The sequence below is a fragment of the Pseudomonas sp. SDT291_1_S447 genome (assembly GCF_054070155.1).
In genome coordinates, this window is sequence record NZ_JBSVXS010000027.1 from 1 (window position 1) to 56713 (window position 56713).

Annotated in this window: 52 protein-coding genes, 1 tRNA gene and 1 pseudogene; 30 read left to right on the forward strand and 24 right to left on the reverse strand. The window is 59.3% G+C overall.

The features are described 5' to 3' along the window. Positions 1-74 precede the first annotated feature (74 nt). Both ACW9IR_RS11795 and ACW9IR_RS11800 read right to left on the reverse strand, forming a co-directional pair. Positions 75-644: a lipocalin family protein gene (locus tag ACW9IR_RS11795; protein ID WP_038359998.1), complete on the reverse strand. Its 570-nt coding sequence runs from the start codon at positions 642-644 to the stop codon at positions 75-77. 30 nt (positions 645-674) lie between these two features. Beyond that, a complete protein-coding gene (locus ACW9IR_RS11800) occupies positions 675-929 on the reverse strand; it encodes a hypothetical protein (RefSeq protein WP_003220802.1) in 255 nt (84 codons plus the stop codon). A 294-nt stretch (positions 930-1223) separates the two neighbouring features. Between ACW9IR_RS11800 and ACW9IR_RS11805 the strand changes: the two are divergent. Both ACW9IR_RS11805 and ACW9IR_RS11810 read left to right on the forward strand, forming a co-directional pair. After that, positions 1224-2246: pseudogene (locus ACW9IR_RS11805) on the forward strand (HAMP domain-containing protein); the annotation flags it as partial. A 93-nt stretch (positions 2247-2339) separates the two neighbouring features. After that, positions 2340-3104 carry a methyl-accepting chemotaxis protein gene (locus ACW9IR_RS11810; RefSeq protein ID WP_371260421.1) on the forward strand — a complete coding sequence of 255 codons (765 nt, stop codon included), beginning with the start codon at positions 2340-2342 and terminating at the stop codon, positions 3102-3104. 185 nt (positions 3105-3289) lie between these two features. On the opposite strand, the gene ACW9IR_RS11815 is transcribed toward ACW9IR_RS11810, so the two are convergent. The 5 genes from ACW9IR_RS11815 to ACW9IR_RS11835 form a co-directional block, all read right to left on the reverse strand. Beyond that, complete coding sequence (locus tag ACW9IR_RS11815; protein ID WP_457463307.1) at positions 3290-3892, reverse strand: DUF924 family protein; 603 nt, start codon at positions 3890-3892, stop codon at positions 3290-3292. Positions 3893-3895: 3 nt separating this feature from the next. Beyond that, positions 3896-4906 carry a class 1 fructose-bisphosphatase gene (locus tag ACW9IR_RS11820; RefSeq protein ID WP_007909265.1) on the reverse strand — a complete coding sequence of 337 codons (1011 nt, stop codon included), beginning with the start codon at positions 4904-4906 and terminating at the stop codon, positions 3896-3898. 309 nt (positions 4907-5215) lie between these two features. After that, positions 5216-6580 carry a DUF3999 domain-containing protein gene (locus tag ACW9IR_RS11825; RefSeq protein ID WP_457463309.1) on the reverse strand — a complete coding sequence of 455 codons (1365 nt, stop codon included), beginning with the start codon at positions 6578-6580 and terminating at the stop codon, positions 5216-5218. Next, the gene (locus tag ACW9IR_RS11830; protein WP_457463311.1) at positions 6577-10161 is read right to left on the reverse strand and encodes a DUF2339 domain-containing protein; all 3585 of its coding nucleotides are present in this window, start codon (positions 10159-10161) and stop codon (positions 6577-6579) included. The genes ACW9IR_RS11825 and ACW9IR_RS11830 overlap by 4 nt, the downstream gene beginning before the upstream one ends. 254 nt (positions 10162-10415) lie before the next feature. Then, positions 10416-12866, reverse strand: coding sequence for a glycogen/starch/alpha-glucan phosphorylase (locus ACW9IR_RS11835; protein WP_038359984.1), 2451 nt, complete (start codon positions 12864-12866; stop codon positions 10416-10418). Positions 12867-13125: 259 nt separating this feature from the next. On the opposite strand from ACW9IR_RS11835, the gene ACW9IR_RS11840 reads away from it, so the two are divergent. Then, complete coding sequence (locus ACW9IR_RS11840; RefSeq protein WP_038359983.1) at positions 13126-13563, forward strand: YkgJ family cysteine cluster protein; 438 nt, start codon at positions 13126-13128, stop codon at positions 13561-13563. Between the two features lie 310 nt (positions 13564-13873). Here the strand turns inward: ACW9IR_RS11840 and typA are convergent, their stop codons facing one another. Beyond that, the gene (typA, locus tag ACW9IR_RS11845) at positions 13874-15694 is read right to left on the reverse strand and encodes a translational GTPase TypA (protein ID WP_034153003.1); all 1821 of its coding nucleotides are present in this window, start codon (positions 15692-15694) and stop codon (positions 13874-13876) included. A gap of 139 nt (positions 15695-15833) precedes the next feature. Beyond that, positions 15834-17288, reverse strand: a complete 1455-nt coding sequence (gene thiI, locus ACW9IR_RS11850) for a tRNA uracil 4-sulfurtransferase ThiI (protein ID WP_322845587.1) — start codon at positions 17286-17288, stop codon at positions 15834-15836. Between the two features lie 327 nt (positions 17289-17615). Here thiI and glnA point away from each other — a divergent pair, with 327 nt between their 5' ends. The 5 genes from glnA to ntrC all read left to right on the forward strand — a co-directional run bounded on the left by glnA (position 17616) and on the right by ntrC (position 23194). Then, positions 17616-19022: a glutamate--ammonia ligase gene (gene glnA, locus ACW9IR_RS11855; protein WP_016985745.1), complete on the forward strand. Its 1407-nt coding sequence runs from the start codon at positions 17616-17618 to the stop codon at positions 19020-19022. Positions 19023-19308: 286 nt separating this feature from the next. Continuing rightward, positions 19309-19824 carry a DUF4124 domain-containing protein gene (locus ACW9IR_RS11860; protein WP_102899550.1) on the forward strand — a complete coding sequence of 172 codons (516 nt, stop codon included), beginning with the start codon at positions 19309-19311 and terminating at the stop codon, positions 19822-19824. After that, complete coding sequence (locus ACW9IR_RS11865; RefSeq protein ID WP_102899551.1) at positions 19821-20444, forward strand: DUF4124 domain-containing protein; 624 nt, start codon at positions 19821-19823, stop codon at positions 20442-20444. The genes ACW9IR_RS11860 and ACW9IR_RS11865 overlap by 4 nt, the downstream gene beginning before the upstream one ends. 231 nt (positions 20445-20675) lie before the next feature. Further along, positions 20676-21761, forward strand: a complete 1086-nt coding sequence (gene glnL / locus ACW9IR_RS11870) for a nitrogen regulation protein NR(II) (RefSeq protein ID WP_007909240.1) — start codon at positions 20676-20678, stop codon at positions 21759-21761. Beyond that, positions 21758-23194, forward strand: coding sequence for a nitrogen regulation protein NR(I) (gene ntrC, locus ACW9IR_RS11875; protein WP_003220781.1), 1437 nt, complete (start codon positions 21758-21760; stop codon positions 23192-23194). The genes glnL and ntrC overlap by 4 nt, the downstream gene beginning before the upstream one ends. Before the next feature lie 648 nt (positions 23195-23842). On the opposite strand, the gene ACW9IR_RS11880 is transcribed toward ntrC, so the two are convergent. Together ACW9IR_RS11880 and ACW9IR_RS11885 are read right to left on the reverse strand one after the other, a co-directional pair. Then, positions 23843-25879: a leucine-rich repeat domain-containing protein gene (locus tag ACW9IR_RS11880; RefSeq protein ID WP_457463316.1), complete on the reverse strand. Its 2037-nt coding sequence runs from the start codon at positions 25877-25879 to the stop codon at positions 23843-23845. A gap of 190 nt (positions 25880-26069) precedes the next feature. Then, a complete protein-coding gene (locus tag ACW9IR_RS11885; RefSeq protein ID WP_457463318.1) occupies positions 26070-26510 on the reverse strand; it encodes a hypothetical protein in 441 nt (146 codons plus the stop codon). On the opposite strand from ACW9IR_RS11885, the gene ACW9IR_RS11890 reads away from it, so the two are divergent. Next, on the forward strand, positions 26509-26964 hold the full coding sequence (locus ACW9IR_RS11890) for a tRNA (cytidine(34)-2'-O)-methyltransferase (RefSeq protein ID WP_007909235.1): 456 nt from the start codon (positions 26509-26511) through the stop codon (positions 26962-26964). The genes ACW9IR_RS11885 and ACW9IR_RS11890 overlap by 2 nt on opposite strands. Positions 26965-27088: 124 nt before the next feature. Here ACW9IR_RS11890 and secB read toward each other — a convergent pair whose 3' ends face one another. Genes secB through ACW9IR_RS11905 form a run of 3 tightly spaced genes read right to left on the reverse strand, consistent with a single transcriptional unit; the run spans position 27089 to position 28301 of the window. Next, positions 27089-27574 (reverse strand): protein-export chaperone SecB, encoded by a 486-nt coding sequence (gene secB / locus ACW9IR_RS11895; RefSeq protein ID WP_016772114.1) that lies wholly within the window; start codon positions 27572-27574, stop codon positions 27089-27091. 57 nt (positions 27575-27631) lie between these two features. Further along, positions 27632-27886, reverse strand: a complete 255-nt coding sequence (grxC, locus tag ACW9IR_RS11900) for a glutaredoxin 3 (RefSeq protein ID WP_038359971.1) — start codon at positions 27884-27886, stop codon at positions 27632-27634. A 1-nt stretch (position 27887) separates the two neighbouring features. Further along, complete coding sequence (locus ACW9IR_RS11905; RefSeq protein ID WP_064388915.1) at positions 27888-28301, reverse strand: rhodanese-like domain-containing protein; 414 nt, start codon at positions 28299-28301, stop codon at positions 27888-27890. Positions 28302-28454: 153 nt separating this feature from the next. On the opposite strand from ACW9IR_RS11905, the gene gpmI reads away from it, so the two are divergent. The 5 genes from gpmI (at position 28455) to ACW9IR_RS11930 (ending at position 35123) form a co-directional block, all read left to right on the forward strand. Then, on the forward strand, positions 28455-29984 hold the full coding sequence (gene gpmI / locus ACW9IR_RS11910; protein WP_102899553.1) for a 2,3-bisphosphoglycerate-independent phosphoglycerate mutase: 1530 nt from the start codon (positions 28455-28457) through the stop codon (positions 29982-29984). A 230-nt stretch (positions 29985-30214) separates the two neighbouring features. Then, a complete protein-coding gene (locus ACW9IR_RS11915) occupies positions 30215-31501 on the forward strand; it encodes a murein hydrolase activator EnvC family protein (RefSeq protein ID WP_095120763.1) in 1287 nt (428 codons plus the stop codon). 31 nt (positions 31502-31532) lie between these two features. Next, positions 31533-32852: a S41 family peptidase gene (locus tag ACW9IR_RS11920; RefSeq protein ID WP_457463323.1), complete on the forward strand. Its 1320-nt coding sequence runs from the start codon at positions 31533-31535 to the stop codon at positions 32850-32852. A 2-nt stretch (positions 32853-32854) separates the two neighbouring features. Further along, entirely contained in the window at positions 32855-33631 is a 777-nt protein-coding gene (locus ACW9IR_RS11925; RefSeq protein WP_457463325.1) for a divergent polysaccharide deacetylase family protein, read from the forward strand. Between the two features lie 118 nt (positions 33632-33749). After that, complete coding sequence (locus ACW9IR_RS11930) at positions 33750-35123, forward strand: Vps62-related protein (RefSeq protein ID WP_457463327.1); 1374 nt, start codon at positions 33750-33752, stop codon at positions 35121-35123. Here the strand turns inward: ACW9IR_RS11930 and ACW9IR_RS11935 are convergent. The 7 genes from ACW9IR_RS11935 to ACW9IR_RS11965 form a co-directional block, all read right to left on the reverse strand. After that, positions 35104-35859: a substrate-binding periplasmic protein gene (locus tag ACW9IR_RS11935; protein WP_102899556.1), complete on the reverse strand. Its 756-nt coding sequence runs from the start codon at positions 35857-35859 to the stop codon at positions 35104-35106. The two genes, ACW9IR_RS11930 and ACW9IR_RS11935, sit on opposite strands and share 20 nt — an antisense overlap. 82 nt (positions 35860-35941) lie before the next feature. Further along, positions 35942-36712 carry an imidazole glycerol phosphate synthase subunit HisF gene (gene hisF / locus ACW9IR_RS11940; protein WP_007909211.1) on the reverse strand — a complete coding sequence of 257 codons (771 nt, stop codon included), beginning with the start codon at positions 36710-36712 and terminating at the stop codon, positions 35942-35944. Positions 36713-36721: 9 nt separating this feature from the next. Beyond that, on the reverse strand, positions 36722-37459 hold the full coding sequence (gene hisA / locus ACW9IR_RS11945) for a 1-(5-phosphoribosyl)-5-[(5-phosphoribosylamino)methylideneamino]imidazole-4-carboxamide isomerase (RefSeq protein WP_003220753.1): 738 nt from the start codon (positions 37457-37459) through the stop codon (positions 36722-36724). Between the two features lie 101 nt (positions 37460-37560). Beyond that, the gene (locus ACW9IR_RS11950; RefSeq protein ID WP_003220751.1) at positions 37561-37821 is read right to left on the reverse strand and encodes a DUF2164 domain-containing protein; all 261 of its coding nucleotides are present in this window, start codon (positions 37819-37821) and stop codon (positions 37561-37563) included. After that, positions 37822-38460 (reverse strand): imidazole glycerol phosphate synthase subunit HisH, encoded by a 639-nt coding sequence (hisH, locus tag ACW9IR_RS11955; protein WP_102899557.1) that lies wholly within the window; start codon positions 38458-38460, stop codon positions 37822-37824. Next, positions 38460-39053: an imidazoleglycerol-phosphate dehydratase HisB gene (gene hisB, locus ACW9IR_RS11960; RefSeq protein WP_007909204.1), complete on the reverse strand. Its 594-nt coding sequence runs from the start codon at positions 39051-39053 to the stop codon at positions 38460-38462. Before hisB ends, hisH begins: the two co-directional genes overlap by 1 nt. 264 nt (positions 39054-39317) lie before the next feature. Further along, positions 39318-40982, reverse strand: coding sequence for an OFA family MFS transporter (locus ACW9IR_RS11965; RefSeq protein ID WP_102899558.1), 1665 nt, complete (start codon positions 40980-40982; stop codon positions 39318-39320). Positions 40983-41205: 223 nt separating this feature from the next. On the opposite strand from ACW9IR_RS11965, the gene ACW9IR_RS11970 reads away from it, so the two are divergent. From ACW9IR_RS11970 to ACW9IR_RS12000, 7 genes are all read left to right on the forward strand, one after another. Continuing rightward, on the forward strand, positions 41206-41610 hold the full coding sequence (locus ACW9IR_RS11970; RefSeq protein WP_457463333.1) for an acetyl-CoA sensor PanZ family protein: 405 nt from the start codon (positions 41206-41208) through the stop codon (positions 41608-41610). A 78-nt stretch (positions 41611-41688) separates the two neighbouring features. Continuing rightward, positions 41689-43914, forward strand: a complete 2226-nt coding sequence (locus ACW9IR_RS11975; RefSeq protein ID WP_457463335.1) for an AsmA family protein — start codon at positions 41689-41691, stop codon at positions 43912-43914. Next, positions 43911-44978, forward strand: coding sequence for an A/G-specific adenine glycosylase (gene mutY, locus ACW9IR_RS11980; protein WP_457463337.1), 1068 nt, complete (start codon positions 43911-43913; stop codon positions 44976-44978). The genes ACW9IR_RS11975 and mutY overlap by 4 nt, the downstream gene beginning before the upstream one ends. Then, positions 44975-45247 (forward strand): oxidative damage protection protein, encoded by a 273-nt coding sequence (locus ACW9IR_RS11985; protein WP_016986336.1) that lies wholly within the window; start codon positions 44975-44977, stop codon positions 45245-45247. The genes mutY and ACW9IR_RS11985 overlap by 4 nt, the downstream gene beginning before the upstream one ends. Before the next feature lie 104 nt (positions 45248-45351). Then, positions 45352-45427, forward strand: a tRNA-Phe gene (locus tag ACW9IR_RS11990). A 134-nt stretch (positions 45428-45561) separates the two neighbouring features. Continuing rightward, a complete protein-coding gene (locus ACW9IR_RS11995) occupies positions 45562-45894 on the forward strand; it encodes a hypothetical protein (RefSeq protein ID WP_457463339.1) in 333 nt (110 codons plus the stop codon). Positions 45895-46003: 109 nt separating this feature from the next. Then, the gene (locus ACW9IR_RS12000) at positions 46004-46357 is read left to right on the forward strand and encodes a hypothetical protein (RefSeq protein ID WP_150707992.1); all 354 of its coding nucleotides are present in this window, start codon (positions 46004-46006) and stop codon (positions 46355-46357) included. Here ACW9IR_RS12000 and ACW9IR_RS12005 read toward each other — a convergent pair. Together ACW9IR_RS12005 and ACW9IR_RS12010 are read right to left on the reverse strand one after the other, a co-directional pair. Beyond that, complete coding sequence (locus ACW9IR_RS12005) at positions 46354-46644, reverse strand: YceK/YidQ family lipoprotein (protein ID WP_457463341.1); 291 nt, start codon at positions 46642-46644, stop codon at positions 46354-46356. The genes ACW9IR_RS12000 and ACW9IR_RS12005 overlap by 4 nt on opposite strands. Before the next feature lie 74 nt (positions 46645-46718). Next, positions 46719-47168: a carboxypeptidase regulatory-like domain-containing protein gene (locus ACW9IR_RS12010; RefSeq protein ID WP_110720658.1), complete on the reverse strand. Its 450-nt coding sequence runs from the start codon at positions 47166-47168 to the stop codon at positions 46719-46721. A gap of 258 nt (positions 47169-47426) precedes the next feature. Here ACW9IR_RS12010 and ACW9IR_RS12015 point away from each other — a divergent pair, with 258 nt between their 5' ends. The 4 genes from ACW9IR_RS12015 (at position 47427) to ACW9IR_RS12030 (ending at position 50430) form a co-directional block, all read left to right on the forward strand. Next, positions 47427-48485, forward strand: coding sequence for a PDDEXK nuclease domain-containing protein (locus ACW9IR_RS12015; protein WP_457463343.1), 1059 nt, complete (start codon positions 47427-47429; stop codon positions 48483-48485). Between the two features lie 69 nt (positions 48486-48554). Further along, on the forward strand, positions 48555-49529 hold the full coding sequence (locus ACW9IR_RS12020) for an alpha/beta hydrolase family protein (protein ID WP_457463345.1): 975 nt from the start codon (positions 48555-48557) through the stop codon (positions 49527-49529). Positions 49530-49557: 28 nt separating this feature from the next. Continuing rightward, positions 49558-49971 (forward strand): hypothetical protein, encoded by a 414-nt coding sequence (locus ACW9IR_RS12025; RefSeq protein ID WP_008080543.1) that lies wholly within the window; start codon positions 49558-49560, stop codon positions 49969-49971. A gap of 6 nt (positions 49972-49977) precedes the next feature. Further along, a complete protein-coding gene (locus ACW9IR_RS12030; protein WP_457463347.1) occupies positions 49978-50430 on the forward strand; it encodes a hypothetical protein in 453 nt (150 codons plus the stop codon). Positions 50431-50500: 70 nt separating this feature from the next. Here ACW9IR_RS12030 and gabP read toward each other — a convergent pair whose 3' ends face one another. Further along, positions 50501-51892 carry a GABA permease gene (gene gabP, locus ACW9IR_RS12035; protein WP_007909168.1) on the reverse strand — a complete coding sequence of 464 codons (1392 nt, stop codon included), beginning with the start codon at positions 51890-51892 and terminating at the stop codon, positions 50501-50503. A gap of 554 nt (positions 51893-52446) precedes the next feature. On the opposite strand from gabP, the gene ACW9IR_RS12040 reads away from it, so the two are divergent. The 5 genes from ACW9IR_RS12040 (at position 52447) to ACW9IR_RS12060 (ending at position 56659) form a co-directional block, all read left to right on the forward strand. Beyond that, the gene (locus tag ACW9IR_RS12040; protein WP_007909167.1) at positions 52447-53220 is read left to right on the forward strand and encodes an ABC transporter ATP-binding protein; all 774 of its coding nucleotides are present in this window, start codon (positions 52447-52449) and stop codon (positions 53218-53220) included. Between the two features lie 13 nt (positions 53221-53233). Next, positions 53234-53983, forward strand: coding sequence for an ABC transporter substrate-binding protein (locus ACW9IR_RS12045; RefSeq protein ID WP_007909166.1), 750 nt, complete (start codon positions 53234-53236; stop codon positions 53981-53983). Positions 53984-54061: 78 nt separating this feature from the next. Further along, positions 54062-54754: an ABC transporter permease gene (locus ACW9IR_RS12050; RefSeq protein WP_007909165.1), complete on the forward strand. Its 693-nt coding sequence runs from the start codon at positions 54062-54064 to the stop codon at positions 54752-54754. Further along, complete coding sequence (locus ACW9IR_RS12055; protein ID WP_007909164.1) at positions 54754-55443, forward strand: ABC transporter permease; 690 nt, start codon at positions 54754-54756, stop codon at positions 55441-55443. The genes ACW9IR_RS12050 and ACW9IR_RS12055 overlap by 1 nt, the downstream gene beginning before the upstream one ends. Next, positions 55424-56659: a methyltransferase gene (locus tag ACW9IR_RS12060; RefSeq protein ID WP_457463351.1), complete on the forward strand. Its 1236-nt coding sequence runs from the start codon at positions 55424-55426 to the stop codon at positions 56657-56659. The genes ACW9IR_RS12055 and ACW9IR_RS12060 overlap by 20 nt, the downstream gene beginning before the upstream one ends. Positions 56660-56713 lie beyond the last annotated feature (54 nt).

The window sequence follows — 56713 nt, forward strand, 5'->3', positions numbered from 1 at the left end:
TCAGTCATTTATTTGTGCTCTGACACAACGCTATCGCGAGCAGGCTCACTCCTACATTGGTTTTGTGGTGTTCTTTAGTTTGAGGTCTTGGCCATCTGCCGATCCGACGCGCGCCAGATCAGTCGCGTGGTGTCATAGCCCTGCTGACGCGCCTTGCTCAGCAGTTCTTCACGCACCACACCGTTGACGGTCGGTGTCCGCGACAGCAGCCACATGTACTTGCGACTCGGATCGCCGACGATGGCGGTCTTGTAGTCATCGCTGACGTACAACACCCAATATTCGCCTTTCGCCACACCCGGAATCAGCCGCGAAAACCAGGTATCGAATTCGACCCAGAGCTTGTCGGTCTTGCCCGGCACCTGTGGATAAGCCGTGCCCTTGGCCTCTTCCCACTGCCAGTCCGGGGTCAGGCAGCGATTGAGCACCGCGACATTGCCGTCAGGCTTGAGGGTGTAATGGGCTTCGGATTGCGCGCAATGGCGCTGGAAGTACATCGGCAAGCGCGCCAGTTCATACCAGGTGCCCTGATAGCGCTTGAGATTGACGCTGTTGACGGTTTTCGGCGCCAACGGGTCGACGCCGGAACTGGCGCAGCCGGCCAGTACCAGGCCGGCAAAAAGGATCAGCAATAACCGCTTCATTTTTCTTCTCCGTGGGCGCGAAGCCCCGGTTTACTTCAGGCCTTGGCCGGAAAACATCAGCACTTTGTCACCGGCGTACTGCACGCTGATAAAGCTGTTCTTGTCGCCCCAGGTGCAACTGGACATACCGAGCGCGCCCGAGCAATCAGTCGGTTTGCCCAGCAGGGTCTCGACTTCGGCCTTGGCCATCCCGGCCGAGAGCTTCGAATAGTTTTCCTGATTGACCTTGCTGCATGCGGCCAGCAGCACGCAAAACGTCAGAAGGGCGATAGATCGCAGCGACATGGTGTAACTCCTGGAACGAGGGGGGGATGGCATGGTGCCAACCAGAAGCTTAGAAGAGAAAACCCTCATCTGGTTCCGTGGGGGAATGGCTATTTATTAGCCCGCCCGTCTGGCATTTACCGATAAATCAGACACTTTGTAGGGCTATTGAGCATTTCGTCGCCTTTCGCCAAAGACGCCTAATCTTTGGCGCGCCGCGGTCGAAATAAGAGCAGCGCAAAGCCCCCGAGTGTGGCAAATTGCCGCCCTTTCTTGACCAGCCCCTTCGCGGTAGTTCATTCGATGACCAGAAACATGAAATTCAGCCACAAGATTTTGTTGGCTGCCGCCCTCGTGGTGGCCGTTGCGTTCGCCTGTTTCATTTTCTTTAACGACTATCGACAGCGCGAAGCCCTGAACAGCAGCACCGAAGCCTCGATGCAAGAGCTGGGTAGTCTGACCACCAGCAACATCCAGACTTGGCTGGAAAGCCGCATTCAGTTGCTGCAATCGTTGTCGCAGCAAGTGGCCGTCGACGGTAACGCCCCGGCGAGCCTGAAACGCATCATCGACCTGCCCGCCTACACCGGCAATTTTCAGCTCAGCTATTTCGGCGGCGCTGACGGCGTGATGTTCTCGGTGCCGGCCGGCAATCGCGCGCCGGATTACGATCCACGCGCACGCGGCTGGTACAAAGCGGCAAACAGCGCACAACAGACCATCGTCACCGAACCGTACATCGCCGCGTCCTCGGGCAAACTGGTAATCACCGTCGCCACCCCGGTACAGCGCCAAGGGCAAATGCTCGGCGTCGCCGGTGCCGACATCGACCTGACCAGTGTCAGCGCGATCATCAACTCGCTGAATTTCGGCGGCCACGGCCACGCGTTCATCGTCAGCAGCGAGGGCAAGATCCTGATTCACCCGGACAGCAAACTGGTGCTCAAGACCCTCGCCGAGGCCTACCCGAATGGCGCGCCGAAAGTCAGCGCTGGCCTGAAAGAAGTCGAGTTCGATGGCAAGACCCAACTGATCTCCTTCACCCGCGTCAACGGTGTGCCGTCGGCCGATTGGTACGTGGCGCTGGTGCTCGATAAAGATACCGCGTTCTCGATGCTCAGCGAATTCCGCACCTCGGCGCTGATCGCCATGATCATTGCCGTGGTGATCATCATCGCCCTGCTCGGCATGCTCATCCGCGTGCTGATGCAGCCGCTGCTGACCATGGGGCGCGCGATGCACGACATCGCCGAAGGTGAAGGCGACCTGACCAAACGTCTGGTGATCCACGGCAACGACGAGTTCGGCGCACTGGGCACCTCGTTCAACCGTTTCGTCGAGCGTATCCACACCTCGATCCGCGAAGTGTCCTCGGCCACCGGCCAGGTCAACGAAGTCGCTCTGCGCGTGGTCGCGGCATCGAACTCGTCGATGTACAACTCCGACCAGCAAGCCTCGCGCACCAACAGCGTGGCCGCGGCGATCAACCAACTCGGCGCCGCCGCACAGGAAATCGCCCAGAACGCCGCCCTCGCCTCGCAGCACTCCAGCGATGCCCGCAGCCTCGCGGTCGACGGTCAGCAGGTTGTCGATAAAACCATCCACGCCATGCAGCAGCTGTCGGCGAAGATCAGCGATTCGTGCGGCAACATCGAAACCCTGAACAGCAACACGGTGAACATCGGCCAGATTCTCGAAGTGATCACCAGTATTTCCCAGCAGACCAACTTGCTCGCGCTCAACGCCGCGATCGAAGCGGCGCGGGCCGGTGAAGCCGGTCGTGGTTTTGCCGTGGTCGCCGATGAAGTGCGTAATCTGGCGCACCGCACTCAGGATTCGGCGCAGCAAGTACAGAAGATGATCGAAGAGCTGCAGGTCGGTGCGCGTCAGGCGGTGAGCATCATGACCGAGAGCCAGCGCGAGAGCGAAAGCAGCGTCGGCATCGCCAATCAGGCCGGCGAGCGGTTGGGCAGCGTGACCCAGCGTATTGGCGAGATCGACGGGATGAACCAGTCGGTGGCCACCGCGACTGAAGAGCAGACCGCTGTGGTCGAGTCGATCAATGTCGATATCAACGAGATCAACACGCTGAATCAGGAAGGTGTGGAGAACTTGCAAGCGACGTTGCGCGCGTGCTCGGATCTGGAGCAGCAGGCGGCGCGGTTGAAGCAATTGGTGGGTAGTTTCAGGATCTGAAGATCAAGGGCTTTACCCCCTCACCCCAGCCCTCTCCCCCAGGGGGCGAGGGGGGGAAAGGGAGCAGATCTTCAAGCCTTTCAAAACCTGAGTTCGACTCAGGTCTCTCAAGTCGATGTACCTACAACATCCACCTCGGTCAGTCCCCTCTCCCCCCGGGAGAGGGTTAGGGTGAGGGCAAGCCCTTAAAACCGCGACCCAGGCTCAGAAAGAAACACCAACTCCTCAGCCGTAGACTCCCGCCCCAACACCGCATTGCGATGCGGAAACCGGCCAAACCGCGCGATCACTTTCTGATGCCGCTCAGCATAATCCAGATTATCGGCAAACACCGCCCGCTGCGCTTCCGGCTGTTCAGCCACCAGATCGATAAACCGGGAAACCGCCTCGTTCTGCACCGCAAGATTCTCGCAGTGCTCAAACACCAGATAAATAAACACACGCTGAATCGGTTTCAACTGCCGATCAAAATCCGCCGCAATGCCTTGGGCAACGAGTTTCTGCGCGCGCAGATCGCCGGAAAATGCTTTGGGAGTATCGCGAAAGATCATTCGCGGCAGTTGATCGAGCAGTAGCACTACCGCCAGCCAACCTTCGGGACGTTGCGTCCACGCGGTCAATTCGCCGGCCAGGGCCTGATCGACAAAGACCCCGAAACGCTCACGCGCTTCGAGGTCTTGGCTGTCTCGCTTACCGAACCACAACTTGCCCTTGTCAGCCGATATCTCGTCGGGGGACTCGGCTTGTCCGAACCACCAATCGAGCAACGGCTGCCAGGGCGCGGTCATGGTTTATTCCTTGTGGTAGGCCGTAGCGCGTGCGACTTCTTCTTTCGAGCCGAGGAACACCGCTACGCGCTGGTGCAGGCCTTCCGGCTGGATGTCGAGAATACGCTGGTGACCGTCGGTGGACGCGCCGCCCGCTTGTTCCACCAGGAACGACATCGGGTTGGCTTCGTACATCAGACGCAGTTTGCCTGGTTTGGAAGGCTCACGGCTGTCGCGCGGGTACATGAACAGACCGCCACGGGTCAGGATGCGGTGTACGTCGGCAACCATCGCCGCGACCCAACGCATGTTGTAGTTCTTTTTCAGCGGACCTTCTTCACCGGCCAGCAACTCGCCCACGTAGCGTTGTACCGGGGCTTCCCAGTGACGCTGGTTGGACATGTTGATGGCGAATTCCTGGGTCGATTCAGGAATGGTGATGTCTTCGTGGGTCAGCACGAAGCTGCCCATTTCGCGGTCGAGGGTGAAGCCTTTGACGCCGTCGCCCAAGGTCAGTACCAGCATGGTCTGCGGGCCGTAGATCGCGTAACCGGCAGCAACTTGCTGAGTGCCTGGCTGCAGGAACGCTTTCTCGTTCAGCGGCTCGTTCTGGCTCAGGTATTCGTTCGGGCAACGCAGTACCGAGAAGATGGTGCCGACCGGGGCGTTGATGTCGATGTTCGACGAGCCGTCCAGTGGGTCGAATACCAGCAGGTACGCGCCTTTCGGGTATTTGCCCGGGATCTGGTAGGCATTGTCCATTTCTTCGGACGCCATGCCGGCCAGGTGACCGCCCCATTCGTTGGCTTCGAGCAGGATCTCGTTGGAGATCACGTCGAGTTTCTTCTGCACTTCGCCTTGGACGTTTTCAGTGCCCATGCTGCCCAGAACACCACCCAGGGCGCCTTTGGACACGGCGTGGCTGATTTCTTTGCAAGCACGCGCGACCACTTCGATCAGGAAACGCAGATCGGCAGGAGTGTTATTGCTGCGGGTCTGCTCAATCAAATAGCGACTCAGGGTAACGCGGGACATGGACGGCTCCGGTGGAATGGGGGGCTAAAAACCCGCGCAGTTTACAGGGAGTCTGAAAACGTAGCGAGCGAAGACGCCCGGTAACGTGCGTTGGGGTGTAATTGCCTGCATGAGACGTGATTGTCGGTGGAGAGTTCAGGTAGCGGGTTTAGCGTAGTCCGAAATCGGGCGAAGGTGATCGGCTTCGGTTATGTATTGATTGAGAAGCCGCCTTCGCGAGCAAGCTCGCTCCCACACTGGATTTTTGAACGACGCAGATCCACTGTGGGAGCGAGCTTGCTCGCGAATGGCGCGCAGCGACAGCCATTCTCAGGAACTGGCAGGAGGCTTGCGCAACAAGCTAAACGCCATCGCCCCAAGGAACACCACACTCAGCAACAACACTGCCCACAACCCGATCTTCTTCCAATTTGTCTGCGCCACCGCCGCCGTGGTCGCTGTCGAAGTCTGCGTAGCCACCGCATCACCCTGCACCGACGCCTTGCCCAGTGACTCCAGTTTCTCCGGTTTGAAATCCGGAATCAGCGTCGCCAACGGCAGATTCGCCGTTTTAACGCTCGAATTGCCCAATGCCAAACTGTAAGGCCCCTCCCCCCGCGCGAGGAAAATCACCTGCGTCGCCCGCACCGCATATTTCACGCTTGGCGCCTGCTCGCCCAGACCACCGCCGCGCTCATCGACCGTCAGCTTCAACTGCTGCACAGTCTGCCCGTAGAGCTGCAATTCGTTCTGCACCACGTCCTGACCATTCTGGTTCAGGCGGTAGAGCAAACCGCTGCTCAGCACCTGCCACGGCAAGCTGCTTTCACGTCGACCCGCCAATGTCACCGGCGCCAGACTGTTCGGTTGTTTGATTTCGACCTGCACCCGCTCTACATTCAGCCCCATCGGCAACTGCCAGGTGTATTCCCCGGCCTTGGTGCTGCTGCCGGCCAATGCCTGCGACCAGACCAACGGCAGCGGAACGTTGCGCGGATCACTGCTTTTCAATTGAGCCGCCGTCAGAATCGGCGCCGAATTCGGCGACTCCCACAACAGCCGCACATAACGCGCCGACTGCCCCGGCAACGTCACCTCGTGCTGCTCGATGCGCTCATCGGAAAAGGTCAGCCGTGCCACCTGCCCTTCGCCCCACGCTTGCCAGTGTTGCAGGTCGTCGCTGGCTTCGATGCTGAAGCGCTGAAAGCCGTCGCGCTCGCTGGTCCAGTCGAGGATCAATTGCTGCAAGGGCGCCTTGATCGCGCTGGCATCCAGCAGCCAGCCGCGCAGCACTTCTTCGCCCGCCTCCAACTGGCTGGACGGTTGCACCTCGACCAGCGTGCCGTTGGTGGTCGATTGCACGCGCACGTTCGGCGCGCGTTCGCTGGCGTCGGCGGCGTTGTACAGCGGGAACCACTTCACCTCGTGCAACTGGCCGTCGTCGCGGGTCTGCGCCGATTCACGAGCCAGAGCATAGGCCTGTGGTTCGCCAGCGGCGTTGAACACGCGCAAGTCGCTGAGATCAGTCTGGCGCGCCTGCAATTGCACGCTCAACGGCAATTCGAGGCGATACCACGGGCCGTTGCCGCTCACCGACAGCGGCACCTGCGTGGCGAAGTCCGCCGGCTTTTCCTGAGCGCCAGCGGCCATCACCACGCCCAGCGCCAACCAACCCAGATTTCGCATGCGACTCAAGATGAAACTCCTTCGGTGTCCGGGGCCGGTTTGTCCGCCGCCGGTTCAGCTTCGACGCGTTTGGGCGGCAGTGGCGCAAAGTAGCCGACCACCAGCAGCAACACGCCGACGCCGATAAACGAGACGATCCGGGCGAGGCCGCCTCGGTTGCTCAATTCGACAAAAATCAATTTGGCCACCACCAGCGCAATCAGCGCCGCGCCGATCAGCCACACTTCGCGACGATGGCGCAGATGGCCGCCGATCATCAGCCCGAGCGCCATCAACGTCCAGACGATGGACAATCCGGCCTGCACCAGCATCGAGGCGAGCAGCGTATCCAGCTCGAAGGGGATGCCAGCCCAATGGTGCGCGGCGCGGGTAACCAGCGCAGTGCATAAGGCAAACAGCGAGACTCCGGCGATCAGTTGCGTCGCGTAATCGGCGTAGTCCTGACGGATCGACAACTGCGAAACCGCGCTGCGCGACCAGACGTAAACGCCGAACAATGCGAACAACAAACCCAGCTCCAATGGATTGAGCAGCGGCACATAAGGCAGCGGCTCGGCATTGCCATCGCTGACGCCATTCGCCAGCCAGAACCATGCGAGCATCAACACCGCCAACGGCGCCGCGGCGTACAAGCGGTACTCACGGGCAAACGTCGCCACCGGCCATGGCCAGTTACGCGGTGCAGCCGCCAGCAGCAGATAAACGCTCGGCAGAATCGCCCAGCCCAGCCAGCGCCAGGCGTTGTATTGCTCGGACAACAGCAGCAGACCGTAGCGCAACTCCAGCGCCAGCACGCCGATCAGCAGCCAGCAGCCGAGCACGTGCGCCGTGCTCAAGGCCCGCGCCGGCAGCATCGGCGCCAAGCGTCGCAAGCTGAAGAAATGCACGGCGAACACTGCTGCCCACGCCAGCCAACCGAAATCGGCCGCTGGGTGATAACGCGGATGCCAGGCAGCGAGCAACACCAGACCCGTCGCCGGAATCAGCAAGGTGCAGAGCAAGCCCAGCGCCGGCCATTTCAACCGCAGCGACAGCAACGCCCACAGCGCGACACTGAGCGCCGCGACCAACAGCAACAACGTGCCTTGCAGATTCGGCGCGGCAAAGCGCAACACTTCGCTGACCCATGCCAACGCCCACCAACCGGTGCCCCACACCAGCAACACTTCTGACAAGCGCTGCAAGCTCAACGCATCGAATGCCGAGGCGTGATTGCCCAGTTGCAGGCGCCAGGCACCGATCATTGCGGCCAGTCCGAGCACCAGCGGCGTCCAGAATCCTCCATGGGCCAAAGGCTTCAGACCTTCGCTGGACAGCGGCCCAAGCAACTCGGGGCCGGCCAGCAAAAACGCCGCGCCACCGATCAACTGCAACAGCAGACCGAAGACAAAACTCACGCGCTGCTTGAGGTACAGGCTCAGCCAGATAATCAGCAAACCACTCGCGGCCCACACCGCGCTCGCGGTCTGCCATGGCAGTACAAACAGCACCGCCAGATTGATCAGCACCAGGCCGGCCAGCAATACCACCGACAGACCGCGCAACAGGCGTACATCGCTGCGCACCATTTCATCGCGAGCGGCCACCAGCATGCCGGCGATCAATGCCAGACCGATCAACGACGCACTAAGCAAACCGCTCCAACCGGCATTGAACACCGCCGTCGAGTCCTCACCCGCCCCTTGCAGACGCAACAGAAATAACGCGCCACCGAGCAACTGCACGGCAAACGCGCTGAACAGGAAGGTGCGCGACTGAATCCGCAGACCGACAAACAACGTCGCCAACCCGGCGAGCGCCCAACTGATCGCCGTGCCCTGCACGAAGAAAAACAGCGGCGCCAGCAGGTAGAGGAAAGTCAGGCCCAGAGCTGCCAGCACTGGCAGGCCCTGGCGCTCCCACGGCGATGCCTGTTCCAGCGCAGCCTTGCGCAGTTGATAGAAACTGAACAGCAACGCGATGCCGAGCATCAACGCGCCCAACGGTGCACCGTCGAGCAGACTGCTTTCGCCGACCCGCAACTGACTGAGGAACGCTAACGCGGAACCCAGTTGCAGCAGCAAGGCAAACGCCCGGGCGAACGGCCGATGCTGACGCAAACCGAGCCAGAAAATCCCCGCACCTTCCACCGCCCACGCCGCCGACGTCCAACGCGCATCCAGCCCCAACGGAATCGCCAGACTGGCAAAAATCACCCCGAGCGCCAGACAGGTTTCGCCCAGCAGCACCGCGCGTCCGCCCATCAATACCTTGGCCAGCGCCATATAGATCATGCCCAACGCCAGCGCACTGAACGCCGCAGCAAACTCCAGATGCTGCACCAGCGCAAACTGCAAACCGAAGCCAATAATCGGCGGGCCGAATAGCATGGTGCCATCGACATAATCGCCCTTGCGCGCTGACCAGTGCAGCAGCGCCTCGCGGTCGCTGTCCGCCGGGGCATCGGGCATATCGAGCAATTTGCGCCGAGCGAACAACAGACCGATTGCGAGGTACATCAGGAAAAACAGAATCAGGAACGGCTCAGTGCTCCACAACAGCTCCGGCGCATACGAACGCAGGCCCCAAGCGAAGCCGATACCGAAGGTGCCGACGAAGCCGATCAGGTTGAGCAGACGCCAGGCCTTGAACCAGGCGATGGCGAGAATGCCGGCGTTGAGCAGCGCGAAATAGCTGAACAGCGCGACGTGGTTGCCCGCGCCGGTTGATGTCAGGATCGGCGCGGCAAAACCGCCCAATGCCGCTGCAGCTGCCAACCCTAAAGCATCCTGAGTGATCGCCAGAATCGCCGAGAACACCGTCACCGCGACCAGCAATCCCAACGCGGCGGACGGATCGAGCAACGGATGCAGACGCATCGCCGCAAACACCGTCAGGTACAGCACCGCAATCCCGGTGCCTTGCAGCATCAACGCGTAATTGCTGTTGCGCCGGCGTAGCCACCAGCCCAGCGCGAGCAAGCCCAACGCGGCTGCCGCGACACCGGCGTAACGTACCTCGATCGGCACAACCATCCCTTCGGTGGCATAGCGCAACAGGAACGCCAGACCGAAGAACAGCAACACCACGCCGACCCGCAGCACGGTGTTGCCGCCGAACAACCAATTGCGCGCGGCGCTGATGCCGCGTTCGATGAGGTTCGGGCCACGGGGTTCGGCGGGGGCTTGGGGTTCAGGAGTAACGGCGTCGAGGCGCCACACATCAGCGGGCAGCGGTTGAATGGTTTCGCTGGCGACGGCGGAAATCGGTTCGAGTTCGGGCGGCAGTTCCCAGACCAGTTCGGGGGCAGGAGCTTCTGCGGCGGCTTTGACCGGTTCTACGACGGGCTCGGTAACCGGCGGCGTACTCGCTGGCGACGCGGCACGAACCGGTGCGCCTTCGAGCAAAAATAGACGTTGCTCGACGCCTTGCAAAGCGACCTTCGCCTGCTCAAGTTGCTGCTGTTGCGCCGCCGCCTGCGAGCCAAGCCGCGCGATGCGGATCGTCTGCCCGATTGCCAGCCCCAGCAACGCGCCCAACAGCGCATCACTGAACGACTCGTCGAGCAGCCAGCCGAGCACCAGCCCGATCAACATGAACATCCATTGCATGGTCGATATCCCTAAGCAGCCCCAAGACAGGGCGAGTCCGGCGATTGCTTCAGTCTAGGCACAAACCCAGTGGGAGCGAGCCTGCTCGCGAAAGCGGTTTGTCCGCCAACAGTTCTTTTTAACATGACAACCGCTTCGCGAGCAGGCTCGCTCCCACATTGGATTGGTGGTGACTGGCGCTGCCGGTAACCGGCGCTCAGTATATCGATCCGGCCCAACAAACGTTGGGCCTTGCGCACATTTTTTGTGGAAAGTTACTCCAACGCTTTCCAGATATCCGTGGCGTACTCGCGAATCGTCCGGTCCGAGGAGAACCAGCCCATCCGCGCCGTGTTCAGCACCGCTGAACGCCACCAGTTGTTGCTGTCGTGCCAATGCTCTTCAACGCGTTTCTGCGCTTCCCAATAGGAGTCGAAGTCGGCGCAGACCAGGAAGCGGTCGTAATCCACCAGCGAATCGATCAGCCCGGTGTAGCGCGAAGTGTCATCCGGCGAGAACACCCCGCTGCGAATCGCTTGCAGCACATCGTTCAAACGATGCGACGCGGCAATGTCCGGCAACGCGCTGAACTCGTGGTTCTGTTTGCGCGCTTCGACCTGCTGCGCGCTGAGGCCGAAAATGAACATGTGCTCAGCACCAATGCGTTCGCACATTTCCACGTTGGCGCCGTCCAGCGTGCCGATGGTCAGTGCGCCGTTGAGGCCGAACTTCATGTTACTGGTGCCCGACGCTTCGAAGCCGGCAGTGGAGATCTGCTCGGACAAGTCCGCCGCCGGAATGATGCTTTCCGCGAGGCTGACGTTGTAGTTGGGCAGGAACACCACTTTCAGCAGGCCGCGCACGGTCGGGTCGTTGTTCACCACCCGGGCGATGTCGTTGGTCAGTTTGATGATCAGTTTGGCCTGGTGATAACTCGCCGCAGCCTTGCCGGCGAAGATTTTCACCCGTGGCACCCAGTCGACTTCCGGCTCGGCGCGAATCGCCTGATACAGCGCCACGGTGTGCATCAGGTTGAGCAACTGGCGTTTGTATTCGTGGATCCGTTTAACCTGCACATCAAACATCGCCGCCGGATTGACCGCGATACCCAGCCGTTCGTGAATCAGATAGGCCAGCGCTTTTTTGCTGTGCAGCCGTTGTTCGGCAAAAGCTTTGCGGAACGCGGTTTTTTCGGCGAACGGCTCAAGATCGAGCAGACGCTCTTCAGGGTTATCGAGCAAATCCGGGCCGAGCGCGTCGACCAGCATCGAGGTCAATTCGGAGTTGGCCTGATACAGCCAGCGGCGGAAGGTAATGCCGTTGGTTTTATTGTTGATCCGCTCTGGGTAGAGCTTGTGCAGTTCGGCGAACACGGTTTTGCGCATCAACTGCGTGTGCAGTCCGGACACCCCGTTGACGCTGTGCGAACCGAGGAACGCGAGGTTGCCCATGCGTACGCGGCGACCGTTGTCCTCTTCGATCAACGACACCGCGCGCAGCACGTCGAAATCGTGAATGCCTTTGGCCCGCAGCGAATCGATGTGCTGGGCGTTGATCAGGTAAATGATCTGCATGTGCCGTGGCAGCATGCGTTCCATCAAACCCACCGGCCAGGTTTCCAGCGCTTCTGGCAGCAGCGTGTGGTTGGTGTACGACAGCGTGTCGACGGTGACTTGCCACGCCGCATCCCAGGCCACATCGTAGACGTCGACCAGTTGCCGCATCAGTTCGGCGACGGCAATCGAGGGGTGGGTGTCGTTGAGCTGGATGGCTGCGTGATCGCCCAGGGTCAGCACCGAGGTGTGCATGTTGCGATGGCGGCGCAGCAGATCCTGCAAGGAAGCAGCGACGAAAAAGTATTCCTGGCGCAGGCGCAGCTCTTGCCCTGCTTCGGTGCTGTCCGCCGGGTAAAGCACACGGGAGATGCTTTCGGCACGTGCCACTTCGGCGACGGCGCCCAAGTGGTCACCGGCGTTGAAGCGCTCCAGGTGCAAATCTTCCATGGCGCGGGCACGCCACAGCCGCAAGGTGTTGACGCTCGCCCCGCGCCAGCCGACCACGGGCGTGTCGTAAGCAATGGCGCGCACGGTTTCTGCTGGCGACCAGACTTGTTTGGATTTGCCCGAAACATCGGTGACGGTTTCGACGCTGCCACCAAAGCCGATGGTGTAAACGACCTCTGGCCGTTCAAACTCCCACGGGTTGCCGAAATCCAGCCAGTGCTCGGTCTGTTCCTGCTGCCAGCCGTCGACGATGGCCTGGCGGAACAAGCCGTGCTCATACCGAATGCCATAACCGTGGCCGGCGATGCCGAGGGTCGACATGCTTTCCATGAAGCACGCGGCCAGACGACCGAGGCCGCCGTTACCGAGCGCCGCATCGGGCTCCAGCAAGCGGATGCGCTCAAGATCGACACCGAGTTCAGTCAACGCTTCACGGGCGACGTCGAGCAGGCCAAGGTTGCTCAGGCTGTCGTAGAGCAAGCGGCCGATAAGAAATTCCAGCGAGAGGTAATACACCCGTTTCTGACCTTTGCGGTAGATCTGCCGGGTGTGGTCCATCCAGTGTTCGACCATGTGATCACGCGCAGCCAATGCGATGGCTTCGAACCAGTCATGGTCGAAGGCGTGATCGGGGTCTTTACCCACCGCGTAGGTGAGTTTGGTCAGGACGGCGTCGCGGAATGCGGCCACCTCTGCTTCGCGAACTAGTGGTTCTTGAGTCATCAATAGGACCTCGAGCGAGCGGGAATTGTCTGAGCCTAGACGGTCTGACCGACGGTGAGGGCTCTGGTTCGGCAGTATTTCCTGAGACTGTGAGATAGCCCGGCATTACCTTGGCGAGTGAGCTAATGAATGCAGGGGCCGTGCCGAATTGTCCGGCAATGTGCCTGTATGCAGAAAAAATCTGGCGAAAGGTTGTTCAAAAATCCACCAGTCCCGGTATGATCGCGCGCCCTGATGCACACACGCCTGGTAACTCCCGATGATGAAGCCCAACCTGATTGCCGCCGCCGAGATCGATCGTCTCGATACGTGGGCAAAATACTCAGCCCCGATGTGCGGTTCCTGCGTGTCGAGCTGCTGCACGCTGCCGGTTGAGGTGAAGATCAAGGATCTGGTGCGCATCGGCGTGGTCGATGAGTTCGAACTGGGCGACCCGCCGAAGAACATCGCCAAGCGTTTGCAGAAGGAAGGCCTGGTTGAACGTTTCAATCAGAAGTCCGGCATCTTCACCCTGCAGCGCATGAGCAACAACGATTGCTACTACCTGGATCGTAAGAGCCGCCTGTGCACCATTTATGACAAGCGCCCGGATACCTGCCGCAATCACCCGAAGATCGGGCCGCGTCCGGGGTATTGCGCGTACAAGCCGAAGGAAGTGGTGCGCGAGCAGAATTTCCGAGCGATTGAGAAGTTCTAAAAGCTGACCCTCACCCCAGCCCTCTCCCGGAGGGAGAGGGAGCCGACCGAGCTTTCTGGCGCCATACATCGACCTGAAACACCCAGGCGATTATGGATTCGGTACAGCCCCACCAAATCGATTATGGATTCAGCAGAATTCTTTCAAGTCGATGCATCTCATGAATATCCCCCATTCGGTCCCCTCTCCCTCCGGGAGAGGGCTAAGGTGAGGGGCTCTTGATCTTCAAGACTCAATCCACATTTCCCCCAGACAAACAAAAACGCCCCCGGTCTCGCGACCGGGGGCGTTTTTTCAAGCTCGGGCTAAATTACGCCTTGGCTTTCTTGGCAGCGCGGGTACGCTCGCTTTCGTCCAGGATCTTCTTGCGAAGACGGATGGACTTAGGAGTAACTTCGCACAGCTCGTCTTCCTGGATGTATTCCAGAGCCTGTTCCAGAGTGAAGCGAACAGGTGGTACCAGAGCGATGGTTTCGTCTTTACCCGAAGCACGCATGTTGTCGAGCTTCTTGCCTTTGGTTGGGTTTACACCCAGGTCGTTGTCGCGGCTGTTCTGACCAACGATTTGACCGTTGTAGATCTCTTGACCGTGTTCTACGAACAGCTTGCCACGAGCCTGCAGGGTTTCCAGCGAGTAGGTCAGTGCCTTACCGGTTTCAACCGAAACCAGAACGCCGTTCTGACGGCCGGACATGTGGCCCGACTTGACGGTGTCGTAGCGATCGAAGATCGAGGTCAGGATGCCAGCACCGTTGGTCAGGGTCAGGAACTGGTTACGGAAACCGATCAGACCGCGAGCAGGGATGTTGTATTCCAGACGAACACGGCCCTTGCCATCCGGCACCATGTTGCTCAGGTCGCCTTTACGCAGACCCATTTCTTCCATGACCTTGCCCTGAGCTTCTTCAGGGATGTCGATGGTCACGTTTTCGAACGGTTCTTGTTTAACGCCGTTCACTTCACGAATGATTACTTCAGGACGGCCCAGGGCCAGCTCGAAGCCTTCGCGACGCATGGTTTCGATCAGTACCGAGAGGTGCAGCTCACCACGGCCGGAAACCTTGAACTTGTCAGCGGTGTCGCCTTCTTCAACGCGCAGTGCAACGTTGTACAGCAGCTCTTTGTCCAGACGGTCCTTGATGTTACGGGACGTCACGAACTTGCCTTCTTTACCGCAGAATGGCGAGTCGTTTACCTGGAAGGTCATCGAAACGGTTGGCTCGTCAACGGTCAGAGGCTTCATCGCCTCGACAGTGTCCGGGTGGCACAGGGTGTCGGAGATGAACAGCGAGTCCATACCGCTGATGCAAACGATATCGCCTGCTGCAGCTTCTTCAACGTCGATGCGGTGCAGACCGTGGTGACCCATCAGTTTCAGGATACGGCCGTTACGGCGCTTGCCGTCGGCACCGATCGCCACAACCGGGGTGTTCGGCTTGACGCGGCCACGAGCGATACGGCCAACGCCGATAACACCCAGGAAGCTGTTGTAGTCCAGAGCGGAGATCTGCATCTGGAACGCGCCATCACGGTCAACAGCCGGAGGCGGAACGTGGTCGACGACCGCTTGGTACAGCGGGGTCATGTCTTCCGCCATGGCGGTGTGATCCAGACCGGCAATACCGTTCAGGGCCGAGGCGTACACAACCTGGAAGTCCAGTTGTTCTTCGGTAGCACCGAGGTTGTCGAACAGGTCGAAGATCTGGTCCAGAACCCAGTCCGGACGCGCGCCTGGACGGTCAACCTTGTTGATTACCACGATTGGACGCAGGCCGGCTTCGAAAGCCTTCTTGGTCACGAAACGAGTTTGCGGCATAGGGCCGTCTTGAGCGTCAACCAGCAGCAGAACGGAGTCAACCATCGACATTACGCGTTCAACTTCGCCGCCGAAGTCGGCGTGGCCCGGGGTGTCCACGATGTTGATATGGTAGCCGTTCCAGTTGATGGCGGTGTTTTTCGCCAGAATGGTAATACCGCGCTCTTTTTCCTGGTCGTTGGAGTCCATCACGCGCTCGTCGTTGAGCTCGTTGCGCTCCAGAGTGCCGGATTGACGCAGGAGTTTGTCTACCAGGGTGGTTTTACCATGGTCAACGTGGGCAATGATGGCGATGTTGCGTAGATTTTCGATCACTTGTGTATCTCGATCAGAGGATTCGGTTTGCTGACAAGTCTTGGCAGCGATTAGCAGTAGTGTCCGGCATGGCCGTTACAGCTTGACGGCGGTGTCGGGGGGCCGGTGACGCAGGCCACAGGCAAACAGCCCCGGGCACTTAGCTCGGTCGATAAACGCGCACATTGGCATGCCCCTCACTGAGCAAATGGTGAGCATGCAGGCGACTCATCACGCCTTTGTCGCAATACAGCAGGTACTGGCGAGTCGGATCCAGCTCCTTGAAACGAGCGTTCACTGCGTAGAACGGCATCGTCTGTACTTCTACGCCAGCGAGTTCCAGCGGCTCATCCTCGGCGGCATCCGGGTGACGGATGTCGATCACGATCTGGCCGGCCAGTGCTTCGCTGACTTCTTCAATCTGTACGTCCTGGCCCAATTCGTCGATCACCCGATCGATCGGCACCAGTTTGGCGTTTTCGAGCGCACGCTCGAGCACCGCCATGTCGAATTCTTTCTCTTCGTGCTCAACGCGACCGCGTTTGGCGGCGGTCTTCGGATTGACCGAAATGACTCCGCAGTATTCCGGCATGTGCCGGGCGAAATCGGCGGTGCCGATCTCGTTGGCCGTGTCGATGATGTCCTGCTTGTGCGCCACGATCAGCGGACGCAGGACCAGTTTGTCGGTCACGCAGTCGATCACCGACAGGTTTGGCAGCGTCTGGCTCGACACCTGGGAGATCGCCTCGCCGGTGACCAGCGCTTCGATATGCAGGCGATCGGCGATGTTGGAAGCCGCGCGCAACATCATACGCTTCAATACGACGCCCATATGACTGTTATCGACTTTGCCGAGAATTTCGCCCAACACTTCTTCGAACGGAACACTGACAAATAGCACGCGTTGCGAGCTGCCGTACTTCTTCCAGATGAAATGCGCGACTTCCATCACGCCCAATTCGTGGGCACGACCGCCCAGATTGAAGAAGCAGAAGTGCGTCATCAGGCCGCGACGAATGATCTGGTAAGCCGCAACGGTCGAGTCAAAGCCGCCGGACATCAATACCAGCGTCTGCTCCAACGCACCCAGCGGGTAACCGCCGATGCCGTTGTGCTGGCTGTGGATCACAAACAACCGTTTGTCGCGAACTTCGATCCGGACTTCGATTTCCGGCGCTTTCAGGTCGATACCGGCGGCACCGCACTCACGGCGCAGCTTGCTGCCAACGTATTTTTCAACGTCCATCGAGCTGAACGCGTGCTTGCCGGCACGCTTGCAACGCACCGAGAAAATCTTCCCGGCCAGTGCAGCGCCGTAGTGCTCTTTGCACTTCTCGGTGATGTCGTCGAAGTCGCCCAGCGGGTACTCGTCGATCTGCAGAAAGTGCGCGATGCCCGGCATGCAGGTCAGGCGCTCACCCATCTCTTTCAAGGCTTTGGCGTCGGTTACGCGGGTTTCCAGCTCGAGATTGTCCCACACACCGTTCACCACCACGGCCGGGTCCAGGTCACGGAGCACGGTGCGGATGTTCTTGGCCAACTGGCGGATGAACTTCGTCCGGACAGGTCGGCTTTTGATGGTGATCTCGGGGAAGACTTTTACGATTAGTTTCATGAAAACAGCGCGCGAACGGCCAGCCGAAAAAGGGGGGCGCGGATTATAGCGGAAATTGCTCAAGGTTTAACCAGTTAATGTGCAGAAGGTTTTGTATGCACCAAAACAGGTCATTTGCAGATTGTGACGCTACATTAAAGGGCGATATTTTCTGCTTTAAGAAGCTCCGCACCTTAATAAGCGTGAATTTGGGGCAAAAAACCCATGCTGGGGCACTGGCATGCAATTTGCTCCCTTGTGAGGCAGGTTGCCTTGGCAGAGTATTCGCGCCGGCATCACCACTATTAAGGGCATCCACTACCAGCCCTAATTCACCCGGAGGACACTATGTCGAAGTCGGTTCAACTCATCAAAGATCATGACGTCAAGTGGATTGATCTGCGCTTCACGGACACCAAAGGCACTCAGCACCACGTGACCATGCCGGCTCGCGATGCGCTGGAAGACGACTTCTTCGAAGTCGGCAAGATGTTCGACGGTTCCTCCATCGCTGGCTGGAAAGGCATCGAAGCCTCCGACATGATCCTGCTGCCGGACGACGAAACTGCCGTGCTCGACCCGTTCACCGAAGACGCCACCCTGATCCTGGTGTGCGACATCATCGAACCGTCGACCATGCAAGGTTACGATCGCGACCCGCGCGCCATCGCTCACCGTGCCGAGGAATACCTGAAGACCACCGGTATCGGTGACACCGTATTCGCCGGTCCAGAGCCTGAGTTCTTCATCTTCGACGAAGTGAAGTTCAAGTCCGACATCTCCGGTTCGATGTTCAAGATCTACTCCGAACAAGGTTCGTGGATGTCCGACCAGGACATCGAAGGCGGCAACAAAGGCCACCGTCCAGGTATCAAAGGTGGTTACTTCCCGGTTCCGCCGTTCGACCACGATCACGAAATCCGTACTGCCATGTGCAACGCACTGGAAGAAATGGGCCAGACCGTTGAAGTTCACCACCACGAAGTGGCAACTGCCGGTCAGAACGAAATCGGTGTCAAGTTCAACACCCTGGTGAAAAAAGCTGACGAAGTTCAGACGCTGAAATACGTTGTCCACAACGTGGCTGACGCCTACGGCCGCACCGCTACCTTCATGCCGAAGCCACTGTACGGTGACAACGGTTCGGGTATGCACGTGCACATGTCCATCGCCAAAGATGGCAAGAACACCTTCGCTGGCGAAGGCTATGCCGGCCTGTCCGAAACCGCTCTGTACTTCATCGGCGGTATCATCAAGCACGGTAAGGCACTGAACGGCTTCACCAACCCGGCCACCAACTCCTACAAGCGTCTGGTGCCAGGTTTCGAAGCGCCGGTGATGCTGGCCTACTCGGCTCGCAACCGTTCCGCGTCGATCCGTATTCCTTACGTCAACAGCCCACGTGGCCGTCGTATCGAAGCGCGTTTCCCGGATCCGGCTGCCAACCCGTACCTGGCTTTCGCAGCACTGCTGATGGCTGGCCTGGACGGTATCCAGAACAAGATCCACCCAGGCGACGCTGCCGACAAAAACCTGTACGACCTGCCGCCTGAAGAGGCGAAAGAGATCCCGCAAGTTTGCGGCAGCCTGAAAGAAGCTCTGGAAGAGCTGGATAAAGGCCGTGCGTTCCTGACCAAGGGCGGCGTGTTCTCCGACGACTTCATCGACGCTTACATCGCGCTGAAATCCGAAGAAGAAATCAAGGTCCGTACCTTCGTACACCCATTGGAATATGAGCTGTACTACAGCTGCTGATCCGGTAGCGCTGCGCTACGCGGCGTGAGTGAAAGAGGCCTCCTTCGGGAGGCCTTTTTTATTGCCTGCGATTTATGGCGTCACGCAGATCCCTGTGGGAGCGAGCCCGCTCGCGAAGGCGTCGTATCAGTCGCCATCACCGCCAATGACGCACCGCATTCGCGAGCAGGCTCGCTCCCACAGGGGATTTGTGGCGCCTGAATGATCTCCGGATGTGTGCCGAGTTGGGCCAACCGCCGCGTCTGTCCTATGCTGCATCCCATCGTTTTCAATCCCGGTCGATTTCATGGGTCGCATCTTTATCTACATACTGCTGCTGATCGCCCTGCCCGCCGCCGCGCAGATCTACAAGTACACCGATGCCAATGGCAACACGGTGTACAGCGATCACTCGCCAGACGGCGTGCAGGCGCAGCCCGTGGAGTTGCCGCCGCTCAACCGTGTCGAGCCTCAGGCGCCCAGCGCACCGGCCCCCTCTGGCACGGACAATCGCCAGCCGGCACGCAGCGATGCCTATGAGATTCTGGAAATCGCCGGCCTGCCCACCGAAGAAGCCCTGCGCGCCAATAACGGCACGTTCACCGTCAACGTGCTGATCAAACCGCGCCTGCGGCCACCGCATCAATTAAGACTGGTATTGGACGATGAACCCTACGGTCAGCCGAGCAACGTGCCGATCCTGCAACTGGTGAACGTGGATCGCGGCGAACATCGTCTCGCCGTGCAAGTGATCGACGGGCAGACGATCATTCAGCAGAGCCCGCCAGCGGCCCTTAGCGTACAGCGAGTACACAAGCCATGATTCGCGCGTGGCTTATCACTGTGTTGGCACTGCTGACGCTGCAAGCATCGGCTGAGGTCTTCACCTATACCGATGCGCAGGGCAATCGCGTCTACACCGACCAACCGCGCGGCAACGCCAAGCGAGTGCCCATCGCAACCAGCAATCGCATGTCGCCCAACCCAACGGCCGCCGCGCCGGTCACCACCGCGAAAAAATCCGTCGAGCAGCCTCTATTCCATTACGACATGCTGCGCATTCTGATACCTGAACCCGATGCCACGATTCGCAGCAGCGCAGGTGAAATCATTGTCAGCGTCACCAGCGAGCCCGGACTACAGCGAGGTCACCGTTATCGCCTGCTACTGGACGGACAGGCCACGGGCGAGCCAGGCCTCAGTCCAGTGTTCCCGCTGAACAACATTGATCGTGGCAGCCACAACCTTTCCGTGGAAATCCTTGACACCGAAGGCCGTACCGTCGAACGCACCGCCAACCAGCCCTTCCATATGCTGCGCATCTCGCTTGCGCAGAAGCGTCAGGTCAAACCTTGCACCAAGGACGACTACGGCATCCGTCCAGAATGCCCACTGAAAGACAAACCGCCCGAACCAAAAAACCCCTTCCTGCGTTTCTTCTAACGCCGCTCAGCTTTGCGCACTATATTGGTGCAATAGGCTGCACCGTACCCACAATCCAACCCATTTTGGTTCGAAACTACCCGTGAGAGCTGGCCCTGTGCCACGCAAACGAGCGTCAAACGCCTGTTTCACGGGTTAAGCGCTTCTTTTCGGAGCCTTGGTTTGGTTTTTGCATTTTCCCGATACCGACGCTTGCTTGTTGCGCACGCTCCGCCCCCAAAAGAGGCTCCGATGACTATTAGCGACGCAATTCACCGTTTGCTGCTCGACAACCTGACCACCGCCACCATCCTGCTCGACGCCGAATTGCGCCTTGAGTACATGAACCCGGCGGCGGAGATGCTGCTCGCCATCAGCGGGCAGCGCAGCCATGGCCAATTCATCAGCGAGTTGTTCACCGAATCCACCGAGGCGCTGAATTCCCTGCGCCAGGCCGTGGAGCAGGCGCATCCGTTTACCAAACGCGAAGCCATGCTCACCGCGCTCACCGGCCAAACCCTTACTGTGGATTACGCGGTGACGCCGATCCTCAGCAACGGCGCCACGATGTTGCTGCTGGAAGTCCACCCGCGTGACCGCTTGCTGCGGATCACCAAGGAAGAGGCGCAGCTGTCCAAACAGGAAACCAGCAAGATGCTGGTGCGCGGCCTCGCCCACGAGATCAAGAACCCGCTGGGTGGCATCCGTGGCGCCGCGCAACTTTTGGCCCGCGAACTGCCGGAAGACAGCCTGCGTGATTACACCAACGTGATCATTGAAGAGGCCGACCGCCTGCGCAATCTGGTTGACCGCATGCTCGGCTCGAACAAACTGCCGTCGCTGGCGATGTGCAACGTCCACGAAGTGCTGGAGCGCGTCTGCCAACTGGTCGAAGCCGAAAGCCAGGGCTGCATCACCTTGGTGCGCGATTACGACCCAAGCATTCCCGACGTATTGATCGACCGCGAGCAAATGATTCAGGCGGTGTTGAACATCGTGCGCAACGCGATGCAAGCGATCAGTAGCCAGAACGAACTGCGCCTGGGCCGCATCAGCCTGCGCACCCGGACCATGCGCCAGTTCACCATCGGCCACGTCCGCCATCGTCTGGTGACCAAGATCGAGATCATCGACAACGGCCCCGGGATCCCGGCGGAACTTCAGGAAACCATTTTCTTTCCCATGGTCAGCGGACGCCCGGACGGTACCGGGCTGGGCCTGGCCATTACCCAGAACATCATCAGCCAGCACCAGGGTCTGATCGAGTGTGACAGCCATCCAGGCCACACCACGTTCTCGATCTTTCTGCCACTGGAACAAGGAGCCACATCGACATGAGCCGTAGTGAAACCGTGTGGATCGTCGATGACGACCGTTCTATCCGTTGGGTTCTGGAAAAGGCCTTGCAGCAGGAAGGCATGACCACCCAGAGCTTCGACAGCGCCGATGGCGTGATGAGTCGTCTGGCCCGTCAGCAGCCTGACGTGATCATTTCCGATATCCGCATGCCGGGTGCCAGTGGTCTGGACCTTCTGGCGCGGATCCGCGAGCAGCATCCACGGTTGCCGGTCATCATCATGACCGCTCACTCCGATCTGGACAGCGCTGTCGCCTCGTATCAGGGCGGTGCGTTTGAGTATTTGCCGAAGCCGTTCGACGTTGATGAAGCGGTGTCGCTGGTCAAGCGCGCGAATCAGCATGCGCAAGAGCAGCAAGGCCTGGAAGTCGTGCCGGCCCTGACCCGCACCCCGGAAATCATCGGCGAAGCGCCGGCGATGCAGGAAGTGTTTCGCGCCATCGGCCGCTTGAGCCACTCCAACATCACCGTGCTGATCAACGGCGAATCCGGTACCGGTAAAGAACTGGTCGCCCACGCCCTGCACCGCCACAGCCCGCGCGCGGCCTCGCCGTTCATTGCGCTGAACATGGCGGCGATCCCCAAGGATCTGATGGAATCCGAGCTGTTCGGCCATGAGAAAGGCGCGTTCACTGGCGCGGCGAATCTGCGTCGCGGGCGCTTTGAACAGGCTGACGGCGGCACGCTATTCCTTGATGAAATCGGCGACATGCCGGCGGATACGCAAACCCGTTTGCTGCGAGTTCTGGCCGATGGTGAGTTCTACCGCGTAGGCGGGCATGTGCCGGTGAAAGTCGATGTACGCATCATCGCCGCGACGCACCAGAATCTGGAAACCCTGGTACACGCCGGCAAATTCCGTGAGGACTTGTTCCATCGCCTCAACGTCATCCGCATCCACATCCCGCGCCTGTCGGATCGTCGCGAAGACATCCCGACCCTCGCCAAGCACTTCCTCAGCCGCGCCGCGCAAGAACTGGCCGTGGAGCCGAAGCTGCTGAAAAGCGAGACTGAGGAGTACCTGAAGAACCTGCCGTGGGGCGGTAACGTGCGGCAGTTGGAGAACACCTGCCGCTGGATCACCGTGATGGCGTCCGGGCGCGAAGTGCACATCAGCGACTTGCCACCGGAGCTGTTGAGCCTGCCGCAGGACTCGGCACCGGTGACCAACTGGGAGCAGGCGCTGCGTCAGTGGGCCGATCAGGCGTTGGCGCGTGGCCAGTCGAGTTTGCTCGACAGTGCGGTGCCCGCATTTGAGCGGATCATGATCGAGACGGCGCTGAAGCACACGGCGGGGCGGCGGCGTGATGCGGCGGTGTTGTTGGGTTGGGGGCGTAATACCCTGACGCGCAAGATCAAGGAATTGGGGATGAAGGTTGATGGTGGGGATGATGATGAAGGGGATGAGGGTTAAAACCTTGTTCGCTTGAGGATGGTTGTGTACTCAGGATCGATCCCCCTCACCCCAGCCCTCTCCCCAAGGGGGAGAGGGAAAAGGGAGCCGATTTCAGGTGGCTTCGAGGCCTGAGTTCGGCTCGGTATCTCAGGTCGGCGTAATTTGACCGGGCAACTCGGTCAGTCCCCTCTCCCTATGGGCGGTCCGACGTTTCGGGAGGGTTAGGGTGAGGGGCCCCCGTGCACCGCATCAATGCACAATGACCCGCGATCGCGCACAGCTGCATCGCCACACTCCTTCCTGAAAAAACCAAAAAACCCACTGTCCAAAAACATGAAAGCCCCGAATTCCGGGGCTTTCGTGTTTCTGATCAGCTTTTTTGTTTCAACAGATTAAAACCTGGCACGCACCCTGCAATACGTCTTACAAGGTGATTCGTTTCACCACCCGTTTCGGGGACCTTGGTACAGGCAGGCCGGGGATTCCCCTCTTTATACCGGGCGCACACCGCAACGCGATGCGCCCACCGTTTTGGGATCCTTGGTACAGGCAGGCCGGGGGTTCCCTCTTTACACCGGACTGACGCTCACAGCGAAGTCCACCCCGTTTTGGGAACCCTGATACAGGCAGGTCAGGGATTCCCGCTTTTACGCCGCAGCCCCGAGGTCAGTCGAGCCTCGGACGCTTGGGTAGATGATGCAAGGGCTGATTCTGTCGCCCGGGATCAAGTGCCTTTATTTCCTCCTCCAGCCTTTCCAGCATCTTTCCTGGACTCGTTTCCTTCCTGGCTACGTCCCTGAGGCGAGACCGTTCAACAGCGCCTGCCTTTTCGAAACTTTCGAGAAACGCCCAGACCCGGCGCTCCAATAGCTGACGTTCTACGAAGAATTCAGGCGTACGGCTCAGATTTCGAATCCGCGAGAACAAACTGCTTTCAGAAAAGCTGTTCAACCTGTCCCAAAGCGCCAGTTTCTCTGGAGCTTGCGCGTGTGGCACATGTCGTAGCCAGAGATCCGCCGACGGATCAACGCTCTCTACTCCCAACCAGATATCGGTGCCCGTTTGTCGACGCGCAAATATCAATCGCCGCAGGGACGCGGGGTCTGTAATAGGATTTCCGGTCAAGTTGAAGCCTGCTCTAAGCTCCACTGATTCGGGAATCGATCTGATTCGATTGTTCGCGAGATTCAATACTGTCGCGGGAATTTCAGACGTGATGCCGTCGGGAAACTTGTCGATATCCGTGCTGGAAAGATCAAGTTCCCGCAACTTGCTCATTCCTTCGAGCGAAGGCGCATCAAACAGCGAATTTTCGCCGAGTTTCAATATTTCCAAGCCTTTGGGGCCATTCCCGGTGCCCAGCCCGCCAGGGATCTGGCTGATACCGGTCTGCGTCAGATTCAATACCCGCAGCGCGGACATCCCGGTAACGTCAGGCGCACGCCCTATAAAAGGATTTCGTTGAAGATCCAATACCTGTAACCGCGACCATCCGGCCAACTCGCTCAGTCCGCCAGGCAGACCGACAAGACTGGTATTACCCAGTTTCAACACCCGCAACTCAGTCATATCGCGTATCGAAAAACCATACCCGAGGGGATGGCCTTCCAGGTTCAGCTCGCGCAAACGTGGCAGCTGTTTCAATTGTTCAATATCGGCTAGCGAAAGGTGGAGCAGAGGATTACTCAAGTCCGCCACGCGCAACTCCGTGAGCCGTCCGACTCCGTCAGGCAGTCCATACACCTGGCCTGACGTCCTCAATGTTCCAAGGCTGGGAAACCCGGCGAAGAAATCCTTCGGTGTTTGTGACGAAAAACCTCTCAGGGTAAGAGAAACAACGGAATTGATGGGTGTAGAAAAAAGTGGAGCCCTTTGCATGGGCCATTCGCTCAGATTGATATCCAGCCTGAAACCCGCCATTCGCCCGCCGCGATAGACTCGCCCCCAAGGATCGAGATCGTCGCCTTGCCACTTGTACAGTTGAATCAGCTTGGCACTCAGTGACAGTCGACTCGCGTACTCGGCGCCGGGAGAGTCCTTGAGGGCATTCGTCCAGGTGCTGAGCTCACGCTCCAACTGCGGCAAACCCAGTTGAATGCGTTTGAGTTCAGTCTCTAACGTCTCCTTGTCACCAAACCGGGATACAAAGTCATCCGCTTGTCGATCGGACAGTTCCGGAAGGCTTTTTTTCACTTGTGCTCGAAGGGTCAAGTCAACGCCTTCGCGTGGATGCCAGAGACCGCTGTCAATGTCGCGCACCAACTCGGGGCCGGAAGGATGCCGCTCATTGGGTAACCGTGCGCGATACGTTGCATTGACCGGATCCATTGCAACCAGAACAGTGCCGCCCTCTGACAGATCGACGTAAGTACGCTTGTTAAACACCCTGAGGCCGCGGCTGTCGGCATCTGGAAGCGTTATTCTGGCGCCGATCAAGTAATTCTCCAGTAGCGGCGCGGCTGCCGGATGTCGGATGTCAACGGCAGTCATTTGAACCAGCACGGCCGGCTCCGGGCGGATGACATCAGCGTGTGTATCGCGCGATGGCCCGGCTCGCAGCTGCAGGTCATCGAGCGCAAGACCTGAGTCGACGCCTCTGCGGATCGATGGATCGGGGAGCGAAGTATCCACATCACCGGGGCGGCTCGGGCCAACGGGAACATCCACGTGGGTATTGCCACCGCGAGGTGGTTTTACTGGCATGTTTTTCATCCTTGAAGAACTCGCCCCTGGCATTCACGCAAGGAACGACGGTTTCGGCATCCTGCCGGTTTAAAGAAGAACCGCACGATAGCGTGCGCACGCCAAGAGGGAGAGCGGAAAAACAGATTTTTGTAGTGGGAAACGGCGTCAATAAGCGTAGGAGTGACCAAGCCGGACGGTTAGTCTCGGCTCAGTTCGCTTCCAATCGAATCTCAAGCCGCCAACGCTCATCGACCTTGCTGCCGGCCCAGTCACCCTGCAGCGGCCGCGCTGCCAGCACTGTCAGCAACAACCCGCCGTCACTCGCTCGCGTGCGCCAGTTGACGTCTTTGCCGTTGAGTTTGAGCTGGCCCTTCTGCGGCCGGCCTTCGGCCTGAAACAGCAGCGCCAGCGTGCCATCGATGATTTCACCGTGCAGCTTCGGTTCGTTGTTGAACCACAGCACCAACCCGCTTTCGCTGACCTCGACTTGCTGTAACACAGTCGGATCCGGCGTGGTCAGGCGGCCGATCATCAAGCCAATCATCAGTCCGACAATCGCCAGCGAACCGATCACCCGCGGGAATAGTTTCGAACGGTTGTCCACAGGCGGCGTAGAATGCCGCTCATCTTTACCTTCGGAGCCGTGCATGTTTCACGTCATCCTTTTTCAACCAGAAATTCCGCCGAATACCGGCAACGTTATCAGGCTGTGCGCCAACAGCGGCTGCCACCTGCATTTGATCGAACCGCTGGGCTTCGAGATGGACGACAAGCGCTTGCGCCGTGCCGGTCTCGATTACCATGAATATGCCACGCTGCAACGTCACGCGGACCTGGCCAGTTGCCTGGAAAGCCTGGGCAACCCAAGACTGTTTGCGTTCACCACCAAGGGTTCGCGACCGTTTCATGATGCCGCGTTTGTTCCAGGCGATGCGTTCATCTTCGGCCCGGAAAGCCGTGGCCTGCCGCCGGAAGTGCTCGACGCCCTGCCGCCAGAACAGCGCCTGCGCCTGCCGATGCGCGAAGGCTGCCGCAGCCTGAATCTGTCCAACACCGTCGCGGTCGCCGTGTACGAAGCCTGGCGCCAGAACGACTTCAAATAACACCGCAAAACAAATGTGGGAGCGAGCCTGCTCGCGAAAGCGGTGTATCAGTCGACAAATCTGTCATCTGACACGCCCTCTTCGCGAGCAGGCTCGCTCCCACATGGGGTGTTGCTAAACCGTCTTACTGAACGGTTGGCGTCTCGCCGCTTTCCTGCATGCGCTGCAGCTCTTGCGCGTACAGGGCGTCGAAGTTCACCGGAGCCAGCATCAGCGCCGGGAACGAACCACGGGTCACCAGGCTGTCCAGGGTTTCGCGCGCGTACGGGAACAGAATGTTCGGGCAGAACGCACCCAGGGTGTGGCTCATCGAGGCCGCATCGAGGTTCTTGATCAGGAAGATACCGGCCTGTTGCACTTCAGCGATGAAGGCGACTTCTTCACCGTTTTTCACGGTAACGGACAGGGTCAGCACGACTTCGTAGAAATCACCTTCCAGCGCTTTCTGGCGAGTGTTCAGATCCAGGCCGACCGCCGGGTCCCACTGCTGGCGGAAGATCGCCGGGCTTTTCGGGGCTTCGAAGGACAGGTCGCGTACGTAGATGCGCTGCAAGGAAAATTGCGGTGCGGTTTCTTCTTCGCTGGCTGCAGTGTTCTGTTGGTCAGTCATCTCAGATCCTTATCGATCTTGGGTCTTTTAGGGAGTGCTGTACGTAGGTGCAGCCGTTCAGGCCTTGAGCAGCGCGTCGAGCTTGCCGGCGCGCTCCAGGGCATACAAATCGTCACAACCGCCGATGTGCTTGCTGCCGATCCAGATCTGCGGCACGGACGTGCGTCCGGCTTTCTGGGTCATTTCGGCGCGCACCTGCGGCTTGCCATCGACCTTGATCTCTTTGAAGGCCACGCCTTTGTTCTCGAGCAGGTACTTGGCTCGCGAGCAATAAGGGCAGTAATCGCTGGAGTAGACGATGACTTCACTCATATCACTTCACCAGCGGCAGGTTGTCGCCTTTCCAGCTGGAAATCCCGCCGGATAGCTTGGCGGCGGTGAAGCCGGATTTCATCAGCTCGCGGGCATGGGTGCCGGCGGTCTGGCCCAAGGCGTCGACCAGAATAATGGTCTTGGCCTTGTGCTTTTCCAGCTCGGCGGTGCGCGCAGCCAGTTTGTCCTGAGGAATGTTCACCGCGCCAACGATGTGGCCGGCAGCGAAATCCTTGGCCGGACGGATGTCTACCACTACGCCTGCGTCTTTGTTGACCAGTGCAGTCAGCTCACCAGTGCTCAGGCTTTTACCGCCGCCCTGCATCGTGTGCGCCAGCAGCAGAGCCAGCAGTACGACGAAGATACCGACAAGAATGTAGTGGTTAGTGGCAAATTCAATCAGGTGAGCAACCATCGAAGGAGGTTCCAGGGCGTTAAAATGTCGGCCAGTATACACAGCCACTATGGTCGGCCAAACCCCGTCCGGCGGTGACGCGGTCGGAACTTAGCTTTAAACTCCAACTCCCTTTTCCATCGCCCTCTTCTTTATTAGCCACGAGTGGATTCCATGACGACTACGCCTAAACCTTTGGTCCTGATGATTCTCGACGGCTTCGGTCACAGCGACAGCCCCGAATCCAACGCCGTTTTTGCGGCAAAGAAGCCTGTTCTCGATCGCCTCTGGGCCACTGTGCCGAACGGCTTGATCTCGGGCAGCGGCATGGACGTCGGTCTGCCGGACGGCCAGATGGGCAACTCCGAAGTCGGTCACATGAACCTTGGCGCCGGCCGCGTGGTGTATCAGGACTTCACGCGCGTGACCAAGTCGATCCGCGACGGCGAGTTCTTCGAGAACCCGACCATCTGCGCCGCTGTGGATAAAGCCGTGGCTGCCGGCAAAGCCGTGCACTTCATGGGCCTGCTGTCCGATGGCGGCGTACACAGCCACCAGGATCACCTGATCGCCATGGCCGAACTGGCCTTCAAGCGCGGTGCTGAAAAAATCTACCTGCACGCCTTCCTCGATGGCCGCGACACGCCGCCGAAAAGCGCCGCCTCGTCGATCGAGCTGCTCGATGCGACTTTCCAGGCACTGGGCAAGGGCCGTATCGCCAGCATCATCGGTCGCTACTTCGCCATGGACCGTGACAACCGCTGGGATCGTGTTGCTCAGGCGTACAACCTGATCGTCGACGGCAACAGCGAATTCCACGCGGCCACCGCCCAGGAAGGTCTGGATGCTGCTTACGCTCGCGGCGAGAGCGACGAATTCGTCAAAGCCACTACCATCGGTGAGCCGGTGAAAGTCGAAGACGGCGATGCCGTGGTGTTCATGAACTTCCGCGCCGACCGTGCCCGCGAGCTGACTCGCGTGTTCGTCGAAGACGACTTCAAGGATTTCGAACGCGCACGTCAGCCGAAACTGGCCGGTTTCGTCATGCTGACCCAATACGCCGCGAGCATTCCGGCGCCATCGGCATTCGCCGCGGGCAGCCTGGAAAACGTGCTGGGCGATTATTTGGCGAAGAACGGCAAAACCCAGCTGCGCATCGCCGAAACCGAGAAATACGCGCACGTGACCTTCTTTTTCTCCGGTGGTCGCGAAGAACCGTTCCCGGGTGAAGAGCGCATCCTGATCCCGTCGCCGAAAGTCGCTACCTATGACTTGCAGCCGGAAATGAGCGCACCTGAGGTGACCGACCGCATCGTCGACGCCATCGAAAACCAGCGTTACGACGTGATCGTGGTCAACTACGCCAACGGCGACATGGTTGGCCACAGCGGCGTGTTCGACGCCGCCGTGAAGGCGGTTGAATGCCTCGATACTTGCGTGGGTCGCATTGTCGATGCGCTGGAAAAGGTCGGTGGCGAGGCACTGATCACTGCTGACCACGGCAACGTCGAGCAAATGGCCGATGAATCCACCGGGCAAGCGCACACCGCGCACACCACCGAGCCAGTGCCGTTCATTTATGTCGGCAAGCGCGATTTGAAAGTGCGTGAAGGCGGCGTGCTGGCGGACGTGGCGCCGACCATGCTGAAACTGCTGGGTCTGGAAAAACCGACGGAAATGACTGGCACCTCGATTCTGGTCTGACCCGCATCGCCGAAACACCGCAAAACCCTGTAGGAGTGAGCCTGCTCGCGATAGCCATCTGACAGTCAACTACTCTGTTGAATGTCAGTAAGCCATCGCGAGCAGGCTCACTCCTACATTGGTTTGTGGTGTTTTTCAGGCCAGTTATCACACAGCCCCAATTGGGCGTTTTTTTTGCAGCCTCGGGCGGGCATACTAGGCCGTCCATTACCCTGGTGCCGCCCGCCCCTATGCTTCGCGTCCTGATCGCCCTTGCTCTGACCTGCCTGCTCCAACCGGCCTTCGCTGACGAGCGCGCGCAAACCCAACAGCAGTTGGACGCCACGCGTCAGGACATTGCCGAGCTGAAAAAGCTGCTGGGCAAAGTCCAGGAAGAAAAGTCCGGCGTGCAGAAAGAACTCAAGGGCACTGAAACCGAGCTGGGCAAGCTGCAGAAGCAAGTCGATGCGCTGCAGAAAGAACTGCAGAAAAGCGAATCCGAGCTGCAGCGTCTCGATGCAGAGAAAAAAAAACTCCAGAGCGCGCGCACTGAACAGCAGCGACTGATCGCCATTCAGGCCCGTGCGGCTTATCAGAACGGTCGGCAGGAATACCTCAAGCTGCTGCTCAACCAGCAGAACCCCGAGAAATTCGCCCGCACCCTGACCTATTACGATTACCTGAGCCAGGCGCGTCTGGAGCAGTTGAAGAGCTTCAATGAAACCCTGCGCCAACTGGCCAATGTCGAAAAAGACATCGGTTTGCAGCAAGCGCAATTGCTGGTACAGAAAAGCGACCTCGACACTCAGCGCGAAGCACTCGAGAAAGTCCGCAAGGAACGCCAACAGGTGCTCGCCAAGCTGAATGACGATGTGAAGGCCCGCGACCAGAAACTCGCCGCCCGCGAGCAGGATCAGGCAGACCTGTCTAAAGTCCTTAAAACCATTGAAGAAACCCTCGCCCGCCAGGCACGTGAGGCAGAAGAAGCGCGGCAGAAAGCGCTGATCGCCCAGCAGGAAGCGGAAAAAAAGCGTTTGCGTGAGGCGCAGGCTGAAAACAGCGACGCCCCACGAAAACCGGCCAGATCCACTCCCGGCGCGCTGGTCTCCAGCAGCGGCGAGACCTTCGGTGGCCCTTTTGCTGCAACCCGGGGAAAACTTCCGTGGCCGGTTGATGGTCGACTGCTGGCACGCTTCGGCGAAAGCCGTGGCGACGATGCCCGGACCAAGTGGGACGGCGTGATGATCAGCGCCTCTGCCGGCAGCCAGGTGCATGCGGTACACGGGGGGCGCGTAGTGTTCGCCGATTGGCTGCGCGGCGCCGGGTTGCTGGTGATCCTCGACCACGGCAACGGTTTTCTGAGTCTTTACGGTCACAACCAGACGCTGCTCAAGTCGGCCGGTGATGTGGTTAAAGCCGGTGAGTCCATCTCCACTGTCGGTAACAGTGGCGGCCAGGACACATCAGCGCTGTATTTCGCAATTCGTCAGCAGGGTCACCCGAGTGATCCGGCGCAATGGTGCCGCGCGCAAGGATAAGCGCGCCATCTAATTCAGGAGTTCGTTCGACATGCTGCATTTGTCCCGCCTTACCTCGCTGGCCCTGACGATCGCCCTGGTGATCGGCGCGCCTCTGGCGTTCGCCGCGCAACCGGCCCCGACCGTCGCTCCGGCAGGCACTGCCGCGACCTCCAAGGCACCGTTGCCACTGGAAGAGTTGCGCACCTTTGCCGAGGTCATGGACCGGATCAAAGCCGCTTACGTCGAGCCGGTAGACGACAAGACCCTGCTGGAAAACGCGATCAAGGGCATGCTCAGCAACCTCGATCCGCATTCCGCCTATCTGGGCCCTGAAGATTTCACCGAGCTACAGGAAAGCACCAGCGGTGAATTCGGCGGTCTGGGTATTGAAGTCGGTGCCGAAGACGGCTTCATCAAAGTGGTCTCGCCAATCGATGAAACCCCGGCGTCGAAGGCCGGCATTCAGGCCGGCGACTTCATCGTCAAGATCAACGGTGCGCCAACACGCGGCCAGACCATGACCGAAGCCGTCGACAAGATGCGCGGCAAGATCGGCCAGAAAATCACCCTGACCCTGGTACGCGACGGCGGCACGCCGTTCGACGTGACCCTGGCCCGTGCGGTGATTCAGGTGAAGAGCGTCAAGGCGCAACTGCTGGAAACCGGCTACGCGTACATCCGCATCACCCAGTTCCAGGTCAAGACCGGCGAAGAGGTTTCCAAGGCCCTGGCCAAGCTGCGCAAGGACAACGGCAAGAAGCTCAACGGCATCATTCTCGACCTGCGCAACAACCCGGGCGGCGTGTTGCAGGCGGCGGTGGAAGTGGTCGACCACTTCATCACCAAAGGCCTGATCGTTTACACCAAAGGCCGCATCGCCAATTCCGAACTGCGCTTCTCCGCTACCGGCAAAGACGAAAGCGAAGCGGTGCCGATGGTGGTGTTGATCAACGGTGGCAGCGCCTCGGCTTCGGAAATCGTCGCCGGCGCCCTGCAGGACCAGAAACGCGCGGTGGTCATGGGCACCACCAGTTTCGGCAAAGGCTCGGTGCAAACCGTGCTGCCGCTGAACAACGACCGTGCATTGAAGATCACCACCGCGCTGTACTTCACACCAAATGGCCGTTCGATTCAGGCACAGGGCATCGTGCCGGACATCGAAGTGCGCAAGGCCAAGATCACCAGCGAGGCCGACGGCGAATACTTCAAGGAAGCCGACCTGCAAGGTCACTTGGGCAACGGCAACGGCGGCGCGGACAAGCCGAGCGGATCCGCCAGCAAGGCCAAAGCCATGCCGCAGGATGACGATTACCAATTGGCCCAGGCCCTGAGCCTGCTCAAAGGTCTGAGCATTACGTCCGGCCGTTGAGGATGTCTCTGCGTTTTCTCTTTGTTTTATTGTGCTGTCTGGCGGGTGCTGCTCATGCAGAGCCCGCCAGTTCAACGCCGCACAAAGCCTACCTGACACTGATCATCGACGACCTGGGGCAGAACCTGCCCCGCGATCGCCGCGTGCTGGCTCTGCCCGGCCCGGTGACCACAGCGATCATGCCAGATACCCCGCACGCCACCGAGTTCGCCCGCGAAGCCCATCGCGCCGGCAAGATCGTCATCCTGCACATGCCGATGGACCCGGCCACCGGGCCTTATGCCTGGCACCCGGATTTGCCGATCGAAGAACTGCAAAAACGCCTCAACGCCGCATTCAAAATGGTCCCGTACACTGCTGGCATCAATAACCACATGGGCAGCCGCATGACGGCGCAACCGGTGGCGATGGCGTGGTTGATGGGCGAGCTGCAGCGCCGCCACAAGTTTTTCGTCGACAGCCGCACCAGCGCTCAAACCGTGGCGGCACAGCAGGCACAGAAAATCGATCTGGCGAGCGTTTCGCGGGATGTATTTCTCGATGACGAACGCACTGAGGCCGCAATCTTCACTCAGTTGCAGACGGCGATCAGCCTGGCCCGCAAACAAGGCTCGGCCGTCATCATCGGCCATCCGTATCCACAGACTCTGGCGGTGCTGGAGCGAGAACTGCCCAGACTGAAGGCCCAGGGTATCGAGTGGATCGACATCAAACAGATGATCAGCGTGCGCAGCAATCGCGCCATGGCTGGCCATGGCAAAGATGGCGTGTACCGGTAACAGGTTGTCACGACTGTAGATACATAGTTACCGCCAGCCATCGGGCCCAGCCCCGGATAGTAAGACCTGCAACAGGTCGCGACTCCCCTGAGTCGCCTTTCAGCTATCAGGAGCTACCATGACTACTCATGACGATACCGTTTCGCCGATCGGGCAAGCGGATGCCATTCGACACGACAATCTGCTGATCAACTTCACCACGGAGTTTCTCCGCGTCTGGGACACCAGCGGTTCGCGGGCAAAACCGGCCGCCTTCTGGCGCCCCACTCCTGCCGCCGATGTGCTTCCCGGCTATTTTCCATTGGGCGACGTGGCCATTGATCATCACAACAACATTACCGACCGACATGTGGTGGCTGTGGTTTGCGAGGCTGGAACACCCAGTGCCGATCCTGGCAAAGGCAAAGCGCTGAGTCGCCCAAATGACTACGAGCTGATCTGGAAGGATACCGGGGCGGGATCCAGGAAGGACGGTGCAATCTGGCGACCCGTTCCACCCGAAGGTTACGTGGCACTGGGCTCTGTATGCTCCGACGGCTACGAAAAACCATCACTCAACGCGGTTCGCTGTGTCCGCGCCGACCTTGTCATCGCATCAGGCGTCAGTGAACCGGTGTGGAACGACAAGGGCAGCGGTGCCCGACAAAGCGTCAGCACCTGGAGTGTCGTTCCACCCTCAGCCCCGTCGAATGTGATTCATCTGGCACCCGGCACCTTTGTCGGCTGGAACAGTCATTCCAGACCCGCTGCATTCCTCCTTTACTCACTGCGCACTGAGATCCCGCTGCAGATCAATCCCCGTCCCGGCGCGCCGATTCTTGACAGTGCAGTTTCGCCGTCTTCGCAAATACCCGAGATATCCACGCACACCGCCAGGCTTCCCTGGTTCGCGGTAAAAGATCCGCAATATTCCAGACGCGAACAACTGCGCCAGTCACCTTTCTATCTTCTGCAACGCACGGATCAGTATCAGCTCATATGCCATCGCTACAACGGCGAAAACCAAAACAGGACGATGCGCTGGACCGCACCCCGGGCACAGAGCAGCGAAGGTCTGCGCGCATTCACCAACCGCACCTCTATCGAGTTCGGCGCGCAATGGAAGAGTAATGTGTCCCGGCCTTTCCTGTTTTCGGCGCGCTTGAACAATGAGTTCACCCAATGCGAAGTCCACTCAAACGACTGGCTCAACTCAACACCGATTGAAATCGCCGCGGTCATGGCCCAAAACAGCTCGATGGCGGTCTACCTGATGCAAAGTCAATACACGCTGCTACGCGCAGACGGTACGCACGTTACCGATGCTGTCAGTTACACCGACGCCAACAGTTTGCACTTCAGCGCCTACACATTGCCGGTACCGGATGAGCCGATCCTGCCGGAGGAAGAGCCGCAAGCCGCGGACGCGATAGACACTTCAGTAGCGGATAACGCCATCACGCAAACGCCAGCGCCGACAGAATTGCCAACGGCTACAGATAACGCCCCATGATCTCATCGACAACGCCGTCCTTGCGCATCTGATCCAATGCCGCCTGCAACCTGGCGACAACTTCGTCAGAAATGTCTTTGTTGAGAGCCAGATACAGTTCGGCGCTATTGAAGCGCAGCACGGTCTTGAGACCCGTCACACCATCCTGCCGCGCCAGATAGCGCCCGGCAGGATCCCCCGTGGCCCACAGGTCGATCTGACCATTGACCAACTTTTTCGCATTGTCCTGATCGCGCAGCACAACCACTGGCTTCAAGCCTTGCTTGGTCAGCGTCTCGGCAATGGCATCGCCCTTGTAGGCGCCGATCTTGTACTTGCGCGCGTCATTCAGGGTTTCGAGGGTGATCTTGCTGTCGGCCTTGGCCAACAGGATCCAGTCGTCAGGGCCGATCGGTCCGACCCATTTGAAGAGTTTCTCGCGATCAGGCAGGCGTGCCATCACGAAAGCACCGTAGCCGGGATTTTCCAGCGCCAGTTTGTACACCCGCTCCCAGGGAAAGCGCAGAGTCAGACTGTAAGTGAGGCCGGAGCGCCGGAACATCTCACGCACGATATCGGTGGCGATACCGTTGATGTTCTCGCCCTGGGCGAAGTTCTTGCCGTTCTTCGCCATGTTGTACGGCGGGAAGTTTTCGGTAAGGAGCACCAGATCGGTGTCGGGACTGTCCTCGGCACGAGCCGTGTTGACCAGCAACAAAGAAACACTGGCGAGAACGAGAAGCAGGCGTTTGATCATGTCGGGCTACCGAAATCCATGGCGTGCCCAAGAGTGCCTTGGGTGCGCCATGGTGTCCACTGGCCTGTATCGAATTTGACGCTTAACGCATCACGATGCCGCGCTTGGCCATGTAGGCCTTGGCTTCCTGCACAGTGTATTCGCCGAAGTGGAAAATACTCGCCGCCAATACTGCACTAGCGTGACCTTCGAGAATGCCGTCAGCCAGGTGCTGCAAGTTGCCGACGCCACCGGAAGCAATTACCGGAATCCCCAGCGCATCGCTGATCGCGCGGGTCACGCCGAGATCAAAACCGTTTTTCATGCCGTCCTGATCCATGCTGGTCAGCAGGATCTCGCCGGCACCGAGGCCTTCCATTTTCTTCGCCCACTCGACCGCGTCGAGACCGGTCGGCTTGCGCCCGCCGTGAGTGAAGATTTCCCAACGCGGGGTTTCGCCCGGGCCGGAAACTTTTTTGGCGTCGATGGCGACAACGATGCACTGCGAGCCGAAATGCTGCGCGGCTTCACCGACGAACTCCGGGTTGAACACAGCCGCGGTGTTGATCGACACCTTGTCTGCACCGGCATTGAGCAGATTGCGAATATCCTGCACGGTACGCACGCCACCGCCGACGGTCAGCGGGATGAACACCTGGCTGGCCATGCGCTCGACGGTATGCAGCGTGGTGTCGCGACCATCGACGCTGGCGGTGATGTCGAGGAAAGTAATCTCGTCGGCACCCTGCTCGTCATAACGACGGGCAATTTCCACCGGGTCACCAGCGTCACGAATGTTTTCGAACTTCACACCTTTGACGACCCGGCCGTTGTCCACGTCCAGGCAAGGGATGATGCGTTTGGCCAGCGCCATGGTCAGTCCTCAGCCTTGGTACGAATCGCAGAAAGCTTGCGCTTCGGCGACGTCGAGGGTGCCTTCGTAGATCGCCCGGCCCGTGATGGCGCCGATGATGCCCGGCGCCTTGGCGTCGAGCAGCGACTTGATGTCACCCAGATTGTGGATACCGCCGGAGGCGATCACCGGAATCTTGGTGGCAGCGGCCAGCGCAGCGGTGAACGGCACGTTGCAGCCCTGCATCATGCCGTCTTTGGCGATGTCGGTATAAACGATCGAGGACACGCCGTCGGCTTCAAACTGCTTGGCCAGATCGATGACCTGCACGGTGCTGATTTCAGCCCAGCCATCGGTGGCGACGAAACCGTCTTTGGCGTCCAGACCGACGATGATCTTGCCCGGGAACGCACGGCACGCTTCAGCGACGAACGCCGGATCTTTCACGGCTTTGGTGCCGATGATCACGTAGCTGACGCCAGCCTTGACGTAGTGTTCGATGGTTTCCAGCGAACGGATACCGCCACCGATCTGGATCGGCAGGGTCGGGTAGCGCTTGGCGATTGCGGTGACGACTTCGCCATTGACTGGCTGGCCTTCGAAAGCGCCGTTCAGATCGACCAGATGCAGACGGCGGCAACCGCCCTCCACCCACTTGGCAGCCATGCTCACCGGGTCATCGGAGAACACTGTGGAATCTTCCATGCGGCCCTGGCGCAGACGTACGCAGGCACCGTCTTTAAGATCGATAGCGGGAATAATCAGCATGCTTTTTCCTTCGTCAAAAGAGCGGCAAGCTGCAAGCGACTAGCTGCGAGCATGCGGTGTACCAGTTCTTGCAGCTTGAAGCTTGCGGCTTGCAGCTGCTCCTAATTTTTTTCGAGCGCCCACAGGTCGCTTTCGATGCTTTCAAACCGCTCTTTGAGGTGGGTCTGCACATCGAAAATCGCCCTGTTGTAATAGTGCGGAGCAATTTCGCGGGTAAACAGCTCAAGAATTTCCGCCGCTTCGAACGAACCCAGGTCCAGTTCGAAACGGTCTTCCATGAACCGCTGAATCTTGCGATTGGCCTCGTTCTCCTGTTCGGGAGTGAGGGTCAGGATCGGCGGTTTGGACTTCTTGGCAGCCATTTACCAGCGACCGTCCCACGCGGCGAAATTCTGCAGCAATTGCAGGCCATGGGTATGGCTCTTCTCCGGGTGGAACTGCACGGCGAAACGCGAGCCATCGGCCAGCGCCGCAGCGAAATCGACGCCGTAATGACCGCCACCGACCACCTGCCGCGCGTTGGCGGCGGCAATGTAGTAGCTGTGCACAAAGTAGAAACGCGCCATGTCCGGAATGTCATGCCACAGCGGGTGGCTGACTTTCTGCTGCACTTCGTTCCAGCCCATGTGCGGGACTTTCAGGTGCTCGCCGTCTTCATGCAGGTCTTTGCCGAAGAACTTCACCGCGCCCGGGAACAGGCCGATGCAGTCGACGCCGTCGTTCTCTTCGCTGGTGTCGAGCAACGCTTGCATGCCGACACAGATACCGAGGAACGGACGATCCTGACTGACTTCGCGCACCAGCGAGTCGAAGCCGAGGCGACGGATCTCCGCCATGCAATCGCGAATCGCGCCAACACCGGGGAACACCACGCGGTCAGCTTCGCGAATCACCGCCGCATCGCTGGTGATCAACACCTTGCCGGCACCGACGTGCTCGAGGGCCTTGGCCACCGAATGCAGGTTACCCATGCCGTAATCGATAACTGCAACCGTCTGCATTACAGAACGCCTTTGGTCGATGGCATTTGCCCGGCCATGCGCTCATCCAGCTCGACGGCCATGCGCAGCGCGCGGCCGAAAGCCTTGAACACGGTTTCGATCTGGTGGTGGGTGTTGGTGCCACGCAGGTTGTCGATGTGCAGGCTGACCAGCGCGTGGTTGACGAAGCCCTGGAAGAATTCCTGGAACAGGTCAACGTCGAAGCCGCCGACGGTAGCGCGGGTGTACGGCACGTGCATCTGCAGGCCTGGACGACCGGAGAAATCGATGACGACGCGCGACAGCGCTTCATCGAGCGGCACGTAGGCATGACCGTAGCGACGGATGCCTTTTTTATCGCCGATGGCTTTGGCAAATGCTTGGCCGAGGGTGATACCGACGTCTTCCACCGTATGGTGGTCGTCGATATGCAGATCGCCCTTGCATTCGATATCCAGGTCGATCAACCCGTGACGGGCGATCTGATCCAGCATGTGCTCAAGAAAAGGAACACCGATATCGAATCGGGCCTTTCCGGTGCCATCAAGGTTGATCGAGGCTTTGATCTGGGTTTCCAGAGTGTCGCGCTCGACAGACGCCTTACGTTCGGCCATCACCAGCTCCGCAAAATCATTGGGCGAAAAAGGCAGCCATTATAGGCACGCAGGAAGCAAACAGAAACACGAGAGGTGAGATGGCAGACGGATAGAACGCCCGGCTGTCGCGGGTAGACATGTCCATACAAGCCATTACAGGTACCCCAAAAACGACTGTAGGAGTGAGCCTGCTCGCGATGAGGGCCTGACTATCAACATTTCTGTGACTATCAGACCACTATCGCGAGCAGGCTCACTCCTACAGGGGTACTGCGTTTTTACTTAGTGAAACAGTACCGCCGTCTTCTGCAGGGTCACCCACACACCCCACGCCAACGGAATACCCACCACCAGCCACGCAGCGATCGCCAGCGGCTTGCTGCCCGGTGCGGCTTTCCACTCCAGAACCGTGCTGGCGTCAGCACCCTTGTCGTGGCCCAGCGCCTGTTCGGCCGCCAGCTCAGCGTCGGTCATGAAGTACTTGTCAGCCACCGGACGCACCATCAGGTTGCACAGGAAGCCCAGCACCAGCAGGCCGGCGAGGATGTACAAGGTGATGTCGTAAGCCGCAGCGCGTTCAACGCCGATGCTCAGCTGATACTCACGCAGGTAGTTCACCAATACCGGACCCAGCACGCCAGCCGCAGCCCAAGCCGTCAGCAGACGACCGTGGATCGCACCAACCATCTGCGTACCGAACAAGTCGGCCAGATACGCCGGAACAGTGGCGAAACCGCCGCCGTACATCGACAGAATGATGCAGAACGCCGCCACGAACAGCGCAACGTTGCCCAGATGGCCCATGTTCGGAATCAGCGCGTACAGAGCAAAACCCAGGGCGAAGAACACGAAGTAGGTGTTTTTGCGGCCCAGATAGTCCGAGAACGAAGCCCAGAAGAAGCGGCCACCGATGTTAAACAGGCTCAGCAGACCGGTGAAACCGGCAGCAATCGCCGCGATCGAAGCCAGTTGCCCGGCATCAAGCTGACCAAACGGCACATCAACACCCAGCAATTTGCCGCCGAACACTTCCTGCAGCAGTGGCGAAGCCATGCCGAGGATGCCGATACCGGCGGATACGTTCAGGCACAGCACCAGCCAGACCAGACGGAATTGCGGGGTTTTCCACGCCACATTCACGTGCACGTGACGGTTGGTGATCATTGCGTTCGCCGCTTTCTTCGCCGGAGCGGTCCAGCCTTCAGGCTTCCAGCCCGTTGGCGGCACGCGGTAAGCCAGAGCGCCACCGATCATGAACACAAAGTAGATCGCAGCCATGGCCACGAAGCTCTGCCAGACGCCAACACCTTCAGCCGAAGCGAAATGGCTCATCAGCGCCGTCGCCAATGGCGCACCGACCATCGCGCCACCACCGAAACCCATGATTGCCATGCCGGTGGCCATGCCGCGCTTGTCCGGGAACCACTTGATCAGGGTCGAAACCGGCGAGATATAGCCAAGACCGAGACCGATACCGCCGATCACACCTGAGCCGATCCACATCAGCCAGATCTGGTGGGTATAAATACCCAGCGCCGAGATCAGCAGACCGCCGCACCAGCACAAGGCCGATACAACGCCGGCCTTGCGTGGCCCGGCGTGTTCCAGCCAGCCACCCCAGATCGCTGCCGAGCAGCCGAGGAAGATGAAGAACAGCGTGTAGATCCAGCCGAGCATGGAGATCGGCCAGTCGCAGTTCGACGAAAATACCTGTGCGATGAAGCTCATGTCCGGCGCGCAAGCCACTGGAGCAGTAACGCCCAGAGCCTTGGACAGCGGCAACCAGAACACCGAGAAACCGTAGGCCATGCCGATGCACAGGTGGATGGCCAGAGCGGCCGGTGGAACTAGCCAGCGGTTGAAACCGGGCTTGGCGATGATGCGTTCCTTGGACAGGAACGCAGGCTGGTCGGCGCGAAGGCCGTCCGCCGTGATGCTCGTGCTCATTGTGTATCCCCCAATTATTAGTATGGTTCGCCAGCCACTGTTCACCCCCGGCCTTTATGCACGCAGGCATGACCGTTTTTTTGGGTGAAGCTCCTTGAAGGCGCGACGTTAAGTCGCAGAAGGACGGACGAACGGGCGAAGGTTACCATTTGCACGTGACAGAAAAACCAAACTGATATCACCTTTTTTCTGTCATCTGTTCTCGTACCACCAGGAAAACGCCATGCCGATCATTGTCCAAGCCTTGAAAGACGTCAGTTATCAGGATCAACAGGATCTGCAGAAGATCTATCGCGACGCCCCGCAATGGCTGTTCGCGCCGTTTTCCGGGGAGGCTGGGCTGATCGAAAGCGCACTCGCGGACGGGGCTCTTATTGCCGGTCGCTTCAACGATCGCCTGCTCGGTGCCGGCATTCTGCAAAGGCACCACGGCGTCTGGTACTTGTCCCATTTATGCGTACGAAAAGTTACCCGTCGCCGTGGAGTTGCCGAACGGCTGGTGAACCAAGCACAGAAAATGGCGTCGCAAGCGGGGGCTGAGTTGCATCTGCTGGCGCCTGCCGGGCATCTGGAGGCTCAGGCACTCGCCGCCAAATTGTGTGTTCCGCTGGAAGTCCCGGCAACATGACGTCACAGCGAACCGGGCAGTTGCAGCGCTATACTCCCCGGCTAAATTACGAATTCGACTAACTACAAGGACTCGCCCATGAAAGCGTTCGGCAAAATCCTGGGTCTGGTACTTCTCGGGCTGTTGCTGATCATCGTGGCGGCAGGTTTTGCCCTGACCCACCTCTTCGATCCCAACGACTACAAAGACGAGATCCGCCAGATAGCCCGTGACAAGGCCCACATCGAGTTGACGCTCAATGGCGACATCGGCTGGAGCCTGTTCCCGTGGCTCGGCCTGGAACTGCACGAAGCCAGCGTCGCCACCCTGATCAATCCGACCGAACCGTATGCCGATCTGCAGATGCTCGGCCTGTCCGTGCGCGTGCTACCGCTGTTGCGCCGCGAAGTGCAAATGAGCGATGTGCGCGTTGAAGGCCTGAATCTGCGCCTGAAACGCGACAAGAACGGCCACGGTAACTGGGAAGACATCGGCAAAGTGCCGACAGCCGCCGCACCTGCCGGCACTCCGGCGCCGGCCAGCACAGCCACTGCAGAGGCCCCTGCCCAACCCGAAAAACCGCCACAGCCGATCCGCCTGGATATCGACAGCCTGACCGTCAACAACGCCCGTGTTGAATACAACGATGAACTGACGGGCAAGCAGTTCAGCGCCGAAAGCATTCAGCTGAGCACCGGCCCGGTACACGATTCGACGAATATTCCGGTGAAAGCCACGGCATTTCTCGGCACCAACCAGCCCGTTCTGCGCGTGCGTACCGAGCTCACCGGCGAGCTGCGCATCGAGCGCGCGCTGCAACGCTACAGGTTCGAAGACATGAAGCTGTCCGGCGAGCTGGCCGGCGATCCGTTGCAAGGCAAGACCATGACCTTCGCAGCTCAGGGCCAGTTATCGCTGGACAAAGCCGCGAACGTCGCCGAATGGACCGGCATCAAGATCTCCGCCAACCAGTTGCGCGCCTTGGGCGAGCTCAAAGCCAACGACCTCGACAAGACCCCGCAAATCACTGGCGGCCTCTCCATCGCCCAGTTCGATCTGGCGAAATTCGTCGACAGCATCGGCCAGAAACTGCCGGCCATGGCCGAAGGCAGCCTGAGCAAGGTCGAACTGGTCAGCCGCGTTGCCGCCACGCCAACCAGCATCGCGTTCGACAACATCAACCTGAAACTCGACGACAGCAGCTTCAGCGGCCGCATCGCCGTCGAGGATTTCGCCAAACAGTCACTGCGGGCAATCCTCAAGGCTGACACGTTCAACGCCGACCGCTACCTGCCGCCGAAATCGGCGCAAGCCAACAGCGCCACGCAAGTGCGTCAGGCCGAAGTCGCCAGCACCGAAGCCGATGCCATGGCCGGTGCCGGTTCCACGCCACTGCCGGACAAACCGAGCAAAACCGCCTGGAGCACCGAGCGGCTGCTGCCGGTTGAACGCCTGGCCAAACTCGACGTCGACGCCGATCTGACCTTCGGCCAACTGACCCTCGATAAACTGCCGATCCAGAACGCCGCACTGAAAGCCACCGGCCAGGGCGGCCTGCTGACCCTGACCAACCTGAGCGGTGAGTTGTACAACGGCGGTTTCGCCGCCAACGGGACTCTCGATGTACGCCCGAGCGCGCCTGTGCTGAACCTGCAGACCAGGCTCAATCGCGTGCCTGTAGAAAAAATCCTCGAAAGCCAAGGCAAGAACCCGCCGGTCAAAGGTCTGGTGACCCTCACCAGCAATGTCACTGGCAGCGGCAACAGCCAGCAGGCACTGATCGATACGCTTAACGGTAACGCCAGTTTCGTGATCAACAACGGCGTGCTGCTCAACGCCAACCTTGAGCAGCAATTGTGCAAAGGCATCGCCACGCTCAACCGCAAAACCCTCAGCGGCGAGCCACGCGGCAAAGACACGCCATTCCAGGAACTCAAGGGCAACCTGACCTTCCGCAACGGCGTCGCCAGCAACCCGGATCTGAAGGTGCGCATCCCCGGCATGACCGTCAACGGTGACGGCGACATCGATTTGCGCGTGCTCGGCATGGACTACCGCGTCGGCATCATCGTCGAAGGCGACACCAGCGCCATGCCGGATCCAGCCTGTCAGGTCGGCGAAAAATTCGTCGGTGTCGAATGGCCGCTGCGCTGCCGTGGCCCTCTGGAACTGGGCGCCAAAGCCTGCCGCGTCGACAACGACCGCCTCGGTCAGGTAGCGACCAGACTGGCCGGCGACAAGCTCAGTGAAAAAATCGACGAAAAACTCGGTGACAAGGTCAGCCCGGAATTGAAAAACGCATTGAAGGGGCTGTTCAAGCGATGAGAGCGGAGCAATTTTCCACAGCGGTGCTGGATTGGTTCGACCGCCACGGCCGCCACGATCTGCCTTGGCAGCAGGACATCAACCCGTATCGGGTGTGGGTGTCGGAGATCATGTTGCAGCAGACCCAAGTCAGCACCGTGCTCAATTATTTTGACCGTTTCATGGCCGCGCTGCCGACGGTCGAAGCGCTGGCCGAAGCCCCCGAAGACGAGGTGCTGCACCTGTGGACCGGGCTCGGTTACTACACCCGTGCGCGCAACTTGCAGAAGACCGCGAAGATCGTCGTCAGCCAGTACGGCGGAGAGTTTCCGCGGGATGTCGAAAAGCTCACGGACCTGCCAGGCATCGGCCTTTCTACTGCGGGCGCCATCGCCAGCATCAGCATGGGCCTGCGCGCGCCGATTCTCGATGGCAACGTCAAACGCGTGCTGGCGCGTTTTACCGCGCAAGAGGGCTACCCCGGCGAGCCGAAGGTCGCCAAACAGCTCTGGGCCAACGCTGAGCGCTTTACGCCGCACGATCGGGTCAACGCCTACACCCAGGCGATGATGGATCTCGGCGCCACACTGTGTACGCGCAGCAAGCCGAGTTGCCTGCTGTGTCCACTGGAGCGTGGCTGCGAGGCGCACATGCTCGGCCTCGAAACCCGCTACCCGATCCCCAAGCCGCGCAAAGCCATCCCGCAGAAGCGCACGCTGATGCCAATGCTCGCCAACGGCGACGGCGCGATTCTGCTTTACCGTCGCCCATCGAGCGGTTTGTGGGGCGGTCTGTGGAGCCTGCCGGAACTCGACGACCTCGATGACCTGCAACATCTCGCCGCTCAGCACTCGCTGACCATGGGCGAGCAGCAGGCGCTGCCGAGCCTCGTCCACACGTTCAGCCATTTCCAGCTGTCCATCGAACCCTGGCTGGTTCAGGTGCAGGAGGCCCCCCATCACGTGGCCGAGGCCGACTGGCTCTGGTATAACCTCGCCACCCCGCCGCGCCTGGGCCTCGCCGCCCCGGTCAAAACCTTGCTCGAACGCGCGGCCGCCGTCTTGAATGCAGGAGAGTCGCCATGACCCGCACCGTAATGTGCCGCAAGTACAAAGAAGAACTGCCCGCGCTGGACCGCGCTCCTTTCCCGGGCGCCAAAGGTCAGGATATTTTTGACCACGTCTCGGCCAAGGCCTGGGCTGACTGGCAGAAACACCAAACCCTGCTGATCAACGAAAAGCGTCTGAACATGATGAACGCCGAAGACCGCAAATATCTGCAGGGCGAAATGGACAAGTACTTCTCCGGCGAGGAATACGCCAAGGCTGAAGGCTACGTTCCGCCTGCTGAGTAAACCCTGCAAAATCGGGGGCGGGATCGTAAGCGACGGAATTAATTTAAGAAATTTTAAAAAAGTCGTTGACGTAAATCCGAAAAACCCTTTTAATGCGCCCCGTTGCCCAGATAGCTCAGTCGGTAGAGCAGGGGATTGAAAATCCCCGTGTCGGCGGTTCGATTCCGTCTCTGGGCACCAAATACCGAAAACCCTGAATCGCAAGATTCAGGGTTTTTTTATGCCTGCGATTTGATAAACATTGAGTTCAGCTGTTTACGCGGCGCAGAAAACCTACACTCGCGCATTACAGTGCTTGGCACAGCAGGGAACGCATGAGGCTTGAAGTGAGCGGCAGATGGATCATCGGCGACGGCATACGTTTTGAGGGCTGCTATTGTGCCCTGCAAGCCGTCCTGATCAACGAGCGAGTCTTGGTCATCTATGACTGGATGGCTTTTGAGCGCGCAGCCCCCTCGCAAAATCTGTTCTGCTACGACCGCTCAGGCAACTTGCTCTGGCGAGCGCCCGATATTGGCATGGGCGGTGGAGACGCCTATACCGGCGTGATAAGCGAAGAACCGCTGTGGGTTGGAAACTTTTCCGGGTTCGATTGCCGGATAGATGAAGAATCTGGCCTGGTTCTAAAAACACTTTTCACGAAATAGAAGTATGCGGCCCTTACTCAGTGATCGCGGGTTTGTACGTCAGCGCTTTCCCATCAGCCGTAATCCGCGCTACTTTGGCCGCCCCTTACGGAAGAGGGTCATCAAGCTGATGAACCAGAAACGAACCCGCGTGCCCCTGCCCCATCCGCCGCCGTATCGCCCGAGCCGCACGAGTTACTGGCTGACCGTGCTCTTTGTTGTGCTGATTGCCTTCGCCATTGGCGCATCAATCTGGATGCTGATCGACAGCTGGATCAGCGGCTCCATCACCACCACCAACCGTGGCCCGCGCAGCACCTACACCTTGGCCGAGCAACCCCGGCGGTTCTGGTTTGAATTTGTGCGGCAAGGCGTCGTCATGGTATTGCTGCTGGCAATTGCGGTGTTCGGCGTGTGGATCTACCGCAAAGTGCAGAAGCCGTCGAAGCCAGCGAATCGCAAACGCCGCACAAAGAAAACCTAAAGCGTATTGATGTAATCGACAGGCAGCAGAACCGTATCCAGCGCGGCATCCACTGGCAGGGATACGACGGTGATGAGTGGGCAGACAATCATCATGTAACAGACGATCGCCGCCGGCATGCCATCGCTGCCCCCACCACGTACACCCAGCAGATGAAGGTTGCCATCAACCCCTCGGTAATACTGAGCATCGGACAAACCGTCATTCAAACGCCCGATGAACGTTCCGCAGCTGGCCAACTGCAACACCAGGCCTGCAACACCAACAGCACGCAAAATCCCTTTCAAACCAGCGCTTCCCTACGTCACAAAAGATGAGGCGCGCGATTGTACCGGCGCCTCAACCTGACAAACACCCATCGCTATCCAGCATCATTCCAGTGGAACACCAGATTGCGCGCAGTGCCGCTGCCAACATCTGTGACATCGTGCCGTGTTTCGCCGTTACGAGTGGCCACCACCTTGTACTTGCCGGGCGGCAATTTCACGTACAGCAGCGGCCCCGTCTGGCTGAGGGTCAGTACGGTTTGCCCCGGCGACTGTTCAATCGTCACATCGACATCTGCGGTGTACTCATCCTGCGGCCCCACTGCGAACGTCATGTGCAAGTTGTAACCGGTGGTTTGTTGAATGGCCTTCGCCTCATCCTCACCGACCCCTCCGGCCAAATAGCTGACGCCGTTCTGTTGTTGCTGCTGAACTTGCACCCCGGCACTGTCGATGGGCTCAAGACTGGCTGCCTGCAACATCACCGGAAACAGCAATGCAGCAACTGCGGCGATGGGCAGCATGAATGAAAGAACGCGTTTCATGATCACGACTCCCGGGTTCTTGCAGAACCCAACCGTTACTCCTTTTAGATTTTGCGTATCGGGGCGGGTTTAGATTGTTTGGAACTTGGCGCGTGTATGAAATGGACTACAGACCATGACTCTCTGGCGCATCTTTCAGCGGCAACGTCCTGCAACATCAATCCCTTCTTCCGTCCCATTTAACCGGCTCGCCCGACATCCCCACGCGGCGACTCTTGGCATGCTTTGACGCCTGTATCCAACGATGTGGAAGAGCCGATGAGCCCGCTAAAACCTGCTGACACGCAAGACCCGAAAATCGATTCGTTGCTGGGGGAGCTGGGCGAACTGATTCGCCAGGCACGGCAAAAAGTGCTGCGTGCGGTGGACACGATTCAAGTGCAAACCTGCTGGCAGATCGGCAGGCATATTGTCGAGTTTGAACAGCAAGGTGCCCAGCGTGCGGGCTATGGCAAACAGTTGCTAGCGCTGCTGGCAAAGGATCTGACAGAGAAGTTCGGGAAGGGTTTTGACGCTTCCAACCTGCGTTATATGCGCCTCTTTTATCAGGCGTTTCCAATTCGTGACGCACTGCGTCACGAATTGAGCTGGACCCACTATCGTCGGCTTCTGGGCGTGACCAATGAAAAAGCACGCCATTGGTACATGAACGAATGCGCCAACCTGAACTGGTCAAGCCGCGCCCTCGACCGCCAGATCCTCACGCTCTACTACGAGCGGCTTCTCATGAGTCGCGACAAAGCCGATGTGATCGAAGAAGCCACCACCAACATCGAAGCAATGAAATGCAATCCGCGTGAATTCATTCGCGACCCCGTCATGCTCGAATTTCTCGGTCTGCCCTCGGCAGGCAAGGTCAGGGAAAGCGGTCTCGAACAAGCTCTGATCGACCATCTGCAGGGCTTTCTGCTAGAGCTGGGCAAAGGCTTTTCCTTTGTCGCCCGCCAACAACGCATCAGTACCGACGGCGTCGATCTGTACATCGATCTGGTGTTCTACAACTACCTGCTCAAATGCTTTGTGATCATTGATCTCAAACGCGGCAAGCTCAGCGCCCGCGATGTCGGGCAGATGGACATGTATGTGCGCATGTACGACGAGCTCATGCGCAGCGAGGGCGACAAGCCGACTGTGGGCATCATTCTGTCTGCCGAAAGCAACGACTCGGTGGCGCGCTACTCAATGCTCAAGGGCAATGAGCAACTGTTTGCCAGCAGTTACAAGACGATCCTGCCGAGTGAAGACGAGTTACGCGCAGAACTCAATCGCGAACAGGCCTTGATCGAAGAGCGCAGGCTCACTCAATCCACCGAGTAAAACTTGCGGATTGTTGCCGGGCCGCCCTGAGACTATCGTTGTCAGCCTACTCTTCAAGAGTCGAGCGTCATGAGCTGTCAGGACACGCCCGCAAGGCAAGACATGCAGTCAGGGTCGCCAACCTTGACTGCCGAGCAAGGTGAGCCTTTCAAAGAAGCTGCCGCCGACGGCTTTGCACTTGGCGGTTTCATCTGGCGTCATTCCCTGCCCGATAGCCAGCGCCCAGTGGTCATCATCAACGCCGCCACTTCGGTGCGCTGTCGCCACTACTCGCGCTTCGCGGCTTACCTGTTCGCAAACGGCTTCGACGTGATGACCTACGACTACCGCGGCATCGGCGAATCGCGCTCCGTGTCGATCAAAGGTTTGAATGCTTCGTGGACAGATTGGGGCGCACTGGATTTCGAAGCGATGCTCAAACGCGCGCAACGGGAGTTTCCCGGTCAGCCGATCGACGTAGTCGGCCACAGTTTTGGCGGTTGCGCAGCGGGCCTGGGCGAGTCCGGGCAGGTTATCCGACGGCTGGTCACCGTCGGCGCGCAGTTCGCCTACTGGCGCGACTACGCGCCGGAACAGCGCTGGCGCATGTTCGGCAAATGGCACGTCGTGATGCCGTTGCTGACGCTGTTCTGCGGCTTTTTCCCCGGCAAGCGACTCGGCTGGCTGGAAGATACGCCGAAAGGCGTTGTGCGCGACTGGAGCACCCCTGCCGCGCGTTACGAACGGCGCCCCAGTGGTCGCGCGCTGATGAAAAAGACCGGCGCCCTGCCCTTCGCCAATGTCCGCGCACAGACTCTGGCGATCAGTATCAGCGACGATCCCTACGGCACAATTGCGGCGATCGAACGCCTGCTCGGCTACTTCAGCAACGCGGAAAAAACCCACCTGCGCATCGAGCCGCAGGACATAGACGAACAACAAGTCGGACATTTCGCCTTTTTTCGCAGCGCATACCAAGCCACACTATGGCCCATCGCTCTGACCTGGCTGCAAACCGGCGCACTGGCCCCCGACACACCCGGGCGGCAAGTCCCGCGCAGCTGAGCCCTCTCAACGCACGACGGAACACATCATGGCCTCCGCCAACAAGCAGCAAAAACGCGCCACCCGGGCCAAAGCCAAGGCCAAGCAGAACCGCACCAAACGCGCCGAAGCGCCGGTAGAGCTGGACCCGAACGATGACCGCATCGACTTCGAATCGGTGGACCTGACCGAGCTGTTCAAGAAAATGATCGACGCCGAGAAGATCAGCCAGCAAGCCCTGTGCACCGCGTTCCTAGAAGATCCGCTGCTGGAGTTGGTCTACGAACAGGAAGGCGAAGAAGGCGCGATGGACTTTATCCTCGCCGCGCTGATCGAGTATCGCCAGTGGTCGCAGGAAACCGACGAGGCCGGCGCGCTGGCGTGGATCGAATCCCCGGCCTTCCAGGCCGACTATGTGGCGGCGTCCGACGCGATCGCCGCGCAAACCCAACAGAAGAACTGAGTTCCCATGGCATCCCTGAACAAGCAACAGAAACGCGCCAAACGCGCCAAGGCCAAAGCCAAGCAAATCCGTATGGTCGGCCGCAAGCCACTGGAACAGGACGAAGACCTCGACCACCTCGCTGAGCCGATCCCGGAATACACCCTGGCGATGTTCAGCAAAATGCGCGACGCCGAAGCGATCAGTCGCAACGAGATGCTGCTGACACTGCTGCGCGAACTGGCATTCATCATCGTTGATCATCCAGAACTGCTCGACATGGAAAACGCCGACAACGAAGGCATGGCCGCCACCCACTTGGCCGCCGACATGCTGATCGACTATCGCATGTGGGCCGAAGGCGTAACGATCGAAGAGGCCCAGGCCTGGCTGAGCGAGCCACAGTTCATCACCGATTTCGGGGTTGCGCTGGATGCTTATGGCAAGTCGGTGGAAGCACAGGAAGACAAGAGCGAATAAACATCGCTAACAAACAAAAACGGCCGCTCGTCATCACTGACAGCGGCCGTTTTGCATTACGTATTACGGATCAGTTCAACACCACCGCACCACGTTTTTCCAGCTTGCGACGGCGTGCCACCAGAAGACCGGCAGCCACTACCATCAAGCTCAACAGGCCAGTCGCGAGGATCTCCACGCGATGCGCTTCCTGGAACAACATGATGGTCAGGGCCGCGACGATGAAGATGATCACCGCGTAGGTCAGGCCCGGGAACAGCCACATGCTGAAGACGATTTTCTCGCCGCGTGCCATGCGTTGTTTACGCATGCGCAGTTGCGAGAACGCGATCACCAGGTACACCAACAGTGCGATCGCACCGGAGCTGGCCAACAGGAATTCGAACACTGCGGCCGGGGCCACGTAGTTGGCGAAAGTGCAGAGGAATGCCGCGCCTGTGGACAGCATCACCGCCCAGTAAGGCGTGCCGCTTTTGTTCACCCGTGTCGCCATGGCCGGTGCATCGCCACGCTTGCCGAGCGAGAAGAGCATGCGCGACGAGGTGTATAGCGCCGAGTTCAGGCAACTGGTCACCGCGACCAGAACCACGATGTCGACGATCATCTTGGCGTTCGGGATGCCCATGCGTTCAAGTACGGTCTGGTAGGAACCGAGGTTGGCCAGCGTAGGATCGTTCCATGGCACCAAGGCCACAACGATGAAGATCGACACGAGGTAGAACAAGCCGATCCGCCAGATCACCGAGTTGGTGGCCTTGGAGATCTGCTTGCCCGGGTTCTTCGATTCCGCGGCCGCGATGGTCACGATCTCGGTCCCCATGAAGGAGAACATGGTGGTCAGGATCGCGCCCAACACGGCACCCATGCCGTTGGGCAGGAAGCCGCCGCTGTCGAACAGGTGCGAAACGCCGCTGACCTGGCTGTTTGGCAGAAAGCCGAAGATCGCCGCCAGACCGAGGATGATGAAGCCGATGATCGCCAGCACTTTGATCAGCGCGAACCAGAATTCGAACTCGCCGTAATTCTTTACGCTGAACAGGTTGGTGACGGTCAACAACAGGGTGATGACCAGTGCGAACGCCCAGATGCCGACGTCAGGGAACCATGCATGGAGAATGGTTGCGGCGGCGTTGGCTTCCAGCGGAATCACCAGGACCCAGAACCACCAGTACAGCCAGCCGATGGTGAAACCGGCCCAGTGCCCGATGGCACGGTCGGCGTACGTCGAGAACGAACCGGTGTCCGGCGAGGCAACAGCCATTTCGCCGAGCATGCGCATCACCAACACCACCAGGGTACCAGCGGCAGCGTAGGCCAGCAGCACGGCAGGGCCGGCGGCAGCGATGGCGTGGCCGGAGCCAACGAACAGACCGGCGCCGATTACACCGGCGATCGACAACATGGTCACATGACGCGGTTTGAGCCCCTGTTCGAGGCCATTGGAGCTTGGGGTACTGCTCATCGAAACTACCTTTGCGAGGAAAGCGATTGCGTCCGGCCCGTCTGGCATTTTCTTTCTCGTAAAAAGAAACCAACGGGGCGTTCCTTATTCTGCACGCAAGTTTTGCGCCAAAATGTTTCAAACTCTTCTGTGCCGCGGCTTTGCGCGCGACCGGACAGTCATCGCAAGTCCTTGGATTTAATGGCAATCCGCCAGAGCGTTACCCTGCGACTCACTTTTCAAACGAAACAGCGCACCAGAAACACACTGAAAAAGTGTGGGATGCACAATAAAAGGGCGAATCAGGAACGATCGGCCGGATAGCGCTTCCAACACCCCGCCAAAGCTGGCAACATCGCGCCTTTTTTTACGCGACACCCACGGGTTTGCACGATCAAACACCCGTTCGGTTGTTGATGGGGCGACAGTCTGCTGTGCCGATGCGACAACCTGCCACATGCCACCCGTTAACCGCTCGTAGCGCTGTTGGCTGCCATTGAAACGCTATGCTAGCTTGGCCGCCTCGCCAGGAAGGCCATCCAACAGCAGGAGCGCAACATATATGAGGAACGCACATGGCTGAGGCCACGCCCGCGCTTGAAATCCGCAACTTGCACAAACGCTACGGACAGCTGGAGGTGCTCAAAGGCATCTCGCTGACCGCCCGCGACGGCGATGTGATCTCGATCCTCGGTTCCTCCGGTTCCGGCAAGTCCACGTTCCTGCGTTGCATCAACCTGTTGGAGAACCCGCACCAGGGCCAGATTCTGGTGGCCGGCGAAGAACTCAAGCTCAAGGCCGCCAAAAATGGCGAACTGGTTGCTGCCGACGGCAAACAGATCAACCGCCTGCGCTCCGAGATTGGTTTTGTGTTTCAAAACTTTAATCTATGGCCGCACATGAGCATCCTCGACAACATCATCGAGGCACCGCGTCGCGTGCTCGGCCAGAGCAAAGCCGAGGCGATCGAAGTCGCCGAAGCGCTGCTGGCCAAGGTCGGCATCGCCGACAAGCGCCACGCGTACCCGGCGCAATTGTCCGGTGGCCAGCAACAACGCGCGGCGATTGCCCGCACGCTGGCGATGCAGCCGAAGGTGATCCTGTTCGACGAACCCACCTCGGCGCTTGACCCGGAAATGGTTCAGGAAGTACTTAGTGTCATCCGCGCATTGGCCGAAGAAGGCCGCACCATGCTGCTTGTGACCCACGAAATGGGTTTCGCCCGTCAGGTCTCCAGCGAAGTGGTGTTCCTTCATCAAGGCCTTATAGAAGAGCAAGGATCGCCACAGCAGGTGTTCGAAAACCCGCTTTCGGCGCGCTGCAAACAATTCATGTCCAGCAACCGCTAACGGAGCAACATGCATGCAGAATTTCAAGAAGGTCTTCCTGGCCGCCGCCGTCACCCTCGCGTTCAGCGCCGGTGCCATGGCTGAAACCCTGAAGATGGGCATCGAAGCGGCCTACCCGCCGTTCAACAACAAAGACGCCAGCGGCAACGTGGTCGGCTTCGACAAAGACATCGGCGACGCCCTCTGCGCGAAGATGAAAGTCGAGTGCACCGTGGTCACTTCCGACTGGGACGGCATCATCCCGGCCCTGAACGCGAAGAAGTTCGACTTCCTGATCTCCTCGCTGTCGATTACCGAAGAGCGCAAAGGCGCGGTGGACTTCACCAACCCGTACTACTCGAACAAGCTGCAGTTCATCGCCCCGAAAAACGTCGACTTCAAAACCGACAAAGACTCGCTGAAAGGCAAGACCATCGGTACCCAGCGTGCGACCCTGGCCGGTACCTGGCTGGAAGACACCTACGCGGATGACATCAAGGTCAGCCTCTACGACACCCAGGAAAACGCCTACCTCGACCTGACATCAGGTCGTGTCGACGCGATCCTCGCTGACAAGTACGCCAACTATGACTGGCTGAAAAGCGACGCTGGCAAGAACTACGAGTTCAAAGGTGACCCGGTCGTAGAAAGCGACAAGATCGGCATCGCTGTGCGTAAAGGCGACCCTCTGCGTGAGAAGTTGAACGCCGCTCTGAAGGAAATCGTCGCCGACGGTACCTACAAGAAGATCAACGACAAGTACTTCCCGTTCAGCATCTACTGATCCTGACCTGTGGGACTGGCGCCGTGATTGAACGGCGCCGGCTCCCGACTTTGCCTGCCGCAATTTGAACAGAAACCCATGATTATCGACCTCTACGGATTCGGCCCGGCCCTCGCTGCCGGCGCGCTGATGACCGTCCAACTGGCTCTCACCGCCCTGTGCCTGGGACTGGTGCTCGGTCTGCTCGGCGCCTTGGCCAAGACTTCCCCGTACAAGCCGCTGCAATGGCTTGGCGGCACTTATTCCACGTTGGTGCGTGGCGTCCCGGAATTGCTCTGGGTGCTGTTGATCTACTTCGGTACGGTCAACCTGATGCGCGCCCTCGGTGAGTTCTTCGGCAACCCCGACCTGCAACTCAACGCCTTCGCCGCCGGCGTAATCGCACTGGGCCTGTGCTTCGGCGCCTATGCCACCGAAGTGTTTCGTGGTGCGATTCTCGCCATTCCCAAAGGCCACCGTGAGGCCGGCCAGGCCCTGGGCCTGTCGAAATGGCGGATCTTCACCCGGCTGATCATGCCGCAGATGTGGCGTATCGCCCTGCCCGGCCTGGGCAATCTGTTCATGATCCTGATGAAAGACACCGCGCTGGTCTCGGTCATCGGCCTGGAAGAAATCATGCGTCACGCGCAAATTGGCGTGACCGTGTCGAAACAACCGTTCACCTTTTATATGGTCGCCGCGATCATGTACCTGGGCCTGACCGTGCTGGCGATGACCGGCATGCACTTCCTGGAAAAACGCGCCGCTCGCGGCTTTGCGAGGAGCGCTTAATGAACTGGGAAGTCATCATCAAGTGGCTGCCGAAACTGGCGCAAGGTGCGACCCTGACCCTGGAACTGGTCGCCATCGCCGTGATTGCCGGTCTGCTGCTGGCGATTCCGCTGGGCATCGCCCGCTCTTCGAAGCTGTGGTACGTGCGCTCGCTGCCCTACGCTTACATCTTCTTTTTCCGTGGCACGCCGTTGCTGGTTCAGCTGTTCCTGGTCTACTACGGCCTGGCGCAGTTCGATGCGGTGCGTGAAAGCGCGTTGTGGCCGTACCTGCGCGATCCGTTCTGGTGTGCGACCGTGACCATGACCCTGCACACGGCGGCGTACATCGCCGAGATCCTGCGCGGGGCGATTCAGGCGATTCCGCCGGGTGAGATCGAAGCGGCGCGGGCCTTGGGCATGTCCAAGCCGAAAGCGATGTTCTACATCATCCTCCCGCGTGCCGCGCGCATCGGCCTGCCGGCGTACAGCAACGAAGTGATCCTGATGCTCAAGGCCAGTGCGCTGGCCAGCACCGTGACTCTGCTGGAACTGACCGGCATGGCGCGCACGATCATTGCCCGCACCTACTTGCCGGTGGAGATCTTCTTCGCTGCTGGCGTGTTCTATCTGCTGATGGCTTACGTGCTGGTACGCGGCTTCAAGCTGCTGGAGCGCTGGCTGCGCGTCGATGCCTGCCAAGGGCGTTGATTCTTCCTACGTGCTGACGGGCGAGGACTTACTCGCCCGCTTCACAGCGCTGGATGCTTTTTTGATTGAGCATCAGGCGCTGTGGAAACCTCGACCATTCACTCACCTACATCTTCCTTGGGAAGAATCCTACCCGGAGCTGGCCTCCTGGCTGCGTGGGCGCTCACTGGAAGACGCGGAAAGCGCTCACAACCAACCTGCTGATCTTGCCGTTGCGCCGGAGCCATTTGCTTCATTGGCAGCGTTGTCGGCTGAACTGAGTTCTGTTGGCGAGTTGCCGGGACATGCGCTGGAAGCTGCGGGGCATCGATTGAATGTCGATGTGCCGGGGCGCAAGTGGCAGCAGATCGAGGCGTTTGCCAGTCGCTTGTCTTTTGCCTCGCAGCCGACGCATTGGCTGGACTGGTGCTCGGGCAAAGGACACTTGGGGCGGCGCTTGCTGGGCGCGGGGCACCAACTGACTTGCGTTGAATATGATCCTCAATTGGTCGCCAGCGGTCAGGCGTTGAGTCAGCGTCACCACCTGCACGCTTTGCATGTGGAACAGGACGTGCTGGCAGCGGACGCCGCTGCTGTGTTGAGCGCGACTCACACGCCCGTCGCTCTCCATGCTTGCGGCGATCTGAATGTGCGCCTGATGCAACTGGCCAGTGCCGCAGGTTGCAAGCAAATGGCGATCGCGCCCTGCTGCTACAACCGCATCAGTCGCAGCGATTATCAGCCGTTGTCCCACGACGGACTGGCATCGCTCCTACAGCTCTCGCTGGAAGATCTGGCGCTGCCAATGAGTGAAACCGTCACCGCCGGTGCTCGCGTCCGACGTCAGCGTGACACCTCAATGGCCCGTCGCCTGGCCTTTGACCTGCTGCAACGGCAAGTGCGCGGCGTCGACGAATACCTGCCAACGCCCTCCCTGCCCAGCGCTTGGCTGGAAAAACCGTTCGCCGATTACTGTCGCGATCTGGCTGCGCTCAAAGAGTTATCCACAATCGGCTCGCCAGATTGGCCCGCACTCGAAGCTGCCGGTTGGCAGCGGTTGGCCGAAGTTCGCAATCTGGAATTGCTTCGCGGATTGTTCCGACGGCCGCTGGAGCTTTGGCTGAATCTGGATCGAGCGCTTTTCCTTGAAGAACAGGGCTACGCCGTCCGACTCGGCACCTTCTGCGACACCCCGCTGACTCCGCGTAATTTGCTGCTACTGGCCGAACGCGTTTAAAACATCCAGCCTGTGGATAACTCTGTTGATGGTTTTCCCATGGATCCAATATCT

What these genes read in the sequence shown, in the direction of transcription:
- ACW9IR_RS11840 (WP_038359983.1), top strand. Translation starts at nt 13,126, where the DNA reads ATGATGAAGCCCAACCTGATTGCCGCCGCCGAGATCGATCGTCTCGAT.
- ACW9IR_RS12020 (WP_457463345.1), top strand. Translation starts at nt 48,555, where the DNA reads ATGAGCTGTCAGGACACGCCCGCAAGGCAAGACATGCAGTCAGGGTCG.
- ACW9IR_RS11810 (WP_371260421.1), top strand. Translation starts at nt 2,340, where the DNA reads ATGTACAACTCCGACCAGCAAGCCTCGCGCACCAACAGCGTGGCCGCG.
- ACW9IR_RS11965 (WP_102899558.1), bottom strand. Translation starts at nt 40,982, where the DNA reads ATGAGCACGAGCATCACGGCGGACGGCCTTCGCGCCGACCAGCCTGCG.
- ACW9IR_RS12030 (WP_457463347.1), top strand. Translation starts at nt 49,978, where the DNA reads ATGGCATCCCTGAACAAGCAACAGAAACGCGCCAAACGCGCCAAGGCC.
- ACW9IR_RS12000 (WP_150707992.1), top strand. Translation starts at nt 46,004, where the DNA reads ATGAACCAGAAACGAACCCGCGTGCCCCTGCCCCATCCGCCGCCGTAT.
- ACW9IR_RS11880 (WP_457463316.1), bottom strand. Translation starts at nt 25,879, where the DNA reads ATGCCAGTAAAACCACCTCGCGGTGGCAATACCCACGTGGATGTTCCC.
- ACW9IR_RS11905 (WP_064388915.1), bottom strand. Translation starts at nt 28,301, where the DNA reads ATGGTTGCTCACCTGATTGAATTTGCCACTAACCACTACATTCTTGTC.
- ACW9IR_RS11995 (WP_457463339.1), top strand. Translation starts at nt 45,562, where the DNA reads ATGAGGCTTGAAGTGAGCGGCAGATGGATCATCGGCGACGGCATACGT.
- ntrC (WP_003220781.1), top strand. Translation starts at nt 21,758, where the DNA reads ATGAGCCGTAGTGAAACCGTGTGGATCGTCGATGACGACCGTTCTATC.
- glnL (WP_007909240.1), top strand. Translation starts at nt 20,676, where the DNA reads ATGACTATTAGCGACGCAATTCACCGTTTGCTGCTCGACAACCTGACC.
- ACW9IR_RS11820 (WP_007909265.1), bottom strand. Translation starts at nt 4,906, where the DNA reads ATGTCCCGCGTTACCCTGAGTCGCTATTTGATTGAGCAGACCCGCAGC.
- ACW9IR_RS11815 (WP_457463307.1), bottom strand. Translation starts at nt 3,892, where the DNA reads ATGACCGCGCCCTGGCAGCCGTTGCTCGATTGGTGGTTCGGACAAGCC.
- hisA (WP_003220753.1), bottom strand. Translation starts at nt 37,459, where the DNA reads ATGCTGATTATTCCCGCTATCGATCTTAAAGACGGTGCCTGCGTACGT.
- ACW9IR_RS11830 (WP_457463311.1), bottom strand. Translation starts at nt 10,161, where the DNA reads ATGCAATGGATGTTCATGTTGATCGGGCTGGTGCTCGGCTGGCTGCTC.
- ACW9IR_RS11865 (WP_102899551.1), top strand. Translation starts at nt 19,821, where the DNA reads ATGATTCGCGCGTGGCTTATCACTGTGTTGGCACTGCTGACGCTGCAA.
- hisH (WP_102899557.1), bottom strand. Translation starts at nt 38,460, where the DNA reads ATGCAGACGGTTGCAGTTATCGATTACGGCATGGGTAACCTGCATTCG.
- gpmI (WP_102899553.1), top strand. Translation starts at nt 28,455, where the DNA reads ATGACGACTACGCCTAAACCTTTGGTCCTGATGATTCTCGACGGCTTC.
- ACW9IR_RS11950 (WP_003220751.1), bottom strand. Translation starts at nt 37,821, where the DNA reads ATGGCTGCCAAGAAGTCCAAACCGCCGATCCTGACCCTCACTCCCGAA.
- grxC (WP_038359971.1), bottom strand. Translation starts at nt 27,886, where the DNA reads ATGAGTGAAGTCATCGTCTACTCCAGCGATTACTGCCCTTATTGCTCG.
- ACW9IR_RS11890 (WP_007909235.1), top strand. Translation starts at nt 26,509, where the DNA reads ATGTTTCACGTCATCCTTTTTCAACCAGAAATTCCGCCGAATACCGGC.
- ACW9IR_RS11925 (WP_457463325.1), top strand. Translation starts at nt 32,855, where the DNA reads ATGTCTCTGCGTTTTCTCTTTGTTTTATTGTGCTGTCTGGCGGGTGCT.
- glnA (WP_016985745.1), top strand. Translation starts at nt 17,616, where the DNA reads ATGTCGAAGTCGGTTCAACTCATCAAAGATCATGACGTCAAGTGGATT.
- ACW9IR_RS12040 (WP_007909167.1), top strand. Translation starts at nt 52,447, where the DNA reads ATGGCTGAGGCCACGCCCGCGCTTGAAATCCGCAACTTGCACAAACGC.
- thiI (WP_322845587.1), bottom strand. Translation starts at nt 17,288, where the DNA reads ATGAAACTAATCGTAAAAGTCTTCCCCGAGATCACCATCAAAAGCCGA.
- ACW9IR_RS12045 (WP_007909166.1), top strand. Translation starts at nt 53,234, where the DNA reads ATGCAGAATTTCAAGAAGGTCTTCCTGGCCGCCGCCGTCACCCTCGCG.
- hisB (WP_007909204.1), bottom strand. Translation starts at nt 39,053, where the DNA reads ATGGCCGAACGTAAGGCGTCTGTCGAGCGCGACACTCTGGAAACCCAG.
- ACW9IR_RS11885 (WP_457463318.1), bottom strand. Translation starts at nt 26,510, where the DNA reads ATGCACGGCTCCGAAGGTAAAGATGAGCGGCATTCTACGCCGCCTGTG.
- ACW9IR_RS11795 (WP_038359998.1), bottom strand. Translation starts at nt 644, where the DNA reads ATGAAGCGGTTATTGCTGATCCTTTTTGCCGGCCTGGTACTGGCCGGC.
- ACW9IR_RS12050 (WP_007909165.1), top strand. Translation starts at nt 54,062, where the DNA reads ATGATTATCGACCTCTACGGATTCGGCCCGGCCCTCGCTGCCGGCGCG.
- ACW9IR_RS11930 (WP_457463327.1), top strand. Translation starts at nt 33,750, where the DNA reads ATGACTACTCATGACGATACCGTTTCGCCGATCGGGCAAGCGGATGCC.
- ACW9IR_RS11985 (WP_016986336.1), top strand. Translation starts at nt 44,975, where the DNA reads ATGACCCGCACCGTAATGTGCCGCAAGTACAAAGAAGAACTGCCCGCG.
- hisF (WP_007909211.1), bottom strand. Translation starts at nt 36,712, where the DNA reads ATGGCGCTGGCCAAACGCATCATCCCTTGCCTGGACGTGGACAACGGC.
- ACW9IR_RS11935 (WP_102899556.1), bottom strand. Translation starts at nt 35,859, where the DNA reads ATGATCAAACGCCTGCTTCTCGTTCTCGCCAGTGTTTCTTTGTTGCTG.
- ACW9IR_RS11860 (WP_102899550.1), top strand. Translation starts at nt 19,309, where the DNA reads ATGGGTCGCATCTTTATCTACATACTGCTGCTGATCGCCCTGCCCGCC.
- ACW9IR_RS12015 (WP_457463343.1), top strand. Translation starts at nt 47,427, where the DNA reads ATGAGCCCGCTAAAACCTGCTGACACGCAAGACCCGAAAATCGATTCG.
- ACW9IR_RS12060 (WP_457463351.1), top strand. Translation starts at nt 55,424, where the DNA reads ATGCCTGCCAAGGGCGTTGATTCTTCCTACGTGCTGACGGGCGAGGAC.
- ACW9IR_RS11970 (WP_457463333.1), top strand. Translation starts at nt 41,206, where the DNA reads ATGCCGATCATTGTCCAAGCCTTGAAAGACGTCAGTTATCAGGATCAA.
- ACW9IR_RS12055 (WP_007909164.1), top strand. Translation starts at nt 54,754, where the DNA reads ATGAACTGGGAAGTCATCATCAAGTGGCTGCCGAAACTGGCGCAAGGT.
- ACW9IR_RS11975 (WP_457463335.1), top strand. Translation starts at nt 41,689, where the DNA reads ATGAAAGCGTTCGGCAAAATCCTGGGTCTGGTACTTCTCGGGCTGTTG.
- ACW9IR_RS12025 (WP_008080543.1), top strand. Translation starts at nt 49,558, where the DNA reads ATGGCCTCCGCCAACAAGCAGCAAAAACGCGCCACCCGGGCCAAAGCC.
- ACW9IR_RS11835 (WP_038359984.1), bottom strand. Translation starts at nt 12,866, where the DNA reads ATGACTCAAGAACCACTAGTTCGCGAAGCAGAGGTGGCCGCATTCCGC.
- ACW9IR_RS11920 (WP_457463323.1), top strand. Translation starts at nt 31,533, where the DNA reads ATGCTGCATTTGTCCCGCCTTACCTCGCTGGCCCTGACGATCGCCCTG.
- ACW9IR_RS12010 (WP_110720658.1), bottom strand. Translation starts at nt 47,168, where the DNA reads ATGAAACGCGTTCTTTCATTCATGCTGCCCATCGCCGCAGTTGCTGCA.
- ACW9IR_RS11915 (WP_095120763.1), top strand. Translation starts at nt 30,215, where the DNA reads ATGCTTCGCGTCCTGATCGCCCTTGCTCTGACCTGCCTGCTCCAACCG.
- mutY (WP_457463337.1), top strand. Translation starts at nt 43,911, where the DNA reads ATGAGAGCGGAGCAATTTTCCACAGCGGTGCTGGATTGGTTCGACCGC.
- ACW9IR_RS11800 (WP_003220802.1), bottom strand. Translation starts at nt 929, where the DNA reads ATGTCGCTGCGATCTATCGCCCTTCTGACGTTTTGCGTGCTGCTGGCC.
- secB (WP_016772114.1), bottom strand. Translation starts at nt 27,574, where the DNA reads ATGACTGACCAACAGAACACTGCAGCCAGCGAAGAAGAAACCGCACCG.
- gabP (WP_007909168.1), bottom strand. Translation starts at nt 51,892, where the DNA reads ATGAGCAGTACCCCAAGCTCCAATGGCCTCGAACAGGGGCTCAAACCG.